We start from the raw sequence: 55,021 nt of genomic DNA, 5'->3' as shown, positions 1-55,021 counted from the left end.
CGCCGAGCTGCGCTGTCGAGCCCCTTGTATCCGCCACGTGACGTCCCCGCTCTCAGCCGTGATTGACCGGTGCACCCATTCCGCCGACATCCTCACGCCGGGCCCGTGCGTCACGGAGAGAACACGCATGGCCGGTGCCGTACCCACCCGTTCGGCGCAGGGCCTGCGGTTCGTGCGATGCGGGTCATTCCTGCCGTGCGAACCGGCGGGCGGCCCAGAGCAGGGCACCCGCGCCGCTGATCAGGAGCAGGGCCGCCTCCACGACGAGGGGGATCGGGTGGCCGGCCCAGGTGAGTCCGCCGGCGGCCGCAGCGTCCGGGGCGCGCAGGGCGATGCTGCCGCGCAGCATGTCGACTCCGTGGGCGAGCGGGTTCACGGCGGCCAGGGCGTGGGTCCAGCCGGGGAGCGCCTGGAGGGGGAAGAAGCCGCCGGAGAGGAACAGCAGGGGCATCATCATCACGCCGAGCAGCGTGTGGAACGTCTCGGGTCTGCTCAGGCCCACGGCCAGGGTGAGGGCGAGGGCGGTGATCGTGAAGGAGATCAGGGCCATGCCGGTGAGGAGCAGCGCCAGGAGGAGCGGGTCGTAAGGCAGGCCGACGCCTCCGGCCAGGCTCAGCAGTACGGCGCCCTGGATCGTGGCGACCAGGGTGCCGCCGGCGCAGTTGCCCAGGAGCAGGGTCGTCCGGCTGACCGGGGCCATGAGGAGTTCGCGCAGATAGCCGCTCTGGCGGTCGGTGATCAGGCGGATGCCGACGAGGATGGCGGGGGTCTGCACGGTCATCATCAGCATGCCGGGGAACAGGTACGTCTGATAGCCGACGCCCAGCGTGGAGTCGGGGATGAGCTTGGCGAGCCCGCCGCCCAGGATCAGCAGGTACAGCACGGGGTGGAGCAGCATCAGCGCGGTGTGGGCGCGCTGGCCGGCCAGGCGGAGCAGGTCCCGGTGGATCAGGCCGTGGACGGCGCGCAGTTCGTGCCGCAGCCGGGCCGGCCGGGTGCTCTCCCCGGTGCCGGGTGCGTGGAGCGGGAGTGTGGTCATCGGCCGCCGCCGGGCTGGGTGCTGTGGATGCTGCGGCCGGTGTGGTGGAAGAAGACGTCGTCGAGGGTGGGCGGGGTGGCGGACGCGGAGCGGACGGCGATGCCGTGGCTCTCCAGGGTCGCGCAGAGGCGGGGAATCCAGGAGCTGCCGTCGGGCAGCCGCAGGCAGATCCCGTCGGCCTCCCTGGTGACGGAGTGTCCGCGCGGAACCATGCGGTGGACGACACGGTGTGCTCGCTCGTCCTGGCTGGTGCGCAGCATGACCCGGTCGTCGCCGATGGCGGCCTTGAGCGCGCCGGGCGCGCCCTGGGCGACCAGCCGGCCGCGGTCGATGATGGCGACACGGTCGCAGTTGGCCGCCTCGTCCAGCTGGTGGGTCGTGATGAAGAGCGTGCTGCCGTTCCGCTCCCGGAGGGCGTACAGGTGGTCCCAGATCTGGGCGCGGGCGTGGGGGTCGAGGCCGGTGGTGGGCTCGTCCAGGAACAGGACGCCCGGTGCGTGCAGGAGCTGGCGGGCGATTTCCAGGCGGCGCCGCATGCCTCCCGACAGGGTGCGTACGGGTGAGGCGCGCCGGTCGGTGAGTCCGGCCACCTCCAGCACTTCGGCGGTGCGCCGGCGGACGTGGGCGCGGCGCAGGCCGTAGAGGCGGGCGTGGATGCGGAGGTTCTGCTCGGGTGTCAGGTCCGGGTCGAGGGCGCTCTGCTGGAACAGCATGCCGACGCGCTGCCGTACCTGGTGGGGCTGGGTGCGGACGTCGGCGCCCGCCACGGTGGCGTGGCCGGCGGTGGGGCGGGCCAGGGCGCAGAGCATGGCGATGGTGGTGGACTTCCCGGCGCCGTTGGGTCCGAGGAAGGCGAAGGTCTCGCCCCGGTGGACGTCCAGGTCGAGGCCGCTCACGGCGCGTGTGGTGGTGCCCTTGGGCCCGGGGTAGCTCTTGACGAGGCCGCGGGTGCTGATGGCGTACTCGGGCGGGCCGAGGGTGGCGGGGGTGTGCTCGGGGGCGATTTCCTCGCCGCCGGTGTGAAGTCGCATGGTGCGGTCCTCACCTCTGGTTCGCCGGTGGGGTGCGGGGGGGGGGGGGGGGGGGGGGGGGGCCCCCCCCCCGGCGGGGGGGGGGGGGGGGGGGGCCCCGCGCGGGGGGGGGGGGGGGGGGGGGGGGGCCCCCCCGGGGGGGGGGGGGGGGGGGGGGGGGGGGGGGGGGGCCCCGGCCCCCCCCCCCCCCGGACGGTGGGCCGGTCCTAGGCGCAGCTGATGCCGATGCAGACCGTGTTGAGGACCGTCAGCAGGCCGATGCACTCACACGTGCCGGAGAAGCCCGCTTCGGCGCCGACGGGGTCGGTCTCGGGGAGGGCGTGGAGGTGGGCGAGGAGTTCGAGGTCCTGGGTCTGGTTTTCCATGGTTCTCTCCTTCTTCTTGTGTTTCGGCGGCAGGTTCTCTGCCGCTCAGCCCGGCAGCTGGGCGAGCCAGTGCCGGGAGTTCGGGTGGCGGAGCCGCAGGAGGAAGGCCAGGATTCCGGCCGATCCGTCGCTCCAGCTGGTCGAGACGTCGCCGTACTCGTTGGGGAAGACCAGGTGCCGGTGGCGGCGGGCGCCTTCGGTGACGGCGAGGCGGCCCATGGCTTCGGCCATGGCGTGGTGGGCGGGCTCCCCCGTGGCGGCGCTCAGGTCGAGCAGGAAGTCGCCGTTGCCCGCGAGGCCGTGGCACTGGGAGAGCGGGGCCCGGGAGGCGCGTTCGGTGACGGCCGAGGTGCTGCGGCGGGCGAGGTCGCCGAACCGGTCGTCGCCGGTGACCTGCCAAAGCCGTACGAGGAACGTGCCGATGCCGGCCGAGCCGTGGCACCAGTACGGGGCGGTGGGTTCGTCGCCGGCCTGGGCGGGCCACTGGACCGCCCCGCCGATCCGTACGGCGCTGCGCAGAAGGTGTTCGCCCGCCTCCACCGCGAGCCGCAGGTGGTCCTGGCGCCCGGAGGCGGCCGCGCTGAGCAGGAGGAAGCAGCCGATGCCGGCGGAGCCGTGGGCGAAGCCCAGGTACTGCTTGCCGGCCTCGCCGGAGACCGCTTCGGCGGGGACCGGCCAGCTCACCGCCGACGGGCTCCGCCGCGCGGCGGACGCCAGCCGGTCGGCCGCTTCCTCGGCCAGTCCGGCGAAACGCGGGTCACCGGTGCGCTGCCACAGGTGGAGGGCGGCCATGCCGCTGCCGGCGGTGCCGTGGGTGATGTCGTGGTGGAGTGTGGGCTCCTGCGGGGTCAGCGCGAGGGTGAGCGCGTGGTCGATGAGCGCCTGGTCGGCGAGGGCCCGGCCGGTGTCGTACAGCGCCCAGGCGGTGCCGAGGTCCCCGAAGTGCAGTCCGGGGCGGGTGGTTTGGAGGTGGGTGCGGTCCGCGATCCAGTGGCCGGCCGCCGCGAGGACTTCGGGCAGCCGGGAGTCCCCGGTCAGTTCGAAGTACCGCGTCAGGACGGCCAGGGGCCCGGCCGCCCCCTGTTGCACGGTGCACGGGTTGGTCTCGCCGGACGCGGTGGACACCGGCCACAGGCGCCGGACGTCTTCGGGCGTCACGGTGTCGATCAGGTGGTTGACGAGTCCGGCGACGGCATGGTCCAGGTCCTCGTCCCGTACCGCACGTGCCGGTGCGGTACGCGTGGCGCGGGGGGTGTCCGGAACGCGGAGGGCCTCGCGCGCCCGGCGGGTGTCCCAGCGGGCGGCTGGCTCGTCCTTCATCAGCCCGGTGATCATCTCCGCCACGGCGTCCGGGGGTCCGGCGGGTCCGCAGGCTCCGAGCCAGGCGGCGAGCCGTTCCTCACCGGTCCTGGTGACGGGCTCCTCGGGCAGCAGGTTGGGCACCTTGCCGGTCAGGACGAAGCACGCGGTGGCGCCGAGGCTGTAGTAGTCGGCCGTCACGGACACCGGCGCGTCCCTCAGGCGTTCGGGGGCGCTGAAGCCGGGGGTGCCGACCCGGGTCGGCAGGCAGGAGCCCGCGTCCTCGGCGGCGAGTTCCAGGTCGATGAGGCGCAATTCGCCGTCGGGGCGGACCATGACGTTGCCGGGTGTGAAGTCGCGCAGGACGCAGCCGTGGGCATGGGCCGCGGTGACGAGGTCCACGAGCTCGGCGACCAGGGGCAGTGCCTCGCGGCGGTACTCCTCGCTTCCCAGGTCGCGGAAGCGCTCGGCGACCCAGTCCCGCAGGCTGACGCCCGGGATCTCGCTCTGGGCCAGGAACAGGTGCCGGCCGTGCTCGAAGAGGGCGAGGGCGTCCGGGGCGAGCCCGGTGCCCTTCAGCCTGTCCAGCATCCGGGCCTCGGCGCGCAGCCAGTCGCGGACGTCTCGCCCGGAGGCGTCGCCCTCCACATGGGGCCGGGTCTCCTTGATGACCACGGGCGCGCCGGTGGAGACATCGGTGCCCCGGTAGACGCCGCCCTTGTTGGTGTGCCGGATCGCCTCCCGTACCGCGAAGCGGCCGCCGAGCAGGACCGGGCCGCTCGCCGCCTCCGCCGCCGGGGGCGGAAGCGGCACCGTGGCGGGGAACGGGCAGACGGCCCACGGGGGCGGGGCGTAGCGGCCGCTGCGCTCGTCCTCCACCGGGTTGCCGTCGGGGTCCTCGATGTACCAGATCAGCAGGCCCTGGTCCGAGAGCCGTTGGCGCCCGGTGAAGGCTCCGTAGCGGTAGTGCACCAGGCTGTACGGGGCGTAGGGCTGGTCGGAGAGGATGCGGGGGCCGGGGAGTCCGGCCGTCGCCTGGTGCAGTTCGCGGGCGAGGCGGACCGCGTCGGCGTCCGAGCGGGGGTAGACGGTGATGAATTTTCCGGAGCTGCCCCGGGGCGTGGCGCGGGAGTTGAGGGTGCTCACCTGGTCGAGGGAGCGGGCGAACTTGAAGGCCGAGGTGTCGGGCAGCAGGACGTCCAGCGCCCTGACGAGGACCGTCGGTGCGGAGGCGGCCGTCGCCGACAGGTGGAGCTTCCAGCCCTGGTCGCGCCGGGTCGCCGAACGGGGGGCGACGCGGCACCATGCCTCGTCGGTCCGGGTCGTCCAGCAGTCGCCGGTGCGGGTGGCCTGAAAGGCTCGGTTCAGCAGGCTTTCGAGTGCGGCTTCGGTCGCGTGACTCGTCATGTGGGGTGTCCCTCCCAACGGTGAGGACCGCTGGTCGGAAATTGCCCATGTCACGTGAGCCCGGAACGCGCCCGAGCCGGAATCACCTGCTCCAGCGAGCGTAGGGGGTCGCTGCTGACCGGGTCCGGCGGCGCCCGGCGCACGGGGAGGCGCACGCTCCGGCAGCCTCCCGGGACCGCCTTCCGACCCCGGGCGCCGGTGCGGGGATGCGGCGTAGGAGGATACGGCTCATGGCGGAAGATGAACGGGGAGTCGGTTCCGAGAAGTCGGCCGACGGCGTGGTGCTGATCCGGATCCGGGGCAGCCTGGACGGGTGGTCGGGCAGCGGTGACCTGTCGGCGGCGCTGACCGGCGCGGTGACGGCCGGGGGTGTGCGTACGGTGGTCGACCTGTCCGGGGTGACGTTCGCCGACTCCGCGGCGCTCCACGCCCTGCTGGGCGGTCTGCGGGAACACGCGGAGGCGGGTGTGCCGCTCGTCCTGGCCGGCCCGCTGCACTCGGGCGTACGCAGGCTCTTCGAGGTCACGGGTACGGCCGGCGCGTTCCGGTTCGCGGACGACGCCGAAGCCGCGCTCCAGTGCTGAGGGCGTCGGTCCGCCGGATCGGGGGCGTACGCGGATGTCGGTAGAAGTGGGCGGGGAAGCGGAAGGTGTCCTTTCGGCCGTTCCGCAGAACGCGGCCGCGGCGCGGGGCATCGTGACCGAGCTGCTGGCGGCGCACTTCGGGGCGGCTCTCGACGAGTGGCCGGCCCGTGTGGTGGACGACACGCTGCTGGTGACGTCGGAACTGGTGACGAACGCCTTCCGGCACGGCGGTCGGCTGACCGCCTTCGAGGCGGAGATCACGGGTGACGGGCTGCGTATCACCGTGGGCGACGCCAGCAGCGAGAGCCCGGCGGAACTGCCCGAGACCGGGCCAAAGGTGCGGGCGGAGGCGCCCAGGATCGGCGGCTACGGCTGGCCGCTGGTGCGGATGCTCGCCGGCCGGGTGTCCGTCAGCGTCTTCCCGGACGGGAAACGGATCACGGTGGTGATGGAGCTGCCCGCGCTGCCCTGACCGGGCGCGTCCGGAGGGCCGTCAGTCGGTCGTCTCACTCAGTTCGTCAGGGCCGCCCCGCGATTCCTCGGCGCCCGGTGCGAAGAGGTGCCGTGTCCCGGTGATGCGGAGCATCCGCTCCATGGAGGGCGGCGGGTCGTCCAGGACGAGGGTGATGCCGCGCGCGACGGTGCGGCGGTGGATCATCAGCAGGGCGGCGAGCCCCATGGAGTCGCAGAGCCGGAGCTTCGCGCAGTCCAGGTGCAGTTCGGCCGGCCTGGGGTCGGCGTCGACGCATGCCGTGGCGCGTATACCGAAGGCGTCACTGGTGTCGTAGTCGAGGACGCCCGCGAGACGCAGCCGGGTGGTTCCCCCGCGCGTTTCGACGGTGAGGCTGAGGGACGGGACGCTCATGCGGGTGCTCCGGGGTGTGCTGCGGTGGCGTCGGCCAAGGCGGTTCTCGCACGCCTCAGCGGCCGGACGGCCCGGGGGAAGTCCTTTAGCGCGGCCATCAGGATGTCCAGGACGGGCCGCAGGAAGTGGGCGGGGACGTGGCGGGCGGTGAGGATGCCCGTGGTCCACGTCATGAAAGTGGTGAACAGTTCGTCGTCGTCGGTGTAGATGGCCACGGTGAGGAATTCCACGATGTGCGCGATGTCCTCGGCGGTGCGTTCGCGCTGCACGTCCGTGTACGTGGCCATGGCCGGGAACCGGTCGTACAGCCCCTTCAGCACCTGCTTGACCAGCTGGCCCTGCGAGCGCGCGACGAGGGTGTACTCCTGGTCGACCAGGTGCGGCAGGTCGTCGATCCGCTGCCGTACGTCGGCCGGGGCGGGCGGGGCGAGGCCGGCGGCCAGCAGGTCGGCGGCGGTGCGGGCGTCGGGGGCCCAGGCGTTCGCGCCGAGCATGCGCGCGAAGCGGCCGTCGGGCCCGAAGGCCGCCCCTCCGGCGAGGACGGGCACTCCGACGGACTGGCAGGCGGTGATCGCCGCGTGGGCGGCGGGCAGCCGGGTGGGAAGGGAGGACGAGAGGGCGACGACGTCGGCGCCGGTGTGGTGGAGGTGGGCGACGAGATGGGGGGTGGGGACCTGGGCTCCCAGGAAGTCGACCTCCCAGCCCCGCAGGGTGAGGACCTCGGCCAGCAGGCGGGCGGGCAGGGAGTGCCATTCCTGCTCCACGCAGGCCACGGTGACCTTCCCGTGCCGGGGTGTGGTGCGCGCGGCCGGGTGGTGGGCGAGCGCGGTGATCACCCGCTCCACGATGGCGCTGGCGGCGTGCTCCTGGGCCACGGTGAGGCGGTTGGCCGCCCACTCGGTGCCGACCGTCGCCTGCACGGGCGCGATGAGGTCCAGCAGCACCGTCTCGGCGGGCACCCCCTTGTCGAGGGCACCGGTGACGAGTCCGGCGGCGGCGAACTCGTCACGGTCCAGGGCGGCAGCGGCGATGAGGCGGTCGCGCAGTTCGGTCAGATCGGGCAGGCAGGTTGTCATGCGGTGTACCTGCCCCGAGTGTGCCCGTCCACCGCGCTGAGGTGGGTGGTCCTGGGGGCGGTGATCGCGACGACGGCCATGTCGTCGTGGCCGCCGCCCCGCACCCACTCGGCGGCGAGCATCTGGATGCGCTCGACCACGGCCTCGCCGGGCATGTCCGCGCATTCCGAGAGCGCCCGCTTCAGTCTCGCCTCGCCGAACATCTCGTCGCCGAGCGGGCCGCCCCGGGCCTCGGTGAATCCGTCGGTGTAGAGCAGGCACGTCTCGCCGGGCCGCAGGACCGTTTCGGCGGTACGGGACTCGATGTCGGGCAGCGCCCCCACCAGGGTGCCCTGGGTCCGGATCTCCTCGACCCTGCCGTCCGCCCGCACCACCAGCGGTACGGGATGCCCGGCGGCCGTGAGCCGCAGGCGCACCTGGTGGTCCGTCCGCCGGACCGAGGCCAGGACCATGGTCGCGAAGCGGGTGTGGTGGGAGTTGAGGAGCGCGTCGTTGAGGAGCCGCAGCACCTTCTGGTGGTCGTCCGCCATGGGGATGAGGGCCTGGAGGGTGTTGCGGATCTTGCCGGTGAGCACGGCCGCGTCCAGTCCCTTGCCGCACACGTCGCCCAGGACCACCAGAGAGGAGCCGTCCTCGTGGGCGCCGGCCGGGTGGACGTCGTAGAAGTCTCCTCCGACACGCTCCTGTGCGGCGGCGGGCCGGTAGCCGCCGGCGAATTCGACGCCGTGGACGCGGTGCAGCCGGGGCGGCAGCAGGTCCTGCATCAGGGTGCGGGTGATGGCGCTCTGCTCGGCGTACAGATGGGCGGCCGACAGGGCGGCCCCGGCACGTGCGGCGAACATCCGGGCGACGGTCTGCTCGTCCTCGGTGAACTGGCCGCCGCTGCGCAGCAGGACCAGGGCGCCCGCCGAAACTCCCTGGCCGGGCAGGGGCGCGACGACGACCGAGGTGATCGTGCCGGTGTACCCCTCGGGGATCACCCACGCGGGCAGCGACGCGGGGTCGATCCAGCGCGAGGGCACGGGCGGGAAGCCCTGGAGCGCTTCGTCCAGGCCCGGCACCTCGGACGGGTCGGCCGCGACGAGGCCGCGCACGGTCTCCTGGCCGGCGACCGCGTGGGCCAGGGGCAGCTTGTCCCCCTTCGCGGGAGAGACGACGACAGCCGCCTCGGCGAGGTACTGGGAGGCGAGCCGGGCCGTCGCGGACACGCACCGGTCGGTGTTCAACGAGGCGAGCAGGACGTTGGACGCCTCCGCGAGGAAAGCGGTCCGTTCGCGTTCGGTGGCCAGCGCCTCTTCGGCGAGCCGGCGGTCGGTGTCGTCCACCAGCCACCACACCACGTCACCGTCGTCACTGTGACTGGGGTGTGCCTCGTAGCTGCGTCCGCCGATCCACCCCGAGACCGGCGGGGCCGCTCCCGGGTGGGGGTGCGTGGACGTGTCCGCCGTGGCATCACGCAGCTCCCGGTCGGCCCGTGCGAGCCAGGCCGGGACCGCGTCGGCCATCGGGGCCCCCGGACGCGCGTCCGGGAGGAGCCGGGAGGCCGCGGGGTTCAGCCTGGTCAGCGCCCCGTTCACACCGCTCTCGATCACCGGGTACGGCGCCGTGGACCAGGCGCCGGATGCGGGACGTTCGTCGGTTGTCGTAACGGGAGTTCCCTGGGGAGGAGCCATGAGGGGGGACCCGCCTACGGCGAGCCGCACCACCTTCCAACTGGACGGACAAGCATTGCCTTGCGGCAACTATCACGCAGGACCGCCCTCGATGGCAATCGACCCACCCCCCGCGGAGGTGACGCAGCGTTACACCTCTACCGCCCGGACACGCCTCCGATACGCGGCCTTCACGACGCCTTCACCGGCTCTCTGCCACGGTCCGTCTCGTCCTCCACGAGGAGGGTGAGCAGCGAGGCCACGGACAGGCCGGCTTCCGCGGGGTGGCGCAGCACCTTGTCCGGTGCGATCCGGTACGCGTTCGCGCGGCCCTCTCGCGTATGGGAGAGGTATCCGTCCTGTTCGAGGTCGGCGATGATCCGCTGGACCGCGCGCTCCGTGAGCCGGCAGCGTGCGGCGATGTCGCGGATCCGGACGGTCGAGTCCTCGGCGATGGTCGCCAGTACGCGCGCGTGGTTGGTGATGAACGTCCATCCGGTGTGGGATTCGGGAACTCCAGACATGCCCCCATCTAAGCGTGACCCCTTGCCCGACCTCAACTACATGACATATTTTTCGCGTATTCGTGAACATGGTGAGAGTCACAGGAGGCTCGGGGTGTCGTACGGCGAAGCCGTCCCGGCAGCAGGCGTGAGCGGCGCCGGCGCAAGCAGTGCACCCTCGGCGGGCCCGCCGCAGGCCGTGGTGACGCAGTACACGCAGCACGGGGTCCGGGTCGTCGCGGCCCATGGCTCCTGCGACGCGCAGTCGATCGCACGGCTCGAAGAGGCGCTGACCACGACGGCCTGGACGCAGCCGAAGGTGGTCCTGGACGCGTCAGGGATCACCTTCGCGGATTCGTCGCTCCTGAACCTGCTGATCCTCACCCATCGGGCGGTCGCCCTGCGCGTGGCCGGGCCACGGCCGCACCTCCAGCGTCTGCTGCGGGTCACGGGACTCGACGCGGTCCTGTACGTACGGGCCACGGTCGAGGAAGCGGCCGCCTGCTGACGCACTGGGCCTCATTGACACCCCACACATTGTCATTCCTATCGTTTTTCGATAGCTTTCCATCGTTGATCGATGGAAGGTGAATCATGGGACGGCTGGCCGTGGGCGCTCTGCGCGCCATGCTCGTGGTGGTGTGCGCCGGCACCCTCTTCGTACAGGCGGGAATGGTGTGGGCGCTGGTGAGCGGCAACGATCCCGAGGACGGGTCGATGCCGCTGACACCGTTGCGCGCGCTCACGATCCTGGGGATGGTGTCGGTCCAGGTCGTCGCCGTATGCGTCTGGCGGCTCGTGGCGATGGCGCGCCGGGGCACGGTGTTCTCCGACGCCGCCTTTCGTTACGTGGACGGCGTGATCGGTGCGATCACCTCGGCCGCCCTCGTGTGGTTCGCGGTCACGGGCGTGAACGCCCCGGGCCAGCGGGACGACCCGGGGGTCACCGTCATCATGGCCGGGGTGGGTGTGGGCATCCTGGGGGTCGCGCTCATCGTGCTCGTCCTGCGGGCGCTGCTCGCCCAGGCCGTCGCGCGTGACGCGCAGGCCACGCGGATGCAGGCCGAGTTGAACGAGGTGATCTGATGCCGATCACCGTCGACGTCGACGTGATGCTGGCCAGGCGGAAGATGTCCGTCGGCGAGCTGGCGGAACGCGTGGGGATCACGCCCGCCAATCTGGCGGTGCTCAAGAACGGGCGCGCCAAGGCGGTGCGCTTCACGACGCTCGCCGCACTCTGCGAAGTACTTCAGTGCCAGCCGGGCGACTTGCTGCGCTGGCAGCCCGAGGAGGTGGCGGGCGAGTAGGGGCACACCTTCAACCGGCCCCGGAGCGTGCGGATTTCCGCCGACCGGGGCCTTTTCTACGTCTCGTCGCGGAAACCCCTTGCGCAATGGTCAAGAAACGTTGACCATTGTGAGCATGCCAACCGATGACGTCCCCGAGACGTTTCATGTCACCACCGACGAGCAGTTGCGCGCGGTCTCCAATCTGACGCGCCACCGGATCATGGCCGTACTCCGCTTCGAACCCGCGACGATCACACAGATCGCGGAGCGGGTCGGCCTCGCGAAGGGGAGTTCCAGCTACCACGTGCGGCTCCTGGAGCGGGCCGGCCTGGTGAAGGTGGTGCGGACGCGCAAGGTGCGGGGCGTCATGGAGCGGTATTACGCGATGGCCGCCCGGTCGATCGAGCTGCCGGATCCGGGCGACGGCGGGCCGGATGTGCTGATGCGGCACGCGGTGGCGGACCTGGAGGCGTCTCCGGCGGACGGCGAGCGGCACGTACGGATGGCGCATCTGCGGCTCACCGACGAGCAGTTCGCGGAGCTGGGGGCTCGGTTGCAGGCCCTGGCCGACGAGTACCGGGAGCTGTCCGATCCGTCGCTGCCGGACACCTCGCTCGTGTTCGCACTGTTCCATCCCGCGCAGATCCGACAGACCGAGGGGGACACCAAGTGACAACCAGCAGAACGAAGTTGCCGACCGGATTCGGACGGCTGTGGACCGCTCAGACGGTCTCCTCCCTTGGTGACGGGATCACGCACGCCGCGCTGCCGCTGATCGCGTTCACGCTGACGCGGGACCCGCTGGCCCTCGCCCTCGTCACGGCTGCGGGGACGCTTCCGTGGCTGCTCTTCGGGATCCTCGGCGGTGCGTTGGTGGACCGCTGGGACCGCCGGCGCACGATGTGGGTGGCGGACACGGTACGGGCGGTGCTGCTCGCGATACCCGCGGTGGCGGCCGGACTCGACCTGCTGAGCATTCCGCTGCTGGCCGCCGTGGCGTTCCTGCTCGGCCTCGGCGGGCTCTTCTTCGACACCGCCGCCACAGCCTACCTGCCGGACCTGCTCAGCCGTGACCCCGCGCAGCTGGAGCGCGCCAACTCCCGCCTGCGCGGCGCCCAGACAGCGATGTCCGGGTTCGCCGGGCCTCCTGCGGGCAGCGCGCTGCTGGCGCTCGGGCGGGCCGTTCCGCTGGTCGCCGACGCCGTGTCCTTCGCGGTCTCCGCACTGCTCGTGCGTACGCTGCCCGCCATGCCCCGGCCCGTGCCGGAGGCCCGCGAGTCGCTGCTCAAGCAGGCCCGGGCCGGCGCGTCCTACGTCTTCCGCAACCAGTTGCTGCTGGGGCTGGCGCTGCGCCCGGCGGTCGGGAACATCGCCTTCCTCGCCGTGGAGACGGTCCTCGTCATCTTCGCCCACGACCGCCTCGGCATCGGCACGTACGGCTTCGGTCTGCTCCTCACGGCGGAGGCCACCGGCGGCCTGCTCGGCGCGGCCATCGCCTCGCAACTGGGCCGACGGCTCGGCACCGGCACCGCCCTGACCTGCACGGCCGCCGTCGAGGGCCTGGCGATCCTGGGCCTGGCCTCCGCCTCGAACCCGTACGTGGCCGGGCTGGCGCTCGCCGTCTGCGGGGCGGCCATGGGCGCCACGATGGTCCTCGGGCCCTCCCTCCGGCAGGCGATCGTCCCGGGCCACCTCATGGGCCGGGTCGCGTCGACCTCCCGCATGCTCGCCATGTGCGCCGCGCCCCTCGGCGCGTTCGTCGGCGGCTGGCTGGCGACCGCGTACGACATCCGCACCCCGCTCTACACCGCCGCCGCGCTGCTCCTGACGATGACGGCGGTCACCGCGTCCATGACGAACAACCGCCGCGTCGAAGCGGCGCTGCGCGCGGCCGCCCCGGCCGAGGAGACCACCCGGGACGCTGCGCCCCGCCCGGTGTGAACGCCTCCCCCACCGCCGGCTGCCCGCTCCGTGGTCCACGGAGCGGGCAGGCCGCGTTCACTTGCCCTGTTCCGCCAGCGTGTGGGCGACCAGGGCGTTGGCGTGGCCGTGGCCCAGACCGTGTTCGGCCTTGAGCCAGGCGACGAGCTCCATGTGCTTGGTCAGGTCGGAGGCGCGGATCAGGCCCTTCCACTCGTCGATGGGGCGGCCGTACTTCTTCTCGATGGAGGGGAAGTAGCTGGCGGGTCCCTTGACCGGTGCGGTCATGCGGTGGCTCCTTCTGGTGTGGGTGTGATGGCCGGTCGTGCCGATTACCTCGCCTGTTCGCCGCCGAGGAAGGCGGCGAGGACCGGCGTCAGGGCCTGCGCCGGGATGTTGTGCTCCTCACCCGGGAAGACCCGGAGGGTGAAGTTGTCGCCCGTCGCCGCGAGTTCGCGGGCCCCGGTCAGCATGTGCGGATCGCCCATGTCGCCGCTGCCGACGAGCACCGGCACGGTCACCGAAGCCCAGCGCTCGACCGGCAGCGGCCGGCCGGACATGGTGTCGCCCATCACCCGGCCGTCGTACGGGAGGGTGTGGGCGACGGCCGCCATGTCCGCCCAGAACGGCGCCTGCCGCATGCCCTCGATCACCTCGCCGGGCACGCCGACCGCCGCCGTCATGAAGTACGCGACGGCATCCTCATGCGCCTCGCGGCCGATCAGCTCCGTCAGGTGCGCCACGTAATCGGCAGGCAGCGGCGGCCGGCTTTCGTCCGTGATGAACGGCGGCTCGTAGAGCGCGAGACGCGGTACGGCACTCCCCCGGGCCGTCGCCTCCAGGGCGAGCACGGCGCCCGAGGACATACCGAAGAGCATCGCGGAGCCACCGCCCGGGCCCTCGATGAGCGCGTCGATGTCCTCGATCTCGCGCCGCACCTCGTACGCCGGGCCGTCCCCGCTGTCGCCCCGGCCCCGGCGGTCGTACGTGATCACCGTGAACTCACCGGCCAGGAGCGCGGCGAGTTCGGCGGAGGCGCCCCGGGTCATCAAGGCACCGCCGACGAGCACCACGGCCGGGCCCGTGCCCTGCTTCTCGAATGCGATGGCCGTGCCGTCGGCGGAGACGACCTTGTCCACGGTCCTGCTCATGCGAAATACCCCCATAGCTGCATGGTTGACATGGTTTCCGGACCACAGCAGGCCGCGATCTGGAACTGGACGGTACAGTACTCACACGAGTACTGATCAGTCCAGTACTCTTCGGCTACGCAGACGTGGACGTGGAGAGGGAGCCGATGATGGACAGCCGGTCGGCGCGGAAGCACCAGGCGATCCTGGACGCCGCGACCGAGGTGTTCCTGAACAAGGGATACGCGGGCACGAGCATGGACGACATCGCGAAGCTCGCCGCGGTCTCCAAGCAGACCGTCTACAAGCACTTCGCGGACAAGGAGAAGCTGTTCGCCGACATCGTGCTGGCCACCACGGACCGCATCGACGCCCTGGTCAACCTGGTGGCCGACATCCCCGCCGACGCGGACACCCTCGGCGAGAACCTGACCCGGCTCGCCCGGCAGTTCCTCACGGGCCTCACCCAGCCCCAGGTCATCCAGCTGCGGCGCCTGATCATCGCCAACGCCGATACCTTTCCGGAGCTCGGCGCGGCCTGGTACGAGCAGGGTTTCGAGCGGGTCCTGGCCACGCTGGCGGACACCTTCCGCCGCCTCACCGACCAGGGGAACCTCAAGACCCCCGATCCGTTGCTGGCCGCCCACCACTTCTCCGGGCTGCTGCTGTGGATCCCGGTGAACCAGGCGATGTTCCACGGCAGCGCCCAGCACAACGACGCCGAACTGGACCGCTACGCGGAGGGCGGCGTCCGCGCCTTCCTGGCCGCCTATGCGTGAACTCCCGGCTGCTCAGGGCACCTTGGGGCCGTCGAGGAAGCTGCCGTCCGCCGCGTAGGGCCAGGCGTTCGAGACGCAGCCGTGCAGGCCCTTGATCTGCTGCATCATCACCGGGGCGGGTCGGCCGGGGCCGGGACAATCGCGGTGGTCGTACCCCAGCCAGTGGCCGACCTCGTGGTTGATGATCAGCGCCCGGTACTCCTCGGGCGGCCCGGCGAACTCGGGTGAGCCCAGCTGCCAGCGCTTGAGGTTGACGGCCACCGTCCGGCCCACCCGGCAGTTGAGCTCGCCCTCGGTGTCCAGGCCGCCGGTGGCGCAGATGGCGTCGGCGGTGTCCGGGGTGGCGATGCGGATGACCAGTGTGGCGCTGTCGTCGGCGACCTGCCGGAAGGTGACACCGGCCCCGTGCGCCCAGCCCCGTTCGTCGTCGAGGATCGCGGCGATCTGCTCGGCGGCCTCGTCCGCGTCGACCCCTGTGTCGTCCTCGACCTCCACCCGGTACGGCCGGCCCGCGCCGGTGCGGTGCGCGTGGGTGGTCGCGACGGTGAAGGTGCCGGGGCCGGACTCCGGTACTGAGGCGTCGGCGGTCGCCTCGGGGGTCTCGCTGCGGGTTTCCCCGTCGACGGCGACGGACGTCACGGCCGAGTCGGACCTGCCGGGCAGTCCGTGGCCGGCGAGCAGGCAGAGCACGGCCGCGGCGAGGGCCAGCAGCGCCAGGGTGACGGCTGCCCGGGAGCGCCGCCGGTCCGAAGCCCGGTGGCTGCGTGCCGCGTTCGGGCGGCCGGTCACTTCGCGGCCCCCTCGCGCGGCAGCCACCACCGGGTGGACGCGAGGGCGGCCAGGGCGGCGCCGGTCGCGTTGACCAGGACGTCGTCCACCGAGGAGACCCTGTCGAGCCGGAGCACGTACTGCAGGGTCTCCAGCAGGACCGACAGGCCCGCCCCGAGCGCCAGAACGCGCGGCAGCGACGCCAGCGCGGCGTACCGCATCGGGGCGAAGAAGCCCAGTGCCGCGAACACCAGCAGATTGCCGGCCAGCCCGAGCGGCCCCATCGTGACCAGGTCCACCAGCGGGACCAGGCTGACCCGGCCGGGGACCTCACCGGCGTGCGCGCCCGGCATCACGATGAGCCACACCCACGGCACCGTTCCGTGCACCATGCCCACCTCGGCCAGCGAGGCGCGCCGTGCCCATACCGGCTCGACGCCCGCCGCCCTGCGCCTGCGCGTCAGGAACCACACGGTCAGCGCGGACAGCGGAAGCGCGGCCACCATGGTCAGCATCACGCCGTTGAACGTCCAGAACCAGGCGTACCAGCCACCGTGCACGACCATGGGCACGGACACCACGAACATGCGCAGCACGAACGGGGCGAAGGCCGCCGCGACGATGCCGACGGCCGTGAGCACGACCAGGCGGACGGCTCTTCGGACGCGGCGGGGCGAGGTGGGCAGTGCGGTGTTCTGATTCATGCCCCCACCCAATACGGGGGGCGGTTGCCGGAGCGTATGCGCATTTCGATACGCGGGCGATATACACGGGCGAGGTGCGGTCAGGGTCGCGGCGTGGTGGCGGGCAGTTCGACCGTGACGCGGAGTCCGCCGGTGGGGCGCGCGGTGAGGGTGAGCGTGCCGTGGTGGGCGTGGGTGATGGACCGGACGATGGCCAGTCCGAGCCCTGCCCCGGGGTGGTCGGTGTGCACGCGTTCGGTGCCGCGCTGGAACGGTTCGGTGAGCCGGGGGACGAGGTCCGGGGGGACGGGTTCGCCGGTGTTCTCGACGGTGAGCACCACGGTGTGCGGGCGGACCTCGGTGGTGACCCGTACGCTGCCGTGTCCGGGCCGGTTGTGGACGATTCCGTTGTGCACGAGGTTGGTGGCCAGCTGGAGCAGGAGGGCCGGCGAGCCGGTCGTGGGGGCGATGTCGCCGTCGGTCTCCAGGGTGACACCGTGCTTCTCGGCGAGCGGCAGGAGGGTTTCGGTCGCCTCCTCCGCCATGAGCGAGAGGTCGACGTCCTCGCGGGTGAAGGTCTGCCGGCCGGCCCGGCTGAGCAGGAGCAGCGCCTCGGTGAGGTCGATGGCCCGGGTGTTGACGGTGTGGAGGCGGTCGATGAGCGGGTCGGTGGCGCGGTCGGGGTCGGCGCGGGCCACGTCGAGCAGTGCCTTCGTCACGGCGAGCGGGGTGCGCAGTTCGTGGGAGGCGTTGGCTGCGAATCTCTGCTGTTCGCCGACGTGCGCTTCGAGTTGGGCGAGCATCGTGTCGAAGGCGTCGGCGAGTTCGCGGAACTCGTCCTGGCGTCCAGGCAGTTGGATGCGGTGGGACAGCGATCCCGAGGCGGCCGTGCGCGTGGCGTGCGTGATGCTGTTGAGGGGGGCGAGCATGCGGCCGGCGAGGAACCACCCTCCGCCGAGGCCGAACACCAGCAGGAACGACAGGGTCATGGCCGCCAGCGGGGCGAAGTCGCGGGCGACGGAGAGTCGGTAGTCGGGCACGAAGACCAGCCCGATGTGCCGTGCGCGGGTCAGGAACAGCCATCCGGTGACGAGCATCAGGATGCCGGCCAGCAGGACGAACCCGGTGTAGCTGAGGGTGAGCTTGAGGCGGATGCTCATACCGGGCTGTCTAGCCACGGCCGGTCGCCTCGCCGTCCGGGCCCGGCGTGGTGTCGATGCGGTAGCCGACGCCCGGCACGGTGGCGATGATCCACGGCTCACCGAGCCGCTTGCGCAGGGCGGAGACGGTGATGCGTACGGCGTTGGTGAACGGGTCGGCGTTCTCGTCCCAGGCCCGTTGCAGAAGTTCCTCGGCGCTGACGACACCGCCTTCGGCGGCGACGAGGACTTCGAGCACCGCGAACTGTTTACGGGTCAGCGCGACGTACCGGCCGTCGCGGTAGGTCTCGCGGCGGAAGGGGTCCAGGCGCAGGCCCGCCACCTCCCGCACGGGCGGGCGGCTGTGCGCGCGTCTGCGGTCGAGCGCCCGAAGCCTGAGCACCAGTTCCCGCATGGCGAAGGGTTTGGTGAGGTAGTCGTCGGCGCCGAGTCCGAAGCCGGACGCCTTGTCGTCCAGGCGGTCGGCGGCGGTGAGCATCAGGATCGGCGTGCCGCTCCCGGAGGCGACGATGCGCTGGGCGATCTCGTCGCCGGAGGGCCCGGGGATGTCCCGGTCAAGGACGGCGATGTCGTAGCTGTTGATGCCCAGCAGTTCGATAGCGGTGTCGCCGTCGCCCGCGATGTCCGCCGCGATGGCCTCCAGGCGCAGGCCATCGCGGATGGCTTCCGCCATATACGGTTCATCCTCGACGATCAGCACACGCATGCGGCCATGCTACGAGCCGCCGCATATCGTCGGCGTATCCGAAACGGGGCCGTCCGCCGGACGGGCTCTACACGTGATTGGTGGCGAACAGGTCGAGGTGTCCGCACTTGGGGCAGCGGTACGCCTCGATCTGGCGGCGCGGCCGGCCCATGCGCTTGGCGCCGCCGAAGACCCCGCGTTCCAGCGCGCCTTCGATCCAGCGGGCGTAGCCGCGCGAGTGTTCGCCGGCGTCCTCGATGAAGCCGTCCTCCAGGCCAACGGTTCCGCAGTGGGTGCAGGTGAGGTTGTTCATGCCGCGAGTCTAGGGACGCGCCCCGGCGGGGAGGACCTGCGGCTTCGAACGGTTGCCCAACCGGTACGTACGCGTGGGGTGCCCGGCCCGAGGGGCAGACTGACGTCGACCTTCGCCCTCGTGCACCACCCGGACCCCGGAGTCGCAGCATGCCCCGTACCGGCCGCCTGTCGGACGTTCTCGTCTTCACCCGGACCACGGCCTATCGCCATGACTCGATCCCCGCCGGCCGGGCGGCCCTGCGCGAGCTGGGCGAGGAGTACGGGTTCGGGGTGGAGTGCTCCGAGGACCCCTCGGTCTTCACGGACGCGTCCCTGGCGGGGCGCGATGCGGTGGTCTTCCTGTCCACCAGCGGGGACGTGCTCACCCCGGACGGGCGGGCCGCGCTCCGGCGCCGGATCGCCGAGGGCTGCGGTTTCATGGGCGTCCACTCAGCCGCGTGCACCGAGTACGACTGGCCGTACTACGGGGAGCTGGTCGGCGGACGCTTCGCCGGACATCCCGCCTTCCAGCCCGGCACCGTGCTGATCGAGGACCCGGACCACCCGGCGACGCACCATCTGCCGCCGCGCTGGGACTGGAACGACGAGTGGTACGACTTCCGCAGCAACCCGCGCCACCTCCCCGGGGCGCGGGTCCTGGCGACCATCGAGGAGACCGGTTACGAGGGCGGGGGCATGGGGGCCGACCACCCCCTGGCCTGGTGCCGGGAGTCGGACGCGGGCCGCTCGTTCTACACGTCCCTCGGACACGCGGAGGCCGCCTACACGGACCCGGCGTTCCGCGCGCACCTGCTGGGCGGGGCGCGGTGGGCGGCGGGTGAGGGGTCCTAGGGCGTGTCCGCGGCCTCGGGGCAGCCCGTCGGGCAGGGTGAACGGCATGGGCGGCACCGTACGACGGGCCGCTGACAGTGAGGGCGTGGCGGCGCGAAAAGGGGAGGACGGGGCCTTGTTCCGTTGGCAGGATGTGCGGGTTCCGCTCTCTACGCGATTGGACCCCGCACCATGCCCCGCGCCGTCACCCTGATCCGTTCGACCGCCCTCTCCGATGTCGCCGAGTACGCGTACGCGGCGACGGCGCCCGCCGAGGCCCGGCTGATCTTCCTCGCCGGGGCGTGCCCGCTGAACGACGACGGTTCGACGGCGGCGGTCGGGGACTACGCGGGCCAGGCGCGCAAGGCCGTCGAGAACATGGAGGTCGCCCTCCGGGCCGCCGGCGCGTCGCTCCAGGACGTCATCAGCACCCGGGTGCTCGTGGCGTCGAGCCGTCAGGCGGACCTGGTGACGGCCTGGCAGGTGGTCAGGGACACCTTCGGCGACCATGACGTGCCCAGCACGCTGATGGGCGTCACCGTGCTGGGTTACAAGGACCAACTGGTCGAGATCGAGGCGGTCGCCGCCGTGCTCGACGCCTGACACCGGTGGTGTGACGGGTTACGCGGCCGGGGGCCGTACGCCCATCCACTGCTCGGCGTCCCACGCCTCGAAGCGGTGGATCTCGGTGAAGCCGAGCTTCTCGGCGAGGCGCAGGGAGGGGGCGTTGGCGGTCTGGGTGAAGAGCACCACCGGTTCGCCGGGGCATGTCTCGGCGAACCGGTCGAGGACCGCCGCGCACGCCTCGGCGGCGTATCCCCGGCCCCATGCCTCCGGCAGCAGCAGGTAGCCCAGCTCGGCCTTCCCGGCGTCCGGGCGGACCGCCTCCGGGCGTTCCAGGTCGCGTCGCTTGAGCTCGACGGTGCCGATCATCGCCCCGTCGCACTCGATCACGAAGTGCCCGGGCCGCCTCCCCGGTGTCTCGGGCAGGGCGCGCTCGCACTCGTCGCGCGGGCGGGGGCCGCCGAGGTAGGTGTGCACCTCCGGTGAGCCGAACAGCTCCACGAAGGCCGGGCGGTCCCGGCTCTCGGACTCGCGCAGTACGAGCCGTGCGGTGTGTATCGGCGCGGGCGGCCAGGGCAGGAAGCTCGGTTCAGCCATGGTCGGCAACCTACCCCAACGGTGTCGCGGGGCCGGGGCCGTTGCCCGCACACCGTGGACGTGCCCACCGGGACGCTGTCGCTCCGGGACCCCGATCCTGGCCGGTGGCGGGTCTGCGACGCGTCGTCAAGTCGCCACGGAAAGACGGCCGTTGGACGGAGAGGCGCTGCCAGGATCAGGGCGTTCCCGCTTCTGTGATCCTTGGGGGTTCTCTCCGTGCAGGTCAGATGCATCGCGGCTGCCGCCGGTCTGGTGGCGGCGCTCATACCCGTCAGTGCCGCACACGCGGCCGGCCCGTCCACCCCGCCCGCCTCCCCGCGTGCGGCCACCGCCGTCACCACGCTCAGCGTGCCGCTGCCCACCGGTGACTCGGTGACCGTCGAGCGCGCCGGCAGCGGTCTCCGTTCGGCGACGGTCACCCCGGCCGCCGGCCGCGAGGGGGTCTCCTTCACGATCAGTTCGGTGGGCGACGGCGACATCGGCGTCGTGCCGGAGGACGCCGAGCCGCTGCTCGCCGCCGGACGCGTCGACCCCCGCCTCTTCGACATCGGTGCCCTGCTGGACGCGGGCTACGGCGCGCAGGGGACCACCGCCCGAGGCGCCCTGGGCGTGATCGTCCAGCACGGCAAGGGCAAGGGCGCCGCGACGAGGGCGCGGGACGCCGCCGGCGGTGCGGCCCGGCCCGGGCGGGCCATCGACCGGCTCGGCCTGACCGCGCTCGACCCGGACGACGGCGCGGACGCTGCCGCCACCTGGAAGCGCCTGACCAAGGGCACCGGGCGCTCGCTGGCGGGCGGTGCGACCAAGCTCTGGCTCGACGGGCGGATGCGCGTAGCCCTCGACAAGAGCGTGCCGCAGATCAACGCCCCGCAGGCGTGGGCCGACGGCTACACCGGCAAGGGCGTCACGGTCGCCGTCCTCGACAGCGGTTACGACTCCGACCATCCGGACCTGGCCGGCCGGGTGACCGTATCGGCGAACTTCCTCGGCGGGGACAGCGCGGAGGACGACAACGGGCACGGCACGCACGTGGCCTCCACGATCGCCGGGATCGACGGCACGTACCGGGGTGTCGCCCCGGACGCCTCGCTCGCCGTGGGCAAGGTGTGCGACAGCACCGGGCTGTGCCCGACCTCCGCGGTGCTGGCCGGCATCGACTGGGCGGTCAACACCGTCCACGCCAAGGTGGTCAACCTCAGCCTGGGCGGGCCCGCCGACGAGACCGACCCGGCGATCGCGGCCATCAACGACCTGTCGGCGAGCACCGGCACGCTCTTCGTGGTCGCCGCCGGCAACGACGGCGAGTTCGGCACCGGCAGCGTCGGCGCGCCCGCCATCGCGAACGCCGCGCTGGCCGTGGGCGCCGTCGACTCCGAGGACGAGCTCGCCCCGTTCTCCAGCCGCGGCCCGCGCCCGAGCGACAACGCGGTGAAGCCCGATCTCACCGCTCCCGGGGTCGCCATCGTGGCGGCGAAGATGGGCGGCGGCCACACCTCCAAGAGCGGTACGTCGATGGCGACACCGCACGTGGCGGGTTCCGCCGCACTGGTCGCCCAGGCGCATCCGGGCTGGAGCGGTGAGCAGATCAAGACCGCTCTGATGAACAGCGCGGTGCCGAACGCGAAGCGTTCCGCGTACCAGCAGGGCACCGGCCGGGTGGACGTGGCCCGTGCCGAGCGGCAGACGGTCCTGACCTCCCCCGCGAATCTGACGACCACCGCCGGCTGGGCGGACGGAGCGGGCAGGGACACCGAGCACACCGTCACCTTCACCAACTCCGATGACAGCGACACCACGCTCGACCTGGCGGTCGAGAAGCCGCTGTCGCCGACCGCCCAGCCGGGCAACGCGGAGCAGTTCTCGGTGGACCGCGACAAGGTCACCGTCCCGGCGCACGGCAGCGCCACGGCCACCGTCACCACCCGTGCGGCCCTGCTCCCGCACGGCCCGTGGTCGGCGGTGCTCACCGCTTCGAAGGGCGGGCAGCCCGTCGCCCGTACGATCCTCGCGGTCGACAGCGCCGTACCCAGCCACACGGTGACGCTCCACGCGGAGCAGCGGGACGGTACTCCGGCGACCGGTTCGGCGCTGATGGTGAACCGCTGGACCGGTGACCGCTACCCGGTCCGCATCACCGCCGGCACCGGTACGGTGACGGTGCCCGAGGCCCAGTACTGGGTCGGGATGACGATCACGAGCGGTGCCGGTACGGAGCGCTCGACCACCATGGCCGTCACCTCGGTGACCCCGCTCGCGGACACCGACGTCGACCTGGACGCCCGCACCGCCGTACCGGTCGGGGCCGATGTCCACGACGGCGCGGCGCGGGCGACGGCCGTGCAGGCGGCGCTGGCCGTGCCCGCCGGCACAGGGTCGTACACGCTGAGTGTGGTCACCAACGGTGAGCGTGCCGGGCAGTCGCTGTACGCGACGCCGTTCGCGGACGAGGACGCCACGTACCGTACGTTCGCGGTGTTCGCGGCCGAGGGCGCGTCCTCGCAGGCGCCCAGCCCGTTCTTCTACCACGTGGCCCGGACCTGGGACGACGGCGTCCCGGCCAAGCCGTCGTTCTCGGTCAAGCGCGGTGACCTGACCGAGGTGCGCGAGCACTTCAACGCGCAGGGGGTTCCGGCCGCCGGCACGTCTGCGGCGACTCCGGACGACGAGGTGCTGCTGCCGCTCTTCATCGACCAGTCGGTGCGGTTCCCGTCCGTCGTACGTGACTACCGGACGCCCGGCGAGTGGCTCGACCGCGCGTCGGTCGCGGGCCGTCAGTCCATCGCGACCTCGACGGAGAAGTTCGACGGGCACGGCGTGCACCGCCTGGACTTCGCGGCCGCGGTGGTGGGGCCCGGGCTTCCCGCAGCGCCCGCCTACCGGGTGAACAACTCCGTTGTCTGGGCCGGGACTCCGTGGTTCGCCGACGGCGATGGCACGCGCGGCGGCTCCGACTGGGGGGCGACCGGCACCCTCACCCTGGCCAAGGACGGGCAGCAGGTGAGCACGTGGAACGCGATCGGCAGCGGGAAGACCGTCGCGGCCCCGGCCGGGCCCGGGCGGTACACCCTGAGCGCGGACATCACCCGTGACCAGGCGTACGCCGCGCTGTCCACCAGGGTGCGGTCGGAGTGGGCGTTCGACTCGGACACCGACGACGGCGCCGGGACGATCCTGCCTCTGATGGGCGTCCGCTTCACGCCGTACGGCCTGGACGACTCGGGGCGCGCCCTTGCCCTCCTCCCGACGCGGGTGGACCTGAAGGTGCAGCGGGCACCGGGGGCCGCCGAGGCCACGGTCGGCGCCGTCAAGCTGGAGGTCAGCTGGGACGACGGTGCCACCTGGCGCGCGGTGAAGGTCACCGACGCCCGGCGCGGGACGCCTGCCCACGCCCTGCTGACCGCGCCGCTCCGTGCCTCGTACGCCACGCTGCGCGCCACGGTCACGGCGAGTGACGGCAGCACGGTCAAGCAGACGGTGACCCGGGCGTTCGGCGTCAACAAGCCTTGGTGGTAGAGAAACTGACGGTATGAGGGGTCGGTCCTCACCCGGGGACCGGCCCTCCCGGGGGTCGGCCAGGCGGTGGCGAGGTCACGCCATGGCGCACTTTCGCCACCGGCGGCCCGGCGGCCGCGACAGGCCCTTTCAGGCCAGCAATGGTGCGGTCAACGGGCATCACGGCGGGGTTTCGGGGCTCGGGACGGGGTGGAAGCCGTCGACAACACTGAGGGCCATGCCCGATCCTGGACGACCGAAGTGGACCCACGAGGCCGACGCCTCGCCGGAGCAGGTGCGCGCCGTTTTCCGCCGACTGGCCGAGGATGTGCGGCGCGCTGAGGCGGCCGTGGCCGACCTGGTCCGCGCGCAGCCGCCGGACGAGGGGCCGGTGCGGGTGGAGACCGTGGACGGCGCGGCCGCCCAGGCGCGGCGGATCCTTGAGCTGGAGACCGGCGCGCGGCACACGTTCCAGGCGTTCCTGACCGGCCTGAACAGGGTCACCCCGGTCCCGGCGACCCTCGACCCACCGGCGGACGGCGCCTCGGACGACAACGGCGCACGGCCCAGCGCTCCGCCCGAGGTCACCTACCAGCTGCTGGTCGACCGCGACTTCCTCGCCGAACCTGCGGCGGTGGCGGCGCTGGAGGAGCGGGTGCGGCGCGGCGAGCAGGTCCGGGTGGTCGACAGCCCGCTGATGAAGCTGGCCGTCGCGGACGGCGAGACCGCCATGGTCCAGTTCAGCCCGGAGCGGGCGGTGCTGATGCGGCAGCCGCTCACCACGCTCGTCACGGAGCTGTTCGCGACCGCGTGGCGGCACTCGCGGCCGTACCTCCGCGAGGTCGCCGAACTCACCTCGGTGGACCGTCAGATCCTGCAGCTGATGCTCTCCGGCCTGACGGACGCGGCGACGGCGAAGCAGCTGGGCACCTCGCCCCGTACGGTGCAGCGCAGGCTGCGGGCGCTGATGGACCTGGCGTCGGTGACGTCCCGGCTCCAGCTCGGCTGGTACGCGATGCGCAACAACTGGATCTGACCGGATTCCGGCGTCCGGGGCCGAGCACGCGGGTGCTCCTCGACACCCCGCCCACCGTCCGGACGGTCGGTTGGCGAGTGGGCGCCATGTCGCCAACTCGTCAGCGCACGGCCCCCGGTGACTCGGTGTGCCGCTCCCATACTGCTGAGGTCACCACCCAGTGATCGTCGCCCTGCCCGCGTCACGCACCCGGCCCGACCTGGGCTGACGCGCGCCTCTTCCCGCCCGACCACCCATCGGAAACCTCAGGAAAGAGAGTCCGTACGTGAGACAGCAACTCTGGAGACGCCACGGTCTGCCGGCCGCCGCGCTCACCATGGCCATGGGGGTGCCGCTCCTCGCAGCGGTGCCCGCGCAGGCCGCTCCCCCGCCCCCGCCGGTGAGCGACCTGCGGAGCAAGGCGGACGCCGAGGTCGTCGGGCAGTTGGACAAGAAGGACACCGCGACCTTCTGGGTGCGGCTCGACTCGCAGGCCGACACCTCGGCCGCGAAGAAGCAGAAGACGCGCACGGGCCGGGACAAGGCACTGATCGCCGCCAAGAAGCAGCACGCGGCGAGCAGCCAGGCCGGCGTCGAGGCCCTGGTGAAGAAGGCGGGCGCGCACGCCACTTCGTACTGGATCAGCAACACGCTGAAGGTCACCGGCGACAAGGCCCTGGCTCAGAAGATCGCCGCCCGGCCCGAGGTCGCCGCGATCGAGCCCGACCGGCTGTTCCAGGTGCCCGAGGAGTTCCCCGCCGAGCAGGAACCGAAGGTCAACGGCATCGAGTGGAACGTCGACAGCATCGGCGCCCCCAAGGTCTGGGACGAGCTGGGCGTGCGCGGTGACGGCATCGTCATCGCCAACATAGACACCGGCGTCGACTACCAGCACTCGACGTTGATGAGCAAGTACCGCGGCCTGAAGTCGGACGGCAGCTACGACCACGAGTACAACTGGTTCGACGCCACCGCGACCTGCTCGGGCGAGGCCCCGTGCGACGACCACGGCCACGGCACCCACACCATGGGCACGATGGTCGGTGACGACCGCGACGGCAACGCCATCGGTGTCGCGCCGGGCGCCCGGTGGATCGCCGCCAAGGCGTGCACCCCCGCCGGCTGCCCCCAGGAAGCACTGATGGCGGCCGGTCAGTGGATGCTGGCGCCCACCGACCGCGAGGGCGGCAATCCGCGCCCGGATCTCGCCCCGGACGTCGTGAACAACTCGTGGGGCGCCGACATCATCGACACCTGGTACAAGGACATGGTCCAGGCGTGGCGTGACGCGGGGATCTTCCCGGCCTTCTCCAACGGCAACGCGGGCCCCAACTGCGCCACGGCCGGCTCGCCGGGCGCGTACACCAACAGCTACGCCACCGGCGCCTACGACAGCGAGGGCGACATCGCGTACTTCTCCGCCCGGGGTTCCGGTGAGGAGGGCGCGGTCAAGCCGGACATCTCCGCGCCGGGTGTCGACATCCGTTCGGCCGCGCCGGGTGGCGGCTTCGCCGTCATGTCGGGTACGTCGATGGCCTCACCGCACACCGCCGCGACCGTGGCACTGATGTGGGCGGCCTCCCCCGCGATCCGGGGCGACGTCGCGGCCACCGAACGGCTCCTCGACCGCACCGCCCACGACGTGGACGACACCACGTGCGGCGGCAGCGCCGCGAACAACAACGTCTACGGTGAGGGCCGGCTCGACGCCTACGAGGCCGTCGCGTCCGTCCCGCGCGGCCCCCTGGGCGGGCTCACCGGCACCGTCACCTCGGCCGGCGCCCCCCTGTCCGGGGCCACCGTGGAGCTCGACGGGCCGATGTCCGCGCTCGCGGAGACGAAGGCCGACGGCACGTACAGCCTCCCGAAGCTGATGGTCGGCGACTACCGGGTGAAGGTCTCCAAGTACGGCTACACGGCCGCCGAGTCCGCCGCCACGGTCACCGAGGACACCGTCGCCACCCATGACGTGGGCCTGGCCACCGCACCCACAGGAACCCTCTCCGGCACGGTGAGCACCCTGTCGGGGCCCGAGGCCGGCGCGACGATCGAGGTCGCCGGCGCGCCCGCCGGCACGACGGCCACGACGGCGTCCGACGGCACGTACTCGCTGGAACTGCCCGCCGGTGACTACCAGCTGACGGTGACCCCCGTCTCCCGGTGTGCCACGACCGGTTCATTCGCCGTACGGGTCTCTCCCGGGGCGGGTGACAGGGACCTCGCACTGCCCAGCCGGGGCGACCATTTCGGCACTGTTTGCAGGGTTACGCACGACACCGCCTTCCCGACCGGTCAGACGCGGCTCAGCACCAGCAGCGACTACGCGGGTGCGGCCACGGTCACCTTCCCGTTCCCCGTGGCGTTCTACGGCAAGACGTACACGAAGGCGGTGGCGAACGTCGAGGGCTACCTCAGCTTCGAGAGCCCGCTCAACGTCAGCACCAACCACACACTCCCGTACACCGGCCTCCCCAACGGTTCGCTCTACCCGTTCTGGGACGACCTCCAGCTGGCCACCCAGGACGGCGACATGTTCTGGTCGGCCCGGGGCACCGCACCGCACCGCGAGGTCGTGGTGGAGTGGCGGAACATGGTGACCAGCACGGACCGCGCCCAGCGGCTCGACTTCTCCGTGGTGATCGGTGAGGACGGTACGTACTCCTTCCACTACGACCACATCACCGGTGCCAGTTACGGGCGCGGGGCGGGTGCCACGATCGGCGCCGAGAACCCCGCCGGCACCGACGCCCTCACGTACTCCTACAACGACGCATCCGTGCAGGACGGCCTGGCCGTGGAGTTCCTGACGACCCGGAGCGCCGCCCTGACCGGCACGGTCACCGACGGCAACGACGGCAAGGCGCTGGCCGGCGCCACGGTCACTGTCACCCGTGACGGCGAGCCCGTCGCCGCCGGGACGACCCTGCCCAACGGCACCTACCTGGTGCAGGCGCCGGTGACCAAGGACAAGGCCGACTACCAGGTCACCGTGTCCGCCGCCCACTACACGGCGGACACCCGCACGGTGGCGCTGGCGACCGGCTCAACCGAGCAGTTCTCCCCGGCGCTCGCCACGGGGCTGGTCTCCGCGACCCCGGCGACGGCGACGACGGTCATCGTGCCCGCCGAGGAGAGCAGGCAGCGCACCGTCACGCTGACCAACTCCGGTTCCGCCGTGGACTACACGGTCGGCGAGGCGGGCGGCGCGACCTGGTTCGGTGCCGCACCGGCCCAGGGGCGGCTCGCCAGGGACGGTCAGCAGAAGATCACGCTCACCTTCGACACGCACGGCGTGGCGCCCGGCACCGTCCTCAAGGGCACCGTCGTCATCTCCTCCGACAGCGGTCGCGCCCCCGAGATCAAGATCCCGGTGACCGTGTCCGTGCCCGGCTACCGCACCGCGATCGACAGCGGCGCGGGCAAGGCGTCCACCGACTCGGCCGGGGAGGTCTGGTCTCCGGACGTGAAGTACACGGCGGGGACGTACGGGTTCATCGGCCAGTCCACGAAGGTGACGACCACCAACGCCATCGAGGACACCACCGACGACAAGCTGTTCCGCACGGCCCGTGAAGGTGCCGTGGAGTACCGCTTCGACAATGTGCCGGACGGCACCTACCAGATCGAGCTGGACTTCGCCGAGCTGGGCAAGGTGGCTGCCGGGAAGCGGCTCACCGATGTGCTGGTCGAGGGCTCGGTGCAACTGCCCGACCTGGACATCGTCCGCACCACCGGCGGCAGTTACCGCGCGCTGGCCAAGTCCTTCACGGTCCGGGTCACCGACGGTCAGCTGAACCTCCGGCTGGTCGCCACCGGCGCGGAGAAGACCCTCGTCAACGCCGTCCGCGTCACCCAGCGCCCCGACCTGAGCAGCTGACCACATGAGGAGAACGACAGACGTGAACCGACACAGATCCCGGTGGCGGGGGCTGCTCGTCACCGCACTGGCCACGACGCTGGGAGCGCCGTTCCTGGGCGCGCTCCCGGCCGTCGCCGCCGATCCGGAACCGAGCGTCCCGACGGCCCTGCGGAGCAAGGCGGACGGTGCGCTGCTCCAGGACTTCACCCAGAGCGACAAGGTCTCGTTCTGGGTGCAGCTGGACTCGCAGGCCGACATCTCGGCCGCGAAGAAGGCCGACACCAAGGCCGACCGGGGCCGCGCGGTCCTGAAGGCGAAGACCGCGTATGCCAAGAGCTCGCAGAAGGGGCTCACCGGGCTGCTGAAGCAGGCCGGCGCCTCCTACGAGTCGTACTGGATCAGTAACACCGTCAAGGTCACCGGCAGCAAGAGCCTGGCCGCGAAGATCGCCGCCCGCTCGGATGTCGCGTCGATCGAGGCCGACGACACCGTTCCGCTGCCGCCGGCGGCGAACGGCACCAACGAGGCCAAGGTCGACGGCATCGAGTGGAACGTCGACCGCATCAACGCGCCCGAGGTCTGGGACGAGTACGGGGTACGTGGCGACGGCACCGTCATCGGCAGCATCGACACCGGCGTCGACTTCCAGCACCCGGCGCTCGCAGCGGCGTACCGGGGCATGAAGGCCGACGGCACGTACGACCACTCCTACGACTGGTTCGACGCGACCCACACCTGCGGAACGGCGGCGCCCTGCGACGACCAGGGGCACGGCACGCACACCATGGGCACCATGGTCGGCGACGACGGCGCGGGCAACGCCATCGGTGTCGCGCCGGGCGCCCGGTGGATCGCCGCGAAGGCGTGCACCACGGCGGGCTGCCCGCGCGAGGCACTCCTCGCCGCGGGGCAGTGGATGCTCGCGCCGACCGACGCGGACGGGGAGAACCCCCGGCCGGACCTCGCCCCCGACGTCATCAACAACTCGTGGGGCTCGGACAGCCTGGACACCTGGTACCAGGCGATGGTCCAGTCCTGGCGCGATGCAGGTATCTTCCCGGCGTTCTCCAACGGCAACACCGGCCCGTACTGCGACACGGCGGGCTCCCCGGGCGCGTACACCAACACGTACTCCTCTGGCGCCTTCGACAACAACAACAAGATCGCGTCGTTCTCCTCGCGCGGTCCGGGTGTCGACGGCACGGTCAAGCCGAACATCGCCGCACCCGGTGTGAACGTGCGCTCTGCCGTGCCCGGTGGTGGTTACGCCGCCAAGTCGGGTACGTCGATGGCCTCGCCGCACACCGCCGCCACGGTGGCGCTGCTCTGGTCGGCCGCCCCCGCCCTGCGCGGTGACGTCACCGCGACGGAGAAGGTCCTGAACACGTCCGCGATCGACGTGGACGACACCTCCTGCGGGGGGACCGCCGGTTTCAACAACATCTACGGCGAGGGCCGGCTCGACGCGTACAAGGCCGTCGAGGCCGCCCCGCGCGACCACGTCGGCGCGCTCACCGGCACGGTCACGGCCGGCGGCGAGCCGGTCGCGGACGCCCAGGTCTCGCTGACCGGGCCCACCCGGGCGACCCTGACCACGAAGAAGGACGGCACCTACGCCTTCCCGCGGCTGGTGTCCGGCGACTACACGGTGACCGTGACGAAGTTCGGTTACGTCACCGGGACGGCCACGGTCACCGTGACCGACGGCGGTTCGGCCGTGCACGACACCGCGCTCGCCGACGCCCCCGCCGGCACCCTGACCGGCACCGTGCGCAGCGACTCCGGCACCGAGGCGGGTGTCGCGATCAAGGTGCAGGGGACGCCCGTCCGGGGCACCACCGCCTCCGACGGCACCTACAAGCTGACACTGCCCGTGGGCAGTTACCGGATCGGCTTCACCCCGCTCAACCACTGCGCGGCGTCCGTCGGCATCGTCTCCGATGTGACCGCGGGCTCCGTCACCAAGAACATCGCCCTCACCTCGCGCACCGACGCCTTCGGCACCACGTGCCGGCAGGTGACCGCCCAGTTCCCGGCCGGCGAGAACAGGCTCGGCATCGGCGGATCGTCGTACGACGCCGTCACGCCCCCCTTCCCGGTCGCGCTGTACGGGCACACCTACGACAAGGGATGGGTCACCCGTGACGGGCAGCTGATCTTCGGCTACCTCTCGGTGCTCGACAACAGCCCGCTGCCGAACAAGGCACCGGCCAACGGCGCCCTCTCCCCCTTCTGGGACAAGCTCGCGATGGACGACTCGTCCGGCGTCTACACGTCAGTACGCGGCACCGCCCCGCACCGGGAGTACGTCGTCGAGTGGCGGAACATGCTGATCGCCCGGGACACCTCGCAGCGCATCGGCTTCGCGGCCGTGCTGAGCGAGGACGGCACCTACACCTTCCAGTACCAGGGCATCGACCCGAGCGAGAAGGGATTCGAGCAGGGCAAGGGTGCGACCATCGGAGCCGAGAACCACGACGGCACCGACGCGTTGCAGTACTCGTACGACGAGCTGTCGCTGCGCGACGGGATGGCGATCCGGTTCCGGCCGGAGGGGCACGCGGTCGTCTCCGGCACGGTGACCGACGCGAACGACGGCCAGCCGGTCGCCGGTGCGACCGTCACGGTCACCCGTGGCACCACGACCGTCGGAACCGCCACCACGCGGGCGGACGGCGCCTATCTGGCGCAGGTTCCGGTGGCTGCCGCCGCCGACCACAAGGTCACGGTCTCGGCAGCGAACTACGCCACCGCGAGCCGCACCGCCGAGCTGGGGAGCCTGTCCGCGCTCCGCACCGAGACCGCGCTGACCACCGGCGCGGTGCGGGCCGACAACACGGACGGCTGGCAGCTGACCGTCCCCGTCGGTGAACAGCGCGAGCGCACCCTGACGCTCACCAACGGGGGCTCGGTCGCCCCGTACACCGTCGCCGAGAAGTCCGGCGCCTCCTGGCTGAAGATCGACCCGGCCTCCGGCACGCTCGCCGCAGGCGCGCAGCGGGCGGTGACGCTGACGTTCGACACGGCGGCGGCGAAGCCGGGGACCGTGTACAGCGGCACGCTGGTGATCACGTCGCAGAGCGCCCGGGCTCCGTCGTTCTCGCTGCCGCTGAAGCTGGTGGTCCCGGCCTATCAGCAAGGCGTCGACGTCGGTGCCGACTTCGCTTCGATGGACGCGCTCGGCGACTCGTGGAGCGCGGACCGCGCGTACGCGAAGGGCAAGTTCGGGTTCACCGGGGCGAACAGCGCGCTGACGTACACCCGCAAGGACATCGCCGGCGCCGGCAGCTCTCCGGCGGAGCAGCTGCTGCGTTCGGGACGTGAGGGTGTCGCCGAGTACCGCTTCGACGCCGTTCCGACCGGCGTCTACCAGGTGGAGCTGGGCTTCGCCGAGGCAGCCGGGACGAAGCCCGGAGCGCGCGTGTTCGACGTACTCGCTGAAGGGACGGAGAAGGCGCCGGACGTGGATGTGCGCCTGGAATCGGGTGGTGCCCGCACCGCTCTGTTCAAGACGTTCACGGTCAAGGTGACGGACGGTCAGCTGAACGTCGCCTTCAAGGCGATCACCGGCAACACGCTGGTCAACTCCATCCGGGTGACCCAGCGCCCGGACCTGAAGGACTGACCCGCAGCACATACGCACGCGGGCGGTGCCCGCACCGGAGACACCTCCGGTGCGGGCACCGCCGCACTCTTGCCCGGGAACAACCGGCCCCGTACCTTACTCTGAAGTAAGTTTACTTCAGAGTAAGGAGCTTGCCTTGACCGCCTATCGGACCCTGCTGGTCGGCACGGACGGATCGGAATCGTCGTACGCGGCCGTCGAGGCCGCCGCGCGCCTCGCCGCCGTGTGCGGCGCCGAACTGGTCGTCACCTGTGCGTACGCCCCCATGCGCGGTCCCGAACTCGCGGCCGCACAGGATCAGTTGGGTGCGGAGGCGTACCAGGTGGTGGGCTCGGCGCCCGCCGAGGAGACGCTGAGAACCGCGAGAGACCGCGCACGCCTCCAGGGCGCGTCGCAGGTGCGTACGGTCGCCGTGGAGGGCGAGCCGGTGCCCTCGCTCGTACGGACGGCCCGGAAGTGTTCGGCCGACCTCCTGGTGGTCGGCAACCGGGGGCTGCGGTCGCTGGCGGGGCGGCTCCTCGGCTCCGTACCGGCGGACGTCGCCAGGAAGGCCGGCCTCGACGTCCTGATCGTGCACACCACGTGAGCGGGGAGCCGGACGGCACCGGGCCGGGGTCCGTCGAGGAGGTGCTGCTCGGCGGGGGCCGGGTGTGGACGCGGCGGGACGTCGCGGCGCGCGCCGGGGTGGAGTTCGAGCGGGCCGTACGGGTGTGGCGGGCGCTCGGGTTCCCCGCGGTGGACGACGACGCCAGGGTGTTCACCGATGCCGATGTGGAGGCCCTGCGCGCGGGGGAACGCCTCATCGCGGCCGGGCTGATCACCGAGCACAGCGAGACCCTGATGGCCCGTGCCCTCGGCCACCACCTCTCCCGGCTCGCCGACTGGCAGGTGGACACCCTGCGCGACTGGATGGGGCGCGGCGCAGACGCCTCGCCCGGCCGGGACGCCCTCCTGGAGCACATGGCGGCGCTGCTGCCGGAGATCGAGCGCGTCCAGCGGTACGTCTGGCGCCGCCATCTCGTCGCCCACGCCGGGCACTTGCTCACCGAGGAGCGGGAGGACGACGCCCTGGCCGGTGACGGCGCGCATGTCCGGGAGCGCGCGGTCGGGTTCACCGACATGGTCGGCTACACCCGGATGACCCGTGGTCTGGACGGCGCCGAACTGGTGGGTGTGCTCGACCGGTTCGAGGCCATGACCGGCGATGTGGTGGCCGAGGGCCGGGGGCAGGTGGTGAAGACCATCGGCGACGAGGTGCTCTTCGTATGCGAGTCGGCGGCCGACGCCGCCGGGATCGGCCTGGAGCTGACGGCCCGGGCCCAGGCCGACCCGAATCTGCCGCAGGTGCGGACCGGGCTGGCCCACGGCCCCGTGCTCGGCCGCTTCGGTGACGTCTACGGGGCAGCGGTCAACATCGCGGCCCGGCTCACGGCGGTGGCCCGCCCCGCGTCCGTCCTGGTCAACACCGCGCTCGCCGGGGAGCTGGTGGGGATGGCGGGGTACACCCTGAGGCCGCTGCGCCCGGTATCGGTGCGCGGCTACAGCCGCCTGCGGCCGGTGCTTCTGCGGAGGGGGAGGCCCGCTTCGTGACCCGATGAGGCGGCCGGGGGCGCGTGCCGGTGGCGGGCGGAGCGCCCGGCACGGCGTACAAAAACAGGAAGCAGGGAGAACCCTCTCCCTGCCGTAACCAACTTATAGCGCACCGGGGGGCTTGCGGCAAGGGCCGGGGGGTGCCGCAGAATCATCGGTCTGACCACCCCGACCTGCGGAAATGAGGACGCTGCGTGCGCGAGCGGTACGTGTGGGATCTGAACGAGGCCGACGGGGCGCCGGTCGCGGCCGTCGGCGGCAAGGGCGCGCATCTGGCCACGCTGTCGCGGATCGAGGGCATCCGGGTGCCCGGCGGGTTCTGCGTCACGACGGACGCCTTCCGGCGCGTCGTGGCCTCGGAACCGGCGGTCGCCGAACAGCTCGGCCGGCTGGCGGACGTGGACCCGGACGACCGGGAGGCCGTGCGCACCCTGAGCGCGGGGATCCGGCGGACCGTCGAGGGCCTTGCCCTGCCGGAGGACCTGGTGGCGGCGGTCACCGGTGCGCTCGCCCGGCACGGTGAGCACGCCGCGTACGCGGTACGGTCCAGCGCGACGGCGGAGGACCTGCCGACGGCCTCCTTCGCGGGCCAGCAGGACTCGTATCTGAACGTCATGGGTCCGGAGGCGGTGCTCCGGCACATCGGCCGGTGCTGGGCGTCGCTGTTCACCGAGCGGGCCGTGACGTACCGGCGGCGGGCCGGCATCGACCACCGCACCGTGTACATGGCCGTCGTCGTGCAGCGGATGGTGTTCCCTCGGGCGTCGGGCATCCTCTTCACGGCCGACCCGGTGACGGGAAACCGCAGGGACGCCACGGTGGACGCCGGCTTCGGGCTGGGCGAGGCCCTGGTCTCCGGCCTGGTCAACCCGGACGTCTTCACCGTGCGCGACGGCGGGATCACGAGCCGGTCGATCGCCGCCAAGGAGCGTGCCGTCGAGGCGCTGGAGGGCGGTGGCACGCGGGAGGTCGCCGTGGACGAGCGGCGGCGGGAGGAGCCGGCGCTGACGGACGAGCAGGTCCTCGGGCTCGTCCGGCTCGGGCGGCGGATCGAGGCGCACTTCGGCCGCCCGCAGGACATCGAGTGGTGTCTGTCCGACGACGGTTTCCGGATCGTCCAGAGCCGGCCGATCACGACGCTGTTCCCCGTCCCGGAGGCGGCGGACGGCGGGAACCACGTCTATGTCTCCGTCGGGCATCAGCAGATGATGACCGACGCGATGAAGCCCCTGGGCCTGTCGGTGTGGCGGCTGACCGCCATGGCTCCGATGCTGGAGGCCGGCGGGCGGCTGTTCGTGGACGTCACCCGGCGCCTCGCATCGCCCTCGGTCCGGGCCGGGCTCCTGGACCTGATGGGCAAGGGCGACCCGCTCGTCCGGGACGCCCTGGAGACCGTCCTCGCGCATCCCGGCTTCGTCCCGGAGCTCCCGGACCCGGCGCCCGCCGCGCCGCCGGCCGGTGGCGCGCCCGCCCCGATCGCGACCGACCCGGCTGTCGTCGCCGAGCTGATCGCGCGCAGCGAGGCGTCCGTCGCCGCCCTCGCGCGGGACATCCGGACGCACACAGGGCCGGCGCTGTTCGACTTCCTGCCGAGGGCCTTCGAGGAGCACAAGCGGGTGCTCGGCGACCCCGTGAGCATGCAGGCGATCATGGCGGGCATGGAGTCCACCTGGTGGCTCAACGAGAAACTGCTGGACTGGCTCGGCGAGAAGAACGCGGCCGACACGCTGACCCTGTCCGCCCCCGACAACGTGACCTCGGAGATGGGCCTCGCGCTCCTCGATGTCGCCGACGCCATTCGCCCGCATCCGGAGGCGGTGGCGTATCTGCGGGGCGTCGGGGACGACGACGGTTTCCTGGACGGCCTGGAGAAGGTCTCGGGCGGGGCGGAGGCACGCGCGGCCATCGAGGCGTATCTCGACCGGTACGGCATGCGGTGCGTCGGCGAGATCGACATCACCCGGCCGCGCTGGAGCGAGCGCCCCACCGCGCTGCTGCCGGTGATCCTCGACAACGTACGGCTCTTCGGACCGGGCACGGCCGCGCGGCGCTTCGAGGAGGGGCGGCAGAAGGCCCTGGCGAAGGAGCGGGACGTGCTCGCACGGCTGCGGGCCCTTCCGGACGGGGACCGGAAGGCCGACGAGACCAAGGCGATGATCGACCGGGTCCGCACCTTCATCGGCTACCGCGAGTACCCGAAGTACGGGATCATCCAGCGCTACTTCGTTTACAAGCAGGCCCTCGTGCGGGAGGCCGACAGCCTGATCGATGCCGGGGTGCTGGCCGACCGGGAGGACGCCTTCCACCTCACCCTGGAGGAGTTCGGTGACGCCGTGCGCTCCGGGGCGGTGGACCAGGAGCTGATCCGGGGGCGCAAGGAGGAGTTCCGGGCGTACAGCGCGCTCACCCCGCCCCGGGTGCTCACCTCGGACGGCGAGGCGGTGAACGGGGCGTACCGGCGCGACGACGTGCCGGAGGGCGCGCTGAACGGGCTGCCGGTCTCCGCCGGGACCGTCGAGGGGAGGGCCCGCGTGATCCTGGACGTGGGCGAGGCGGACCTCGAAGCGGGCGACATCCTGGTCACCACCTTCACGGACCCCAGCTGGTCACCGCTGTTCGTCGGGATCGCGGGGCTGGTGACCGAGGTGGGCGGGCTGATGACGCATGGCGCGGTGATCGCCCGGGAGTACGGTCTTCCGGCTGTCGTGGGCGTCGAGCACGCCACGCGGCGCATCCGGGACGGGCAGCGCATCCGTGTCCACGGCACCGACGGGTACATCGAGCTGCTGTCCTGACGCCGGGGGCGGTGGGTGGCCGGTTCCGTACCCTGGACGCATGCGCATGCGCCCCACTCTGAGCTGGACCCCCACCGCGGGGCTGCCCCCGGCCACCACCGACCTGGAACCCGTCGTCGAAGCGCTCGGCCGGGGCGGTGTGCTGGTGCTGAGCGGGGCCGGTATCTCGACGGAGTCCGGCATCCCGGATTACCGGGGCGAGGGCGGCAGCCTGAGCCGGCACACCCCGATGACGTACCAGGACTTCACGTCCGGCACCCGGCCCCGGCAGCGGTACTGGGCGCGCAGCCACCTCGGCTGGAAGACGTTCCGGCGGGCCCTTCCGAACGCCGGTCACCGGGCGGTCGCCGCGTTCGGGAGCGGTGGCGCGCTCGCCGGCGTGATCACCCAGAACGTGGACGGCCTGCACCAGGCCGCCGGCAGCGAGGACGTGGTGGAGCTCCACGGGGGCCTGGACCGGGTCGTCTGCCTGACCTGCGGAACGTTCGTCGCGCGCCGCGAGGTCGCCCGGCGGCTCGAAGAGGCGAACCCCGGGTTCCAGCCGGTGGCCGCCGGTGTCAATCCGGACGGCGACGCCGATCTCACCGACGAGCAGGTCGGGGACTTCCGGGTGGTGCCGTGCGAGGTCTGCGGCGGCATCCTCAAGCCGGATGTCGTGTTCTTCGGCGAGTCGGTGCCCCCGGCGCGGGTCGAGCACTGCCGCGAGCTGGTCCGTACAGCGTCCTCGCTGCTCGTTCTGGGGTCCTCGCTCACGGTGATGTCCGGGCTCCGCTTCGTCCGGCAGGCGGCGCAGGCCGGGAAGCCGGTGCTCATCGTCAACCGGGAACCGACCCGGGGCGACGGCCAGGCCGTCGCCCGGATCGGGCTCCCGCTGGGCACGGCCCTGGGGACGGTGGCGGACCGGCTGGGGCTGCGTGTGGAGAACTAGGGCGTGTCTTCTTGCCGATCAGGGCCGGGCGAGCTGGGCGCGCACCCAGGCCGGGTCCGGGTTGGTGTGGGGCTGCCCCGCCACGAAGACGGTCGGCACGGTCTCGTTGCCGTCGTTGACCGCGCGCACCAGGGCGGCGGCCTCGGGGTCGCGCCAGATGTCGACCCAGTGCAGCCGGCGGGCGTGCCGGCGCAGCCGGAACCGCAGCCGCAGGCAGTACGCGCAGCCGGGCCGCCAGAAAACGATCGGCCGGCCGTCGGCCGCGCTGCGGCGCCGGGCCTCCGCCGAGCTGACCGACCTCGGGAAGACCAGGGGAGAGTTCAGGGCCGCGCACAGGGTGAAGGCCAGCAGGATGATGACGGCTTGGCGGGTGCTCCCCCAGACGAACAGCCCGGCAGCGCCGACCGCACCGGAGGCCAGGAACAGGATCGGGAGCAGCCAGACGCGTCTCATGGCGCCAAAGGCTACCGACGTGCCGGTGCGGCCCGGTAGCCGGGCCGCCGCCACCGGCGCCCCCGCCCGTCCGGCTCGTCCCGCTCGGGGTCCGGCGGCGGGTCCACGTAGGTGCGGGCGGTGAGCTCTGCCGGCAGGCCGACGCGGCCGGGGTGCACGCAGACCGGGGTCCGGGTGTCCACGGTGTACCGGAATCCGTCCGCCGCGTCGAAGGGCCAGTCCCGGCTGGGCCGGTCCGCGACGAGGAAACCGGTGCGCGGCAGCCGCAGTGCGGGGCAGAACCAGCAGCACGGGTAGTCCGACTCCGGGTCGATGAAGGGTGCCTCGGCCTCGTCGTCCATATCCCCAGGAAGGTAGCGCACGACGCGCCGGTGCCGCTCAGCCGGCGGAGGGCCGCCAGTCGTCCGGCCAGGGCACGGCGCGGGCAGCGGCCCCCGGCACACCGAGGCTGGCCCGCGCGCGGTCGACGAAACGGTCGCGCGCCTGCCGGAACTGCCGGTACGCCTGGTCCCAGTCCTGTCCGACCACGGTCTCGACGCCCCGGGCCAGGGCCTCAAGCCGCCACAGGCAGTGGTCCACGGACTTGGACGCGGTGTTCGCCTCGGTCTCGCCGAGCAGGCCGAGCGTCTCCGAGAGCGCGGAGCGCCGTGACTCCAGCTGTCCGATCTCGGCCAGGACCTCGGGTGTGGCCTCCGCGGGGATGGGGCCGGTCGTGAGTCCCCGGCCGGCGGCGAGCATCTGGTAGCGCGCGGCCAGTTCCTTGACCGCGTGGGCGTATTCGGCGTAGGCGGTGAGCCGGGGTTCGTCCCACCGGACGGCCTGCTGTCTGCGCCATCTCGTACGCTCGTTGGCGCTGGTCACCAGGAACGAGGTGACGGCGCCCAGGGCGACGCCCGCGAGCGGCAGTATCTGTGCGGTCAGACTCACGAAGCCCCCGGTCGGTCGTGTTGCGCGGCGGAGAAACCATAGCGGCCCGGCACCCCGCCGCCAGCCGAGCGGTGTATAACTCCGTGCGCCCGTCGGCCGCTTGCGGGAAGACTGTGCCGATGAGCTCGCCTTCCTTCCCCACGCCCCAGCGGCGTGCCCTCGCCCATGTCACGGCGCTGTCCTCGGGTCCCGCGGCGGACCCGGCCCTGCGCGTGACCCTCAACTTCCACCCGGACCGGCTGCTGGACGGCAGGCCGATACTGGAGGCGATGGCCGGGACCGGTGTCTACTCCTCGCAGTTCGTGACCGGCACGAGCAACGGCGGTCTCACGGCCCGTCCGGGCGGCGACCGGTGGCGCTGGGAGAGCAGGATCTTCGGCGGCGCCTACGACGGCGCACCGGCCGGGGATCGGCCCGTCTACGGGGCGTTGAACTTCCGCCGGTACGCGGTCGGCGGGGCGCCGAGGTTCGGCTCCGGGCACTTCCGGCTGGGCGCCGGGGCGTTGGAGCGTACGACCTTCTGCTATCCGGACAGCTTCCTCGAACCCACGGACTTCGGGGTCGCCGCGCGCATGGGCCTGATCGCCCTCGCGCTGGCCGATGAGCAGGATGTGCTCGACGACTACATCGAAGCGCAGGTGCACGGGCCGGTCCGCCCGGACCGCGATGTGGAGGCGCTGGTCCTGGACCCCTGCTACCGGGGCACCGATGTGGAGGCGGCCGCGGGGCGCCTGGGCTGCCCGGTGGAGTGGCACCCCGGGTTCCGGCTCACGGTGGACGAGTTGCGCCGGCATCCCGGCTACCGGGGGCAGGAGTACGTGGAGCTGGGCGCGGCCATCGCGGTGGACGGCGTCCTCGACCCCCGTGTCGTCGGGGAGGCGGCGCGAACGGGGCGTTTCGATCCGCAGGCGGTCAAGAAGGTGTGGCACTGCCTGGCACGCTTCGGCCACCCGCACGGGGAAGGACAGATGACCGGGGGGCCTGCCGTGCGGGGCTGGGTGTCCACATCCGCAGGGCGGCCGCCCCGGCCATGAGGCACGTGTGCCCCGCAGCGGCGTTGTCAATGGCGGCGCGGGAATTCTTCTTCGGCCGAAAACGGTTGGAATGGTCTGCGTATGACGGGGAATCCGATGATCGTCGTGAGCGACGCCCCTGCCCCGGCCTCCACCGGCTCGGGAGGGTCAGTTCAGTAGGAGGAGTTGGCTGTGCTGCTTCCCACGCCCGCAGATCTGCGTGCCGCGCTGTCCCGTTATGCCGACGCGGTGATCGAGGACGAGCGCCGTTCCACCCCGGACACCATCCGGCAGCGGGAGGACACCGCGTACACCCTGTGCGTCATGACGGGCGTCAGTGACGTGCGCGAGGCCCTGAGCACCGCCGACGCCCTGCTGAGCCGCGGCGCCCCCGCCGCGGAGGCCGACCGGGCCGACCACTCGGGGGCCGTCCCCGTCTGAGACGCGCCCCGCACGAGAAGCCTGCCGCCGGCGTCCCGGAAGATCCGGGCCGCCGGCGGCAGGCGTGCAACGGCCTGGGGCCGCCGGGAGCGTCAGGCCCCCGGGAGGAACAGGCAGAACGGGTGGCCATGGGGGTCGCGCAGGACCCGTACGTCGTGCTGGGGCTGGAGCTCCTCCAGCTTCGCGCCCAGGGCACACGCCCGCTGGGTCTCCGCCTCCAGGTCGTCCACCTCCAGGTCCAGGTGCGCCTGCATCTGCTGGGTGCCCGGGAGCTGCGGCCACACCGGAGGGGTGTGGTCCGCTTCGAGCTGGAAGCTGAGGCCGGGACGCTCCTGGCCGGGAGCCCTCAGCCGGACCCATCCGGGGTCCCGTTCGGCCTCCTCCCAGCCCAGGAGGGCGCGGTAGAAATCGGCCAGGGCGGCGGGGTCGGGCGTACCGAGAACAAAGGCACCGAGCTTCGTCGTCATGTCCCTCACGTTGCCCTGGCGCCCGCGCCCATGCATCCGGGGGTATGGGAGCCGGGCCGCCGGGTACGCGGGATTCCTCCCGCCGCATACGAGGCCAGCACGGCCGGCCGCGGCCGACCCGATGGAGGACGCGGTACCGGATGACGTTGGTGCACGGCATATACACGGCGGCGGGGGTCGGCATCCTGATGGCCGCCGCCCTTCCTCCGCTGGTCCGTCGGCGGCCGTTCTCCCTGCCCATGGTGTTCCTGGTGGCGGGTGCGGCTATCGCCCTGCTGCCGCTCGGTGTGCCCGTCGTAGATCCCGTACGGGACCGGGTGTGGGTCGAGCATGTGACGGAAGTCTGCGTGATCGTCTCGCTGATGGGGGCCGGGCTCGCGATCGACCGGCCCTTCGGATGGCGTGCCTGGGCGGGGGCCTGGCGGTTCCTGGGACTGGCCCTGCCGCTGACCGTCGGCGGTGTGGCGCTGCTCGGCGTGTGGCTCATGGGCTGGCCGCCGGCCGTGGCCCTGCTCCTGGCCGGTGCGCTGGCGCCGACCGATCCGGTGCTGGCGGCGGAGGTGCGGGTCGGGGAGCCGACGAGCGGGGACGACGAGGAGGACGAGGAGGAGGTCCGGTTCACGCTGACCTCCGAGGCCGGTCTCAACGACGGGCTCGCGATGCCGTTCGTGCTGGCCGCCGTGGCGCTGGCTGCTGCGGGCGGCGGCTGGTCGGCGGGGTGGGTCGGCCACTGGCTGCTGGCCGATGTGCTGGTGCGGGCGGCGGTCGGACTGGTCGCGGGGGTGGCCGTGGGCCGGCTGCTGGGCAGGCTGTTCTTCCGCTCCCGGCACGCCCGTCTCTCGCAGCAGATGGAGGGCTTCACCGCGCTCGGGGCCACGTTCACCGCGTACGGGCTGACCGAGCTGCTCCACGGCTACGGATTCCTCGCGGTGTTCGTCGCGGCGTGCACGATACGGGGCGCCGAGCGCAGCCACGGCTACCACCAGGTGCTGCACGGCTTCAGCGAGCAGATCGAGCGCCTGCTCACCGCCGCGCTGCTGTTCCTGCTGGGCGGCTATCTGGTCGCGACCGGCCTCGCGGACCTCCCGTGGCAGGGGGCGCTCCTCGGCCTCGCCCTCATCCTGGTGATCCGCCCGGCGGCCGGCGCCGCCGCGCAGCTGGGCTTTCCGGCCGAGCCGCGCGAGCGCGCGGTCACGGCCCTGTTCGGCATACGGGGCATCGGCTCGCTCTTCTACCTGGCGTACGCGCTCGGCGAAGGCCCCTTCACGCGGTACGCCGACGAGCTGTGGGCGGTCACGGCGTTCACGGTCCTGGTCTCCGTACTCCTGCACGGTGCGACGGCGACCCCGGTGATCCGGCACCTGGACCGGCGGCGTGAACGCGCCTACTGAGGCGCGCGGCCCGGGCGGACGGTCTCCACCATCTCGACCGGGTTGATGGGTTCCACCAGCTCCGCCGTCGCGGCGGCCACGAGATGCGCGGGCGGCTCGCCGTCCAGCAGGGTGCGCGCGTAGTTGGCCGCCGCCGAGGGCGACATGCCCGGCAGCTTCCGGCGCAGTATCCGCACCGCGTGCAGCCGTCCGTGCTCGGCGGCGGCCGCCCGTACGGCATCGTGGAGGTCGTCCACCGCCGTCCGTACGGGCAGGCCACGGATCCGGCCGCGATAGTCGTCCTCCCACGCGCCGGACACCGCCGAGACGGCGCCGATCCGGTGCAGGCCCCCGTCGACGCGGTCGACCAGGTACGGCCCGATGCCGATCAGCATGTCCCTGAAGGATGCGGTCCGCAGGTACGTCACGGACTGCCAGTGCACGATCCACACCAGCTCGTGTTCCTCGACGTCGGCCACGGCCACGGCCGGCTGTTCCACGCCCTTGGCCAGCCACTCGCGGTGCTCGCGCGCCAACTGCTCCTCGACGAGGCGCACCGCCGCTTCTCGCTCGATCACACCCGGAGCCTCCCGTACGGCCGGGCGTTCCGTCTACTCCGTCCGCAGAGCCACCGCCGTACGGGTCCTGGCGGCCCAGCCCGCGGGCAACAGCACGCCGAGCGCGGCGACGGCGACGAGCATCAGCGTGAGGATCGCGGACAGGGCGTCGAGCGTGGCGACCATGTCGCCGCCCGCGCCGAGCCCGCCCGCCCTGGCCGTGGCGCCCAGCGGCTTCAGGGGCTTGTCGAGCGCTTCGGCGTAGGTGTGCACGTCGGTGCCCCGGGCGACCGCGGTGTGGTGGCTGGTCTCCGTCAGGTCCGGGTGGGCCGCCTTGAGCGTCGCGGCGTCGGTGAAGACCTGCATGCCGTCGTTGCGCGGGTCCAGGACCTCGCCGACGATCCATACGGTGACGGGCGCGCCCAGGCCGCCCAGGGTGAGGGTGTCGCCGATGCGCGTGCCGGTGGCGGTGAGGAACGGCGACGGGACGGCGGCCTCGCCGGGCCGGGCGATCCAGCGGCCGGCGACCAGGGTGTAGACGACCGCCGGGACCGCCATGCCGCACAGCGCGGCGGCCACGGGGAGTGCCGCGTCGAGCCGCGCCCGTAAGTCGGCGTCGGCACGCAGGTCGTCGGCGAGCACGGAGACCACGATGGCCGCCGAGCCCTCGCCGGGCTGCTCGTGCAGCCGTCTCAGCGCGGACGCCCCGAGGTCGCTGCGGCCGAGTCGGCCCCACACCGGCTCCTGGACGGCGGACTTGCGGCCGCTCGCGGCCGACTCGCCCCCGGCCATCACCCGTACCGCCGCAGCTGCCAACTCCGCAGCCTTCATGGCCAGTTCCTCCCCCTTGAGCCCCTGTGGGGGGCGAGCCCAAGGGGTGGGCCGGACCGGCGCCCAGGCTCCGGCAGGTCCTCTCAGGCCGTGTCCAGCATCGCCGGGCCCCAGGGGGCCGCGCCCGAGCCCTCCGCCCAGGCCGCGAGTGCGGTGCCGTCCACGCAGCGGATGCCGCACGCCTCCGCGTACTCCAGGGCGGGCGCGGTGAATTCGCTGGTCGTCACCACGGCGGCGAGCTGGGCGCCGTGGACCGTCCAGCAGGTGCCGCCGAAGCGCTGGAGGTCCTGGGAGCCCACCTTGTGCTCGGGGCTGTACTGCTTGCACTGCACGACGACGCGGCGGCCGTCCGGGGCCGTGGCGAGGACATCGGCGCCCAAGTCGCCTGCTCCGCCCACCACTTCGACCTCACGGCAGCCGTCGCGCTCGCACAGATCGGCCACGGCGGCCTCGAAACCGTCGGGATCGAGGGCGGCGAAGTCCGGCACCGGTGGCGGCATGACGGCGGTGAGGCCGTCCCGCACCCCGGTGGGGGCGGGCAGGACATCGGAGACGGGCGGAGGACCGGGGATCATCTCCTGCGGCGGCGGGCCCATGCCCGCGCGGGCCGCCCGGCGGAGCTCACGGGCGCGGGGCATGGCCCGGAACAGGACGTAGAGCACGGGCAGGGCGAGCAGCGCCAGCAGCACGGCGAGGACCGGATGGGTGCCGGCCCAGTGCGCGAAGCGGACGAACAGCAGGATCGCGGCGCCGATCAGGGCACCGGCGAGGGCGAGGGTGAGCAGGGGGCTCCGCAGCGCGCCCGTGGCGCGGGGGCTGGGTGTGGCGCCTCTCGTTCTGCGTATCGGCACCGGCGTCTCCTTCGGCGGGTCGCGAATGTCGTCGCCCGCCATGTGCCCCGAACAGCGCCGTCCATGATCAGCGGGCGGCGTCCGCCCTCAGCCGGCCCGGACCGGCGGACCACACCGTCACCGCCGCCACCGCGTCACCCCGCCCGTCGCGCCCGAGCAGGGAGCGGGCGTCGGTGAACGGCGGGCCCGCGGCCATCGCGCGGCCGGACCGCATCCGGTTTCCGGGCCCGGGGCCGTCCCTCCGTAGCTCAGTCCCGCAGTGCGCCCGCCCGCGCGGCGGGGAGTTCGCCGCAGTCGTACGTGTAGAGCCAGGCCATGGCTCTCTCGTGGAGGAGGCGGATACCGACCGGCATCATCAGCTCCCGCGCCCAACGGCCCAACGGGCCCGCCGTCTTGGAGTCGCGGTTGCCCGCAGCCGCCCTGGCCATCCGGGCGAGCCGGTCCGAGCGGGCCGCGTCGTACGCCGCGAGCGCGGCCGGTACGGAGGTCTCCGTGCCGAGCGAGCGCGCGAGCACGAGGGCGTCCTCCAGCGCCATCGAGGCACCCTGGCCGGCGCCCACGGGGTGGTCGGCGTCACCGAGCAGCACGGTGCGGTCGTTGTGACGGACCGTCACCGCGTCCAGAGTGTGCGTCAGGGTGGGCCGGTGCAGTGCGGTGGTGGCGGCGAGGACGGCGGACGGCACCCGTTCGTGCCGGAAGAGACCGGCGAGATGAGTGAGCCATGCCTCGTCGGTGCGGCCGAGATCCGGCTCCCCGGGACTCGCGACCTGGGCCGACCACCAGACCCTGCCGTCCGGGGCCGCGAGGTGGAGGAAGGCGCCGTTGCGGGCGAACGTCATGTGGAAGACGCCGGGTTCGACGGGCAGGCCTTCGGAGACTCCGGAGACGCTGTACAGCCCGGAGTACGCGGGCGTGGGCGCGTGCGGGTCGAGCAGGGTGCGGGTCACCGAGTGGATGCCGTCCGCACCGATGAGCAGGGACGCCTCGGCCGTGCGGCCGCTCGCGAAGACCGCGCGTACACCGGTGTCCGTCGCGACGGCGTCCACCAGGCGTTCGCCGGTGACGAGGCGCGCCCCGGCGGCCAGCGCCTCCGCGCGGAGCGTCTCGACCAGGGCGCCGCGCATCAGCGTCACGCTGTGCAGGTCGTCGCCGCCGAGCCGCCCCCTGGGTACGTCCCCGAGCAGCTTGCCGGACCCGGCCCACATGCGCTGGCGCGGCACGTCGAAGCCCGCGCGCCGCACCTGTTCCAGGACACCGAGGGCGCGCAGCACCCGTAGCCCGTTGGACGCGAGGCTGAGGAACGAGCCGACCCGGCCCGCCGGTTCGGCGTACGCCTCGTAGACCGCGACCTCCACACCGAGCCGCCGCAACGCGATGGCGCTCGCCATTCCGGCCACTCCCCCACCGACGACGATGACGTTCACATCAGCCCCCTGAATCCATATTCAGTGAATCTCAATTCATCGAACTCGGGTTCACTATGATGGGCACCCGACCGCACGTCAAGCGCGACAAGGAGCCACCGTCCGATGGGCGTTCGCCAGGAGAAGGCCGCCGAGACCGCGGCGGCGCTGAAGGAGGCGGCGCGCCGGCTGTTCGCCGAGCGCGGCTACCTCGATACGAAGATCACCGACATCACCCGTGAGGCCGGGCGCGCCACCGGCTCCTTCTACGCGCATTTCGCGGACAAGGAAGCCCTGCTCAAAGCGTTGGTGGGGGATCTGAACGCGCAGTTGCACGCGGAGATGGGGGCGCAGGAGCATCCGGCCGACCACGACCTGACGGACCCGGCGCAGCTGCGGGCGCATCTGGCGGTCACCTGGGGGGTCATCCGCGACCATCTCCCGGTGATCGTGGCGATGATGCAGACCACCTTCGCGGGGCCGCCGAGCGAAGGCCGCGCCTGGGCGAGCCTGGCCGGGGACACCGGCATCTTCCGTGAGCACCTGGCCTGGCTGCGCGACCGGGGGCACCGGCTTCCGGGCGACCCGGCCGTCGTGGCCGCCGCCATGGGGGCGATGGTCTCGCAGCTCGCGTTCGCGGTGACGACGGCGGGGCCCGGGCGGCCGGAGGTCTCCGACGACGAGATCATCGACACGCTGGCCCGGCTGCTGCTGCACGGACTGGCCGGACCCGCGTCCGCGACGCCGGGTCCGGCCTGAGGGGTGCGCCCGGGGGCGTTACGAGGTCTGCGACAGCGGCTTGGCGATGTCCTCCAGGGAGCGCTGCTCCGCGTCGACCGCGAGGAAGGCGGCGACCAGGCCGGCCGCGCACATCAGGCCGGCGCCGATGGAGAAGGCGAGGGCGGTGTCGCCGGGGATGCCCGACTCGGTGAGGTCGGCGAAGATCAGGGGGCCGCTGATCCCGCCGGCCGCCGTGCCGATCGCGTAGAAGAAGGCGATGGCCATCGCCCTGGTCTCCATGGGGAAGACCTCGGAGACCGTGAGGTACGCGCTGCTCGCACCGGCCGACGCGAAGAACAGCACCACGCACCAGCACGCGGTGAGGGTGTTGGCCGTCAGCGAGCCCCGGTCGAACAGCCAGGCCGTGATGAAGAGCAGGATGCCCGGCAGGATGTACGTGGAGGCGATCATGACGCGCCGCCCGATGGTGTCGAACAGCTTGCCCAGCACGAGCGGGCCGACGAAGTTGCCCGCCGCGATGACCGCGAAGTAGTAGCCGGTGTGCCCGCTCTGCACGTCGTAGAACGTCGTGAGGATCGCGCCGAACCCGAAGGTGATGGCGTTGTAGAGGAACGCCTGCCCGATGAAGAGGGAGAGGCCGAGCACCGCGCGCTTGGGGTAGCTGTGGAAGACGGTCTTGGCGATGAGCCCGAAGCCGATGCTCTTGCGCTGGTGGATGGTGATCTCTCCGGCCGGCGGCGGCAGCTTCTCGTGCTTCTCCGCCTCGACCTCCCGCTCGACGGAGTCGACGAGCTTGTCGGCCTCTTCGCCGTGTCCGTGGATGAACTGCCATCGCGGGCTCTCCGGGACGTGCCGGCGTACGAGGAGGATCACCAGGCCCAGGACGACGCCGAGCGCGAAGGTGAGGCGCCAGCCGAGGTCCTTGGGGAAGATGTCCGTGTTCAGCATGACGATCGACAGGAGCGCGCCGCCGACCGCGCCCAGCCAGTAGCTGCCGTTGATGATGAGGTCGACCCGGCCCCGGTACTTCGAGGGGATGAGCTCGTCGATGGCCGAGTTGATCGCCGCGTACTCGCCGCCGATGCCGAAGCCGGTGAGGAAGCGGAAGAGGAAGAACCACCAGGCGCTGAAGGACAGGCCCGTCATGGCGGTCGCGGCGAGGTAGACCGCGAGCGTCACCATGAACAGCTTCTTGCGGCCGTAGCGGTCGGTGAGCCAGCCGAAGAACAGCGCCCCCGTACAGGCACCCGCCACATAGAGGGCCGCGGCGAGGCCGGTGACCTGGGCGGACGTGATGTCCAGGCCGGATCCGTCCTCCGAGAGGCGGCCCGCGATGTTGCCGACCGTCGTGACTTCGAGGCCGTCGAGAATCCACACCGTGCCGAGGCCGATGACGATCATCCAGTGCCAGCGCGACCACGGCAGCCGGTCGAGTCTGGCCGGTACGGCGGTGGTGACGGTGCCGAGTCCGGAGTCGCCGGGCGCCGCCGCCTCGTCGCGCTGATCGCGCCCTCGGCCCCCTCCCCCGGGTGGGCGATGTTCCCTGTCTCCAGGTCCCTCCGATGCGGCGGGGGTCGTCACGGCAGCTACCTCCTCGTCCGGGCGGGTGCGTCCTGCGGAGCCGCAGAGCATCCAATATCCGCCAGTTGCCCCGGCCCCGCCGCCGCACACGCGGCGACTGAGCCACATGGGCTCCGCACATGGCCCGCTGACGGTGTGTCGGGGGCGGCCCACCCGTTCGCAGCAGGCGCGGGAATAGTGCGGGCCGGGCGCTGTTGTCCCCGGCATGACTTCTGAGAAGCGTGAGACGTTCGGCCGGATCGGCATCTGGAGCGGTGCCCTGCACGCGTCGCGGGTGGACGCCGACGGGAAGAAGGCGATCGCGGAGGCAGCCGCCGAGATCGAAGCGCTCGGGTACGGCACGCTGTGGCTCGGCGGCAGCCCCACGCCCGACGACGCCGCCGCGCTCGTCGACGCCACCCGGACCATCACCGTCGCGACCGGGATCCTGAGCATCTGGGACCACACCGCCGAGGAGGTGGCGGCCCGGATCGCCGCGATCGACGCGAGCGCCCGGGGACGCTTCGTCCTCGGCCTGGGTGTCAGCCACGACGCGCTGGTCCCCCAGTACGCGAAGCCCTACAGCGCGATGGTGGCCTACCTAGACGCACTGGACGCCGCCGACCCGTCCGTGGGCCCCCGGCACCGGCTGCTGGCGGCGCTCGGCCCCAAGATGCTGAAGCTGGCGTCCGACCGGTCGCTGGGCGCGCACCCCTACCTGGTCAGCGCGGCGCACACGGCGGAGGCGCGGCAGGCGCTCGGCCCGGACGCGCTGCTGGCGCCCGAGCTGTCCGTGGTGCTCGACACCGATCTCGACCGGGCCCGGGACACGGCGCGCGAGATGCTGGCGATGTACCTCAAGCTGCCCAACTACACCGGGAACCTGCTGCGCCTCGGCTTCACGGAGGGCGACTTCGACGGCGGGGGCAGCGCCCGTCTGCTGGACGCCCTCTTCGCGCTGGGCGACGTCGAGCGGGTGAAGGCGCGGACGCGCGAGTACGTGGACGCGGGCGCGGACCACGTGGCGCTCCAAGTGGTCACGGCGGACGAGGGCAGGACGGGGCTGCCGCTGGCCGAGTACCGCGAGCTGGCCGACGCGTTCGGCGACGAGCTGTAACCAGGGGCGTCCGAGCCCCGGTCCGCGACCACGTGGGCCGGGGCTCTTGCGTGCGCGGAGCCGTCCTCGTACATTATGAACATGTTCGGTGAACACGTTCACTCAACCCGTGCGGAGCAGAAGAGGCGGACCGCGGCGCGCATCGTCCAGGCTGCCGCCCGGCTCTTCCACGAGCGGGGTTTCCAGAGCGCGACGGTGCGTCAGATCGCTGCGGAGGCCGGGGTTTCGGTGGGTGCGGTGATGGCGGTCGGGGACAAGGAGTCGCTGCTGAGCCTGGTGTACGACCAGGCCATCGCCGACCGGATCCCGGCCCCGCCCGCACCGGAGGAGGCGGGGGCCGCACCGCCCGCCGTCGACTATCTGGCGCACTACTTCGACCCGTTCCTGGCCCTGTTCGCCGAGAACGACGACCTGGCCCGCGCGTACTTCCGGACCCTGGCCCGGGGCAGGCCGGAGAACGCCGCCCTGGGCACACTCCGCGCGCTCTCCGAGGACAACCTGACCGCCGCGATGGTGAACGGCGGGATGGACGAGGCGCGCGCCCGGCTCGGGGCGCAGGTGATGTTCGCCGGCTATCTGGGCGAACTGATGCTGCTCGCCGCCGGAACGACCGAACCCCGGCAGACGGCGGCGAGGCTCGGGACCATCGCCGCCTTCGTCGCCGCACAGGAAGGGAACTGACCCATGTCGCTCCTCGAACTCCCCTCGCCCGTATGGCCGGTGGTGGTGCTGCTCGTCATCCAGGCCGGTGACGCGGCGATGATGCTGCGCCCGCCGAAGTTCATCGTGGACTGCCTGGAGGGCGTACTGCTTCCGCGCGAGTGGTGGTGGGTGCTGACCACCGCCAAGACCGCCTCGGTCGCGGGCCTCGTCGTCGGCTTCTGGGTGCCCGGTGTGGCCATGACGACGACCGCGGCGATCGTGGTCTACTTCCTCGCGGCCGCCGTCGCACACATCCGCGCACGGGCGCTGAACATGACGTTCTGGGTGAACTGCCTGGGCATGCTGGTGGTTTCACTGGCGGTGCTGGTGGGGTGCTTCGTACGGGTGTGAGCCGGCGCGTCGCCGCGGTGCGCGAGTGCACCACGGCGACGGACCCGCCGGTCAGGTGGTGTAGTCGGCGTTGACGCGGATGTAGCCGGCGGACAAGTCGCAGCCGTAGACGGTCGCTTCGCCCTCGCCGATGCCGAGCGTGACGGCGATGTCCACCTCGTCCCGCCGCATGAGGTCCACGAGCCTGCCCAGGGTGCCCGCCTCGGGCTCCTCGGGATACACCTCGGTGTCACCGAACTTCACGGTGACACGGGCCGGGACGATGTCGGTGTCGTCGGTGTTCTTGCCGATGGCCATGAGGACGCGCCCCCAGTTGGGGTCCGCGCCGTGGACGGCGGTCTTGACCAGGGGCGAGTTCACCACGCTCTTGGCGACGCGCTTGGCCTGCGCGTGGTCGCGGGCGCCGCCCACGGTGACGCGCAGGAGCTTGGTGGCGCCCTCACCGTCGCTCGCCAGTTGCAGGGTGAGGTCCAGGCAGAGACCGGCCAGCGCCTCGGCGAACAGCGCGGGGTCGACCGGTCCGGCCGCTCCGTTGGCGATGACGGCCACGGTGTCGGAGGTGGAGGTGTCGGTGTCGACGCTCAGACAGTTGAACGTACGGTCCACGGCTCCGCGCAGAGCGGCGTCCAGGTCGGCCGGTGACAGCGCGGCGTCGGTGAACACGTAGGCCAGCATCGTGGCCATGTTGGGCTCCAGCATGCCGACGCCCTTCGCCACGCCCACGATGCGCGCCTGCCCGACGGTGCGGGAGGCGGTCTTGGGGCGGGTGTCGGTGGTCATCATCGCGCGGGCCACGTCCTGGGGCGCGGCCGTGAACGCCGCGAGGCCCCGCTCGGCGGTCCTGTCGAAGTGCGGGAGGATGGTGGACATCGGCAGGGGGCGGCCGATGACACCCGTGGAGCCGATGAGCACTTCGCCGTCGGGGACGTCGAGGATCCCGGCCACGCGCCGGACGACTTCGGCGGCGTTCTCCTCGCCCCGGCGCCCGGTCGCGACGTTGGCGTTCTGCGCCAGGGTGGTCACGGCACGGAGGCTGCGCCCTGCGGCGTGTCTGCGGCTGAGCAGCACGGCCGGACCGGCGAAGAGGCTCTGCGTGAACACGGCGGCGCTGGTCGCCGGCCGGTCCGAGACGACGATCGAGATGTCGTCCCCGTGGTCGCGCAACCCTCCGTGGCCGGTGTACCCGCGAAAGCCGGTGGGCCAGGTCAACTGGCCGCTCGCTTGCAATGCATGATCATGCGTCATGAGGCATATTCTTGCAGCGTGAAAGGTGGCGCGTCCAGCCCATTTCGCGGCCGGGCAACCCCCGCGACACCCCACGAGTCCTTCCGGGTGAGCCGGGCAACTCACAAGAGAGGGGGCCGCCATGGGTGCGCGAAGAGTCGCGAAGGCCATCGGGGAGCAGTTGCTGGAGTTCGCCATGGAGATGGTCGGCGAGACGATCCTGACCCTCCTCGCCTACCTACTGCTCGGCACCCTCCTCTGGGTGGCCTACCTGGCTTGGGCAGTCAACCCCCGCCTGGCCGTGGCGGGCGCGACGCTCGCCGGCATCACCTTCACTCATGGCGCCTGGGTGACACTGCACGGCCGGCCAAAAGGCACCCGGCGACGAGGTGTCGCCGCCGTCACGACGGGCTTCTTCGCACTCGCCTCCGGGGTGACTCTCTTCCTCGCGCTCTACGCGACCGGGTGCGACTGCTAGGACGACAGGCCCTAGGACCGACCCCCTCCCCCGCGTTCAACATATGAACGCCGCACGTCCATTGACATGCTCATTGCTTTATCGCTTTTATTGCGCGAGATGGGAGCGCTCCCACTCCACACTCGTCCCCCGCACCGCGCCTCCGAGAGAGGAACCAGCACCATGCTTCACCCTCTCCGTACCTTCCGAAGAGCCGCCAGAACCGTCGCCGCCGTCGCGGCGGCCCTGCTCCTGCCCCTCGCCGGCGCCCACACGGCATCGGCCGACGCGACCGGCGCGGCCGCCGCCGGCTCCGGCTACTGGCACACCAGCGGGCGGCAGATCCTCGACGCGAGCAACCAGCCGGTCCGCATCGCCGGCATCAACTGGTTCGGCTTCGAGACCGCCAACTACGTGCCGCACGGGCTCTGGTCCCGCGACTACAAGAGCATGATCGACCAGATGCGGTCGCTGGGCTACAACACCATCCGGCTGCCCTACAGCGACGACATCTTCACCGGCACCGCACCGGCGAGCATCAACTACTCGGCCGGGATGAACACCGACCTGGCGGGCCTGAACTCGCTCCAGGTGATGGACCGCATCGTGGACCACGCCGGCAGCGTCGGCATGAAGGTCATCCTGGACCGGCACCGCCCGGACTCGGCGGGCCAGTCCGCGCTCTGGTACACCTCGGCCGTCCCCGAGTCCACCTGGCTCGCCAACCTCAAGTCGCTGGCCGCCCGGTACGCGGGCAACGACGCGGTGGTCGGCATCGACCTGCACAACGAGCCCCACGACCCCGCCTGCTGGGGCTGCGGCGACACCACGAAGGACTGGCGGCTCGCGGCGCAGCGCGGCGGGAACGCCGTACTGGCCGCCAACCCGGACCTGCTGATCTTCGTGGAGGGCGTGCAGACCGTCGACGGGGTGTCCGGCTGGTGGGGCGGCAACCTCATGGGCGTCGGGAAGTACCCGGTGGAGCTGAGCGTGCCGCACAAGGTGGTGTACTCGGCGCACGACTACGCCACCAGCGTCGCCCAGCAGCCCTGGTTCACCGACGCCTCGTTCCCGGCCAACATGCCCGGCGTCTGGGACAAGTACTGGGGCTACATCTTCAAGCAGAACATCGCCCCGGTGTGGGTCGGCGAGTTCGGTACGACGCTGCAGTCCACCACCGACCAGAAGTGGCTGAAGGCCCTGGCCGACTATCTGCGGCCCACCAGCCAGTACGGGGGCGACAGCTTCTCGTGGACCTTCTGGTCCTGGAACCCGAACTCCGGCGACACCGGTGGCATCCTGAAGGACGACTGGACCTCGGTCGACACCGTGAAGGACGGCTACCTCGCGAGCATCAAGGCGCCCGACTTCGGCAACGGAGGCGGCAGCGGCGGCGGTGGCGACACCCAGGCGCCCACGGCCCCGACGGGCCTCACCGTCACCGGGACCACCGGCACCTCCGTCTCCCTGTCGTGGAAGGCCGCGTCCGACGACACCGGGGTCACCGGCTACGACGTGTACCGGGGCTCCACCAAGGCCGGCACGGCCACCGGCACCACGTTCACCGACACCGGTGTGACGTCCGGCACCTCGTACACGTACACCGTCCGGGCCCGCGACGCGGCGGGCAACACCTCCGCGCCCTCCGCGTCCGTCACCGCCACCACCACGGGCTCCGGCGGCAACACCGGCTGCAAGGCGGCCTACACGGTGAACGGGGACTGGGGCAGCGGCTTCGGGGTGGACGTCACCGTGACCAACACGGGTACGGCACCGGCCACCTCGTGGAAGCTGACCTGGACCTACGGCGGCAGCCAGAAGATCACCAACATGTGGAACGCGTCCTATACACAGAGCGGCGCTTCCGTCACCGTCACGAGCACCGACTACAACGGCGGCCTCGCGGCGGGGGCGCACACCGCCTTCGGTTTCCAGGGCACACCGGCCGCCGGAGCCGTGCCGACCGTGAGCTGCACGCTGTCCTGACCGTCCCGCCCGCACACCCCGCTCCCGAAGGGAGCACCGTAGCCCGCCCGTCGTGGCGGGCTACACCGCATTCGGGACACCGCTTTCGAACGCGGACACGACCACCGAAATATCCGTCGAAACGCCTCGGCTAGCATGATCCCACCCCGGCGACCACCCTCATCGCCCGCACACCATGCCATGTGGCATGAAAAGCGACCTATTTGACCAAAACCCAGGACATCGGCCAGAGAATTGATATCTAGAGCATCGCGGGTGTTTTCGCGAATAAACCGCCGAATACCCTTCGCCGCATGGCGCCGGCCACGAGCGATCCTATGGACTGCGGCCGCGGTGGTGACACTCGCGTTCCTCGTCGCGCTGGAGATCGCCGCACGCCACTACGGACTGCCGGGGCCGGTCACCACTCAGGTCCAAGAAGTCGTGATCGCCCCGAAATCGGGCTTCCTGCTGTACGCCAGCATGGGCCTGATGATGGTGGTGCTCACCTGGCGGCAGCGGTTCACCGCGCTCGGTGTGGCCGTGGGGATCGACGTCGTCATCGCCTTGATCAGGTGGGTGGCCGACGCCCCGGTCAAGGAGGGTCATCCCTTCGGAAACGGTGCGCTGTGGGTGATCGTGGGTGTCACGGTCATCGCCCTCACCCGCCGCACGGGCCAGGAGCGCATGCTGCTCCTGAAGGGTGTCGGTCTGGGTCTGCTGCTGGTGGCGGGGCGGAAGACCGGTGACACCTGGCTGGTCATCA

At 72.1% G+C, this 55,021-nt stretch carries 55 protein-coding genes (1 of these 55 cut by a window edge); 28 read left to right on the top strand and 27 right to left on the bottom strand.

All coding sequences use genetic code 11. The annotated features are described in order from the left end of the window. Window positions 1-184: 184 nt before the first annotated feature. The 4 genes from ACIQZN_RS22095 to lanL all read right to left on the bottom strand — a co-directional run bounded on the left by ACIQZN_RS22095 (window position 185) and on the right by lanL (window position 5,141). Window positions 185-1,039 carry an ABC transporter permease gene (locus ACIQZN_RS22095; RefSeq protein ID WP_403996414.1) on the bottom strand — a complete coding sequence of 285 codons (855 nt, stop codon included), beginning with the start codon at window positions 1,037-1,039 and terminating at the stop codon, window positions 185-187. Continuing rightward, window positions 1,036-2,070 (bottom strand): ATP-binding cassette domain-containing protein, encoded by a 1,035-nt coding sequence (locus tag ACIQZN_RS22090; RefSeq protein ID WP_403996411.1) that lies wholly within the window; start codon window positions 2,068-2,070, stop codon window positions 1,036-1,038. The genes ACIQZN_RS22095 and ACIQZN_RS22090 overlap by 4 nt, the downstream gene beginning before the upstream one ends. Window positions 2,071-2,276: 206 nt before the next feature. Continuing rightward, on the bottom strand, window positions 2,277-2,435 hold the full coding sequence (locus ACIQZN_RS22085; protein WP_403996408.1) for a VenA family class IV lanthipeptide: 159 nt from the start codon (window positions 2,433-2,435) through the stop codon (window positions 2,277-2,279). 45 nt (window positions 2,436-2,480) lie between these two features. After that, on the bottom strand, window positions 2,481-5,141 hold the full coding sequence (gene lanL / locus ACIQZN_RS22080) for a class IV lanthionine synthetase LanL (protein ID WP_403996405.1): 2,661 nt from the start codon (window positions 5,139-5,141) through the stop codon (window positions 2,481-2,483). A gap of 230 nt (window positions 5,142-5,371) precedes the next feature. On the opposite strand from lanL, the gene ACIQZN_RS22075 reads away from it, so the two are divergent. Both ACIQZN_RS22075 and ACIQZN_RS22070 read left to right on the top strand, forming a co-directional pair. After that, the gene (locus ACIQZN_RS22075; protein ID WP_403996402.1) at window positions 5,372-5,725 is read left to right on the top strand and encodes an STAS domain-containing protein; all 354 of its coding nucleotides are present in this window, start codon (window positions 5,372-5,374) and stop codon (window positions 5,723-5,725) included. Window positions 5,726-5,759: 34 nt separating this feature from the next. After that, a complete protein-coding gene (locus ACIQZN_RS22070; protein ID WP_403996399.1) occupies window positions 5,760-6,197 on the top strand; it encodes an ATP-binding protein in 438 nt (145 codons plus the stop codon). Between the two features lie 21 nt (window positions 6,198-6,218). On the opposite strand, the gene ACIQZN_RS22065 is transcribed toward ACIQZN_RS22070, so the two are convergent. From ACIQZN_RS22065 to ACIQZN_RS22050, 4 genes are all read right to left on the bottom strand, one after another. Beyond that, a complete protein-coding gene (locus ACIQZN_RS22065) occupies window positions 6,219-6,590 on the bottom strand; it encodes an STAS domain-containing protein (protein ID WP_403996396.1) in 372 nt (123 codons plus the stop codon). Beyond that, the gene (locus tag ACIQZN_RS22060; RefSeq protein ID WP_403996393.1) at window positions 6,587-7,666 is read right to left on the bottom strand and encodes a B12-binding domain-containing protein; all 1,080 of its coding nucleotides are present in this window, start codon (window positions 7,664-7,666) and stop codon (window positions 6,587-6,589) included. The genes ACIQZN_RS22065 and ACIQZN_RS22060 overlap by 4 nt, the downstream gene beginning before the upstream one ends. After that, window positions 7,663-9,339 (bottom strand): PP2C family protein-serine/threonine phosphatase, encoded by a 1,677-nt coding sequence (locus tag ACIQZN_RS22055; protein ID WP_403996390.1) that lies wholly within the window; start codon window positions 9,337-9,339, stop codon window positions 7,663-7,665. The genes ACIQZN_RS22060 and ACIQZN_RS22055 overlap by 4 nt, the downstream gene beginning before the upstream one ends. 170 nt (window positions 9,340-9,509) lie before the next feature. After that, the gene (locus tag ACIQZN_RS22050; protein ID WP_403996387.1) at window positions 9,510-9,842 is read right to left on the bottom strand and encodes a helix-turn-helix transcriptional regulator; all 333 of its coding nucleotides are present in this window, start codon (window positions 9,840-9,842) and stop codon (window positions 9,510-9,512) included. Between the two features lie 94 nt (window positions 9,843-9,936). Here ACIQZN_RS22050 and ACIQZN_RS22045 point away from each other — a divergent pair, with 94 nt between their 5' ends. The 5 genes from ACIQZN_RS22045 to ACIQZN_RS22025 all read left to right on the top strand — a co-directional run bounded on the left by ACIQZN_RS22045 (window position 9,937) and on the right by ACIQZN_RS22025 (window position 13,051). Beyond that, the gene (locus tag ACIQZN_RS22045) at window positions 9,937-10,329 is read left to right on the top strand and encodes an STAS domain-containing protein (protein ID WP_403996384.1); all 393 of its coding nucleotides are present in this window, start codon (window positions 9,937-9,939) and stop codon (window positions 10,327-10,329) included. A gap of 86 nt (window positions 10,330-10,415) precedes the next feature. Continuing rightward, window positions 10,416-10,907, top strand: a complete 492-nt coding sequence (locus ACIQZN_RS22040) for a DUF2975 domain-containing protein (protein WP_403996381.1) — start codon at window positions 10,416-10,418, stop codon at window positions 10,905-10,907. Continuing rightward, window positions 10,907-11,128, top strand: coding sequence for a helix-turn-helix domain-containing protein (locus ACIQZN_RS22035; protein WP_403996378.1), 222 nt, complete (start codon window positions 10,907-10,909; stop codon window positions 11,126-11,128). The genes ACIQZN_RS22040 and ACIQZN_RS22035 overlap by 1 nt, the downstream gene beginning before the upstream one ends. 115 nt (window positions 11,129-11,243) lie before the next feature. After that, window positions 11,244-11,783 (top strand): ArsR/SmtB family transcription factor, encoded by a 540-nt coding sequence (locus ACIQZN_RS22030; protein WP_403996375.1) that lies wholly within the window; start codon window positions 11,244-11,246, stop codon window positions 11,781-11,783. A gap of 17 nt (window positions 11,784-11,800) precedes the next feature. Continuing rightward, a complete protein-coding gene (locus ACIQZN_RS22025; protein WP_403996644.1) occupies window positions 11,801-13,051 on the top strand; it encodes an MFS transporter in 1,251 nt (416 codons plus the stop codon). Between the two features lie 57 nt (window positions 13,052-13,108). On the opposite strand, the gene ACIQZN_RS22020 is transcribed toward ACIQZN_RS22025, so the two are convergent. Together ACIQZN_RS22020 and ACIQZN_RS22015 are read right to left on the bottom strand one after the other, a co-directional pair. Beyond that, window positions 13,109-13,318, bottom strand: coding sequence for a DUF4287 domain-containing protein (locus tag ACIQZN_RS22020; RefSeq protein WP_403996373.1), 210 nt, complete (start codon window positions 13,316-13,318; stop codon window positions 13,109-13,111). Between the two features lie 44 nt (window positions 13,319-13,362). Then, the gene (locus tag ACIQZN_RS22015) at window positions 13,363-14,181 is read right to left on the bottom strand and encodes an alpha/beta fold hydrolase (protein WP_403996370.1); all 819 of its coding nucleotides are present in this window, start codon (window positions 14,179-14,181) and stop codon (window positions 13,363-13,365) included. Window positions 14,182-14,306: 125 nt separating this feature from the next. Between ACIQZN_RS22015 and ACIQZN_RS22010 the strand changes: the two genes are divergently transcribed. After that, window positions 14,307-14,939, top strand: coding sequence for a TetR/AcrR family transcriptional regulator (locus ACIQZN_RS22010; protein ID WP_403996367.1), 633 nt, complete (start codon window positions 14,307-14,309; stop codon window positions 14,937-14,939). 12 nt (window positions 14,940-14,951) lie between these two features. On the opposite strand, the gene ACIQZN_RS22005 is transcribed toward ACIQZN_RS22010, so the two are convergent. From ACIQZN_RS22005 to ACIQZN_RS21985, 5 genes are all read right to left on the bottom strand, one after another. Then, window positions 14,952-15,728, bottom strand: a complete 777-nt coding sequence (locus tag ACIQZN_RS22005) for a DUF3152 domain-containing protein (RefSeq protein ID WP_403996364.1) — start codon at window positions 15,726-15,728, stop codon at window positions 14,952-14,954. Beyond that, a complete protein-coding gene (locus tag ACIQZN_RS22000) occupies window positions 15,725-16,411 on the bottom strand; it encodes a VanZ family protein (RefSeq protein WP_403996361.1) in 687 nt (228 codons plus the stop codon). Before ACIQZN_RS22000 ends, ACIQZN_RS22005 begins: the two co-directional genes overlap by 4 nt. Window positions 16,412-16,491: 80 nt before the next feature. Beyond that, window positions 16,492-17,550: a sensor histidine kinase gene (locus ACIQZN_RS21995; protein WP_403996358.1), complete on the bottom strand. Its 1,059-nt coding sequence runs from the start codon at window positions 17,548-17,550 to the stop codon at window positions 16,492-16,494. Between the two features lie 10 nt (window positions 17,551-17,560). Continuing rightward, window positions 17,561-18,256, bottom strand: a complete 696-nt coding sequence (locus ACIQZN_RS21990; RefSeq protein WP_403996355.1) for a response regulator transcription factor — start codon at window positions 18,254-18,256, stop codon at window positions 17,561-17,563. 67 nt (window positions 18,257-18,323) lie between these two features. Next, on the bottom strand, window positions 18,324-18,548 hold the full coding sequence (locus ACIQZN_RS21985) for a hypothetical protein (protein ID WP_403996352.1): 225 nt from the start codon (window positions 18,546-18,548) through the stop codon (window positions 18,324-18,326). Window positions 18,549-18,697: 149 nt separating this feature from the next. Here ACIQZN_RS21985 and ACIQZN_RS21980 point away from each other — a divergent pair, with 149 nt between their 5' ends. After that, a complete protein-coding gene (locus ACIQZN_RS21980) occupies window positions 18,698-19,381 on the top strand; it encodes a ThuA domain-containing protein (RefSeq protein WP_403996349.1) in 684 nt (227 codons plus the stop codon). A 171-nt stretch (window positions 19,382-19,552) separates the two neighbouring features. Beyond that, entirely contained in the window at window positions 19,553-19,963 is a 411-nt protein-coding gene (locus ACIQZN_RS21975) for a RidA family protein (protein ID WP_403996346.1), read from the top strand. A gap of 18 nt (window positions 19,964-19,981) precedes the next feature. Here ACIQZN_RS21975 and ACIQZN_RS21970 read toward each other — a convergent pair whose 3' ends face one another. After that, the gene (locus tag ACIQZN_RS21970; protein ID WP_403996343.1) at window positions 19,982-20,521 is read right to left on the bottom strand and encodes a GNAT family N-acetyltransferase; all 540 of its coding nucleotides are present in this window, start codon (window positions 20,519-20,521) and stop codon (window positions 19,982-19,984) included. A gap of 216 nt (window positions 20,522-20,737) precedes the next feature. Here ACIQZN_RS21970 and ACIQZN_RS21965 point away from each other — a divergent pair, with 216 nt between their 5' ends. From ACIQZN_RS21965 to ACIQZN_RS21930, 8 genes are all read left to right on the top strand, one after another. Further along, window positions 20,738-24,034 (top strand): S8 family peptidase, encoded by a 3,297-nt coding sequence (locus ACIQZN_RS21965; protein ID WP_403996340.1) that lies wholly within the window; start codon window positions 20,738-20,740, stop codon window positions 24,032-24,034. Between the two features lie 217 nt (window positions 24,035-24,251). After that, window positions 24,252-25,049: a helix-turn-helix transcriptional regulator gene (locus ACIQZN_RS21960; protein ID WP_403996337.1), complete on the top strand. Its 798-nt coding sequence runs from the start codon at window positions 24,252-24,254 to the stop codon at window positions 25,047-25,049. A 265-nt stretch (window positions 25,050-25,314) separates the two neighbouring features. Then, window positions 25,315-28,905 carry a S8 family serine peptidase gene (locus ACIQZN_RS21955; protein ID WP_403996334.1) on the top strand — a complete coding sequence of 1,197 codons (3,591 nt, stop codon included), beginning with the start codon at window positions 25,315-25,317 and terminating at the stop codon, window positions 28,903-28,905. Between the two features lie 22 nt (window positions 28,906-28,927). Next, window positions 28,928-32,512 carry a S8 family serine peptidase gene (locus ACIQZN_RS21950; protein ID WP_403996331.1) on the top strand — a complete coding sequence of 1,195 codons (3,585 nt, stop codon included), beginning with the start codon at window positions 28,928-28,930 and terminating at the stop codon, window positions 32,510-32,512. Between the two features lie 136 nt (window positions 32,513-32,648). Continuing rightward, window positions 32,649-33,098, top strand: a complete 450-nt coding sequence (locus ACIQZN_RS21945) for a universal stress protein (RefSeq protein WP_073966962.1) — start codon at window positions 32,649-32,651, stop codon at window positions 33,096-33,098. Continuing rightward, window positions 33,095-34,102: an adenylate cyclase regulatory domain-containing protein gene (locus ACIQZN_RS21940; RefSeq protein WP_403996327.1), complete on the top strand. Its 1,008-nt coding sequence runs from the start codon at window positions 33,095-33,097 to the stop codon at window positions 34,100-34,102. Before ACIQZN_RS21945 ends, ACIQZN_RS21940 begins: the two co-directional genes overlap by 4 nt. Window positions 34,103-34,296: 194 nt before the next feature. After that, entirely contained in the window at window positions 34,297-36,897 is a 2,601-nt protein-coding gene (rph, locus tag ACIQZN_RS21935; RefSeq protein WP_403996324.1) for a rifamycin-inactivating phosphotransferase, read from the top strand. 40 nt (window positions 36,898-36,937) lie between these two features. After that, a complete protein-coding gene (locus tag ACIQZN_RS21930) occupies window positions 36,938-37,825 on the top strand; it encodes an NAD-dependent protein deacetylase (protein ID WP_403996321.1) in 888 nt (295 codons plus the stop codon). A gap of 18 nt (window positions 37,826-37,843) precedes the next feature. On the opposite strand, the gene ACIQZN_RS21925 is transcribed toward ACIQZN_RS21930, so the two are convergent. Genes ACIQZN_RS21925 through ACIQZN_RS21915 form a run of 3 tightly spaced genes read right to left on the bottom strand, consistent with a single transcriptional unit; the run spans window position 37,844 to window position 39,205 of the window. Further along, on the bottom strand, window positions 37,844-38,278 hold the full coding sequence (locus ACIQZN_RS21925) for a glutaredoxin domain-containing protein (RefSeq protein WP_403996318.1): 435 nt from the start codon (window positions 38,276-38,278) through the stop codon (window positions 37,844-37,846). An 11-nt stretch (window positions 38,279-38,289) separates the two neighbouring features. Next, window positions 38,290-38,619 (bottom strand): hypothetical protein, encoded by a 330-nt coding sequence (locus tag ACIQZN_RS21920; protein WP_403996316.1) that lies wholly within the window; start codon window positions 38,617-38,619, stop codon window positions 38,290-38,292. Between the two features lie 37 nt (window positions 38,620-38,656). Beyond that, window positions 38,657-39,205 carry a hypothetical protein gene (locus ACIQZN_RS21915; protein WP_403996313.1) on the bottom strand — a complete coding sequence of 183 codons (549 nt, stop codon included), beginning with the start codon at window positions 39,203-39,205 and terminating at the stop codon, window positions 38,657-38,659. Window positions 39,206-39,324: 119 nt separating this feature from the next. On the opposite strand from ACIQZN_RS21915, the gene ACIQZN_RS21910 reads away from it, so the two are divergent. Together ACIQZN_RS21910 and ACIQZN_RS21905 are read left to right on the top strand one after the other, a co-directional pair. After that, window positions 39,325-40,239, top strand: a complete 915-nt coding sequence (locus tag ACIQZN_RS21910) for a DUF3626 domain-containing protein (protein ID WP_403996310.1) — start codon at window positions 39,325-39,327, stop codon at window positions 40,237-40,239. Between the two features lie 171 nt (window positions 40,240-40,410). Further along, window positions 40,411-40,659 (top strand): DUF5133 domain-containing protein, encoded by a 249-nt coding sequence (locus ACIQZN_RS21905; protein WP_403996307.1) that lies wholly within the window; start codon window positions 40,411-40,413, stop codon window positions 40,657-40,659. A 92-nt stretch (window positions 40,660-40,751) separates the two neighbouring features. On the opposite strand, the gene ACIQZN_RS21900 is transcribed toward ACIQZN_RS21905, so the two are convergent. Then, window positions 40,752-41,126: a VOC family protein gene (locus tag ACIQZN_RS21900; protein ID WP_403996304.1), complete on the bottom strand. Its 375-nt coding sequence runs from the start codon at window positions 41,124-41,126 to the stop codon at window positions 40,752-40,754. 140 nt (window positions 41,127-41,266) lie between these two features. Here ACIQZN_RS21900 and ACIQZN_RS21895 point away from each other — a divergent pair, with 140 nt between their 5' ends. Then, a complete protein-coding gene (locus tag ACIQZN_RS21895; protein ID WP_403996301.1) occupies window positions 41,267-42,517 on the top strand; it encodes a cation:proton antiporter in 1,251 nt (416 codons plus the stop codon). Here ACIQZN_RS21895 and ACIQZN_RS21890 read toward each other — a convergent pair. The 5 genes from ACIQZN_RS21890 to ACIQZN_RS21870 form a co-directional block, all read right to left on the bottom strand. Continuing rightward, window positions 42,511-43,074 (bottom strand): YrhB domain-containing protein, encoded by a 564-nt coding sequence (locus ACIQZN_RS21890; RefSeq protein WP_403996298.1) that lies wholly within the window; start codon window positions 43,072-43,074, stop codon window positions 42,511-42,513. The genes ACIQZN_RS21895 and ACIQZN_RS21890 overlap by 7 nt on opposite strands. 33 nt (window positions 43,075-43,107) lie before the next feature. Beyond that, window positions 43,108-43,884: a hypothetical protein gene (locus ACIQZN_RS21885; protein ID WP_403996295.1), complete on the bottom strand. Its 777-nt coding sequence runs from the start codon at window positions 43,882-43,884 to the stop codon at window positions 43,108-43,110. An 83-nt stretch (window positions 43,885-43,967) separates the two neighbouring features. Then, window positions 43,968-44,735, bottom strand: coding sequence for a restriction endonuclease (locus ACIQZN_RS21880; RefSeq protein WP_403996292.1), 768 nt, complete (start codon window positions 44,733-44,735; stop codon window positions 43,968-43,970). Between the two features lie 67 nt (window positions 44,736-44,802). Then, window positions 44,803-44,949 (bottom strand): hypothetical protein, encoded by a 147-nt coding sequence (locus tag ACIQZN_RS21875; RefSeq protein ID WP_403996289.1) that lies wholly within the window; start codon window positions 44,947-44,949, stop codon window positions 44,803-44,805. Between the two features lie 34 nt (window positions 44,950-44,983). Continuing rightward, window positions 44,984-46,159: an FAD-dependent monooxygenase gene (locus tag ACIQZN_RS21870; RefSeq protein WP_403996286.1), complete on the bottom strand. Its 1,176-nt coding sequence runs from the start codon at window positions 46,157-46,159 to the stop codon at window positions 44,984-44,986. 105 nt (window positions 46,160-46,264) lie between these two features. Here ACIQZN_RS21870 and ACIQZN_RS21865 point away from each other — a divergent pair, with 105 nt between their 5' ends. After that, a complete protein-coding gene (locus ACIQZN_RS21865) occupies window positions 46,265-46,897 on the top strand; it encodes a TetR/AcrR family transcriptional regulator (protein WP_403996284.1) in 633 nt (210 codons plus the stop codon). Between the two features lie 18 nt (window positions 46,898-46,915). Here the strand turns inward: ACIQZN_RS21865 and ACIQZN_RS21860 are convergent, their stop codons facing one another. After that, window positions 46,916-48,460, bottom strand: a complete 1,545-nt coding sequence (locus ACIQZN_RS21860; protein WP_403996281.1) for an MFS transporter — start codon at window positions 48,458-48,460, stop codon at window positions 46,916-46,918. 205 nt (window positions 48,461-48,665) lie between these two features. Here ACIQZN_RS21860 and ACIQZN_RS21855 point away from each other — a divergent pair, with 205 nt between their 5' ends. From ACIQZN_RS21855 to ACIQZN_RS21845, 3 genes are all read left to right on the top strand, one after another. Further along, window positions 48,666-49,556 carry a TIGR03620 family F420-dependent LLM class oxidoreductase gene (locus ACIQZN_RS21855; RefSeq protein WP_403996279.1) on the top strand — a complete coding sequence of 297 codons (891 nt, stop codon included), beginning with the start codon at window positions 48,666-48,668 and terminating at the stop codon, window positions 49,554-49,556. Between the two features lie 81 nt (window positions 49,557-49,637). Continuing rightward, the gene (locus tag ACIQZN_RS21850) at window positions 49,638-50,237 is read left to right on the top strand and encodes a TetR/AcrR family transcriptional regulator (protein ID WP_403996277.1); all 600 of its coding nucleotides are present in this window, start codon (window positions 49,638-49,640) and stop codon (window positions 50,235-50,237) included. A 3-nt stretch (window positions 50,238-50,240) separates the two neighbouring features. Further along, entirely contained in the window at window positions 50,241-50,609 is a 369-nt protein-coding gene (locus ACIQZN_RS21845; RefSeq protein WP_403996274.1) for a DoxX family protein, read from the top strand. A gap of 51 nt (window positions 50,610-50,660) precedes the next feature. On the opposite strand, the gene argJ is transcribed toward ACIQZN_RS21845, so the two are convergent. Further along, a complete protein-coding gene (gene argJ / locus ACIQZN_RS21840) occupies window positions 50,661-51,854 on the bottom strand; it encodes a bifunctional glutamate N-acetyltransferase/amino-acid acetyltransferase ArgJ (RefSeq protein ID WP_403996271.1) in 1,194 nt (397 codons plus the stop codon). A 121-nt stretch (window positions 51,855-51,975) separates the two neighbouring features. On the opposite strand from argJ, the gene ACIQZN_RS21835 reads away from it, so the two are divergent. The 3 genes from ACIQZN_RS21835 to ACIQZN_RS21825 form a co-directional block, all read left to right on the top strand. Beyond that, the gene (locus ACIQZN_RS21835) at window positions 51,976-52,311 is read left to right on the top strand and encodes a hypothetical protein (protein WP_403996268.1); all 336 of its coding nucleotides are present in this window, start codon (window positions 51,976-51,978) and stop codon (window positions 52,309-52,311) included. A gap of 162 nt (window positions 52,312-52,473) precedes the next feature. Continuing rightward, window positions 52,474-54,276 carry a cellulase family glycosylhydrolase gene (locus ACIQZN_RS21830; RefSeq protein WP_403996265.1) on the top strand — a complete coding sequence of 601 codons (1,803 nt, stop codon included), beginning with the start codon at window positions 52,474-52,476 and terminating at the stop codon, window positions 54,274-54,276. A gap of 279 nt (window positions 54,277-54,555) precedes the next feature. Then, on the top strand, window positions 54,556-55,021 hold the beginning of the coding sequence (locus tag ACIQZN_RS21825; RefSeq protein WP_403996641.1) for a phosphatase PAP2 family protein. Its footprint extends 851 nt past the window's final position; the window shows 466 of its 1,317 coding nt (coding positions 1-466); its start codon is at window positions 54,556-54,558; its stop codon lies off the right edge, out of view.

The sequence above is a fragment of the Streptomyces sp. NPDC097595 genome, assembly GCF_044761525.1.
Classification (GTDB): domain Bacteria; phylum Actinomycetota; class Actinomycetes; order Streptomycetales; family Streptomycetaceae; genus Streptomyces; species Streptomyces drozdowiczii_A.
This window is presented reverse-complemented; position numbering and strand designations above follow the sequence as displayed.

Excerpts from the sequence above, each read along its gene's own strand:
- ACIQZN_RS21970 (WP_403996343.1), bottom strand. The coding sequence starts at position 20,521 with ATGGCTGAACCGAGCTTCCTGCCCTGGCCGCCCGCGCCGATACACACC.
- ACIQZN_RS21865 (WP_403996284.1), top strand. The coding sequence starts at position 46,265 with ATGGGCGTTCGCCAGGAGAAGGCCGCCGAGACCGCGGCGGCGCTGAAG.
- ACIQZN_RS22000 (WP_403996361.1), bottom strand. The coding sequence starts at position 16,411 with ATGAATCAGAACACCGCACTGCCCACCTCGCCCCGCCGCGTCCGAAGA.
- ACIQZN_RS21925 (WP_403996318.1), bottom strand. The coding sequence starts at position 38,278 with ATGAGACGCGTCTGGCTGCTCCCGATCCTGTTCCTGGCCTCCGGTGCG.
- ACIQZN_RS21830 (WP_403996265.1), top strand. The coding sequence starts at position 52,474 with ATGCTTCACCCTCTCCGTACCTTCCGAAGAGCCGCCAGAACCGTCGCC.
- ACIQZN_RS21900 (WP_403996304.1), bottom strand. The coding sequence starts at position 41,126 with ATGACGACGAAGCTCGGTGCCTTTGTTCTCGGTACGCCCGACCCCGCC.
- ACIQZN_RS22075 (WP_403996402.1), top strand. The coding sequence starts at position 5,372 with ATGGCGGAAGATGAACGGGGAGTCGGTTCCGAGAAGTCGGCCGACGGC.
- ACIQZN_RS22055 (WP_403996390.1), bottom strand. The coding sequence starts at position 9,339 with ATGGCTCCTCCCCAGGGAACTCCCGTTACGACAACCGACGAACGTCCC.
- ACIQZN_RS21920 (WP_403996316.1), bottom strand. The coding sequence starts at position 38,619 with ATGGACGACGAGGCCGAGGCACCCTTCATCGACCCGGAGTCGGACTAC.
- ACIQZN_RS21990 (WP_403996355.1), bottom strand. The coding sequence starts at position 18,256 with ATGCGTGTGCTGATCGTCGAGGATGAACCGTATATGGCGGAAGCCATC.
- ACIQZN_RS22035 (WP_403996378.1), top strand. The coding sequence starts at position 10,907 with ATGCCGATCACCGTCGACGTCGACGTGATGCTGGCCAGGCGGAAGATG.
- ACIQZN_RS22095 (WP_403996414.1), bottom strand. The coding sequence starts at position 1,039 with ATGACCACACTCCCGCTCCACGCACCCGGCACCGGGGAGAGCACCCGG.
- ACIQZN_RS21910 (WP_403996310.1), top strand. The coding sequence starts at position 39,325 with ATGAGCTCGCCTTCCTTCCCCACGCCCCAGCGGCGTGCCCTCGCCCAT.
- ACIQZN_RS21850 (WP_403996277.1), top strand. The coding sequence starts at position 49,638 with ATGTTCGGTGAACACGTTCACTCAACCCGTGCGGAGCAGAAGAGGCGG.
- ACIQZN_RS21960 (WP_403996337.1), top strand. The coding sequence starts at position 24,252 with ATGCCCGATCCTGGACGACCGAAGTGGACCCACGAGGCCGACGCCTCG.
- ACIQZN_RS22040 (WP_403996381.1), top strand. The coding sequence starts at position 10,416 with ATGGGACGGCTGGCCGTGGGCGCTCTGCGCGCCATGCTCGTGGTGGTG.
- ACIQZN_RS21985 (WP_403996352.1), bottom strand. The coding sequence starts at position 18,548 with ATGAACAACCTCACCTGCACCCACTGCGGAACCGTTGGCCTGGAGGAC.
- ACIQZN_RS21995 (WP_403996358.1), bottom strand. The coding sequence starts at position 17,550 with ATGAGCATCCGCCTCAAGCTCACCCTCAGCTACACCGGGTTCGTCCTG.
- ACIQZN_RS22070 (WP_403996399.1), top strand. The coding sequence starts at position 5,760 with ATGTCGGTAGAAGTGGGCGGGGAAGCGGAAGGTGTCCTTTCGGCCGTT.
- ACIQZN_RS22090 (WP_403996411.1), bottom strand. The coding sequence starts at position 2,070 with ATGCGACTTCACACCGGCGGCGAGGAAATCGCCCCCGAGCACACCCCC.
- ACIQZN_RS21980 (WP_403996349.1), top strand. The coding sequence starts at position 18,698 with ATGCCCCGTACCGGCCGCCTGTCGGACGTTCTCGTCTTCACCCGGACC.
- ACIQZN_RS21975 (WP_403996346.1), top strand. The coding sequence starts at position 19,553 with ATGCCCCGCGCCGTCACCCTGATCCGTTCGACCGCCCTCTCCGATGTC.
- ACIQZN_RS21895 (WP_403996301.1), top strand. The coding sequence starts at position 41,267 with ATGACGTTGGTGCACGGCATATACACGGCGGCGGGGGTCGGCATCCTG.
- ACIQZN_RS22060 (WP_403996393.1), bottom strand. The coding sequence starts at position 7,666 with ATGACAACCTGCCTGCCCGATCTGACCGAACTGCGCGACCGCCTCATC.
- lanL (WP_403996405.1), bottom strand. The coding sequence starts at position 5,141 with ATGACGAGTCACGCGACCGAAGCCGCACTCGAAAGCCTGCTGAACCGA.
- ACIQZN_RS21855 (WP_403996279.1), top strand. The coding sequence starts at position 48,666 with ATGACTTCTGAGAAGCGTGAGACGTTCGGCCGGATCGGCATCTGGAGC.
- ACIQZN_RS21845 (WP_403996274.1), top strand. The coding sequence starts at position 50,241 with ATGTCGCTCCTCGAACTCCCCTCGCCCGTATGGCCGGTGGTGGTGCTG.
- ACIQZN_RS21930 (WP_403996321.1), top strand. The coding sequence starts at position 36,938 with ATGCGCATGCGCCCCACTCTGAGCTGGACCCCCACCGCGGGGCTGCCC.
- ACIQZN_RS22050 (WP_403996387.1), bottom strand. The coding sequence starts at position 9,842 with ATGTCTGGAGTTCCCGAATCCCACACCGGATGGACGTTCATCACCAAC.
- ACIQZN_RS22020 (WP_403996373.1), bottom strand. The coding sequence starts at position 13,318 with ATGACCGCACCGGTCAAGGGACCCGCCAGCTACTTCCCCTCCATCGAG.
- ACIQZN_RS22085 (WP_403996408.1), bottom strand. The coding sequence starts at position 2,435 with ATGGAAAACCAGACCCAGGACCTCGAACTCCTCGCCCACCTCCACGCC.
- ACIQZN_RS21875 (WP_403996289.1), bottom strand. The coding sequence starts at position 44,949 with ATGCGGTCCGGCCGCGCGATGGCCGCGGGCCCGCCGTTCACCGACGCC.
- ACIQZN_RS22015 (WP_403996370.1), bottom strand. The coding sequence starts at position 14,181 with ATGAGCAGGACCGTGGACAAGGTCGTCTCCGCCGACGGCACGGCCATC.
- ACIQZN_RS21885 (WP_403996295.1), bottom strand. The coding sequence starts at position 43,884 with ATGAAGGCTGCGGAGTTGGCAGCTGCGGCGGTACGGGTGATGGCCGGG.
- ACIQZN_RS21835 (WP_403996268.1), top strand. The coding sequence starts at position 51,976 with ATGGGTGCGCGAAGAGTCGCGAAGGCCATCGGGGAGCAGTTGCTGGAG.
- argJ (WP_403996271.1), bottom strand. The coding sequence starts at position 51,854 with ATGACGCATGATCATGCATTGCAAGCGAGCGGCCAGTTGACCTGGCCC.
- ACIQZN_RS22065 (WP_403996396.1), bottom strand. The coding sequence starts at position 6,590 with ATGAGCGTCCCGTCCCTCAGCCTCACCGTCGAAACGCGCGGGGGAACC.
- ACIQZN_RS22030 (WP_403996375.1), top strand. The coding sequence starts at position 11,244 with ATGCCAACCGATGACGTCCCCGAGACGTTTCATGTCACCACCGACGAG.